The organism is Tardiphaga sp. 839_C3_N1_4, from assembly GCF_051811045.1.
In the GTDB taxonomy this organism is placed as follows: Bacteria; Pseudomonadota; Alphaproteobacteria; order Rhizobiales; family Xanthobacteraceae; genus Tardiphaga.
Genome location: NZ_JBPWQD010000001.1, coordinates 1,457,118 through 1,514,374 on the forward strand (window position 1 = coordinate 1,457,118; position 57,257 = coordinate 1,514,374).

Consider the following 57,257-nt stretch of genomic DNA (forward strand, 5'->3'; position numbering starts at 1 on the left):
GGCGACGGGCTGAGCGCCGCTCAGGCGTGCGTGCAGATAGGCAGCGGCAAAACTGTCGCCGGCGGCAGTGGTATCGACGACCGTGCCACTGACCGGCTCGGCCTCGACACACTGCGGCTGGCCGCTATGCCGTATGATGCTCGCGGGCGTATCGAGCTTGAGCACCACTTCATCTGCTTCAACGCGCGACAGCAGCTTCTCCTCAGCCTCGCCAGGATAGAGTGGCAACAAGTCCTCGACCGAGGCCAGCACGATATCGGAGACCGCAAAAGCATCCTGGAACGCGTTGCGCGCCAGATCGAGATCGGGCCAGCCGCGGGCACGGAAATTGGTATCGAAGGCGACGCGGACGCCTGCACCGCGCGCTCGTTGAAGCGCTGCAATCAGGCGGTGGCGGCCGGCCACGTCGAACAGCGACAATGTGATGGCCGAGAGATAGATCAGATCATAGTCCGCGAGCGATACCAGCAGCGCATCGGTTTCCGGCAGGCTCATCAGGCCCCGCACCGCCGAGGCGTCGCGCCAATGATAGAAGCGGCGCTCGCCCGCCTCATTGGTCTCGATCATGTAGAGGCCGGGCAGCTTGCTTTTGAGGCGCAGCACCCGCTCTGTGCCGATGCCCTCGGCCTGCCAGCCGGCGATCATCTCGTCGCTGAGCGGATCGTCGCCGAGTGCCGTCACATAATCGACGCTCGCACCAAGCCGCGCCAGATAGACGGCGGTGTTGAGCGTGTCGCCGCCGAACGACCGCGTCAGGTGCCCATCCGGCATCTGACGCAGCTCGATCATGCATTCGCCGATGCTGGCGATCCGCATCGTATCCTCTGACCGATCTAGACGATGCCCTTTTTCCTGAGCGCGCCGATCTTTTCGCTGTCGTAACCGATGGTGGCCAGGATTTCGTCCGTATTCGAGCCGAGAAGCGGCGGCGCGCGATATTCGGTGACCGGCGTGCCCGAGAACATCAGCGGATTTCGCACAAGCGAAAGCGCCGACTCGAAAGGATGCTCCGTGTGCACACGCATGCCGCGGGATTGGACATGAGGGTCCGCAAAAACCTGATCGAAATCATTGATCGGGCCGGAAGGTACGCCGACGGCCTCCAGGCGTTCGAGCCAGTAGGCAACGGGCTGCTTCAGGAAGAGACCGGCAAAGATGGCCATGATCTCCTTGCCATGCTGGACGCGATCGTTGTTCTTCAGGAAGCGCGGATCCTTGGCCAGGTCAGGCTCTCCGAGCACTTCGCAGGTCCGCTGAAACTGGCCGTCATTGCCATTGACGATCATCACCTCGCCGTCGGTGCAACGGAAGACGCCGGCAGGCATCCCGCCATTACCCCAGGTGCCGCGGCGCGGCGGGACCTTGCCACTCATGAGATAGGGTTGGAGCCAATGCGACAAAGAGGCGATCACCGTATCGAAGAGGCAAGCATCGACATGCTGTCCTTCGCCGCCGCCGGCGTCGCGGTGATAGAGCGCCGCCATCACGCCGATAGAGGTGTTCAATCCGGTCATATAGTCCACGATCGAGGGACCGACCTTCATGGGGCCTTCGCCAGGCTCGCCGTCGAGATGGCCGGTGACGCTCATGAGACCACCCATCGCCTGCAGGATCGCATCGTAGCCGGCGCGCGTGGCATATGGACCTGTTTGTCCGAACCCTGTGACGGAGCCGTAGACGATGCGCGGGTTGATGGCCTTGATCGCGTCGTAATCCAGACCATAACGCTTGAGGTCGCCAACCTTGTAGTTCTCCAAAAACACATCGGCCGTCTTTGCGAGGTCGCGAATGATCTGCTGGCCTTCGACCGTAGCCACATTGACCGTGACCGACTTCTTGTTCCGATTGGCGCAGAGATAGAACGAATTGTCGTGCCTGCCACCGTCCGGGTCGTTCAGATAAGGAGGGCCGAACGCGCGGGAATCGTCGCCTGTTCCAGGGCGTTCGATCTTGATGACCTCAGCGCCGAAATCGCCGAGCATCTGACCGGCGATCGGGCCGGCAAGCACCCGCGTCATATCGATAACCTTGATGCCCGAAAGCGGCAGAGCCGGCATGCATTCCTCCTGCTATATTGTTCGTCGCGTCGGCCACGGTGAACGTGTGAGGCGAGCGCTTACAGGAAAATCAGCCCGCGTGCACTGCTTTGTGAGCATGAGGGCTATCCCGTTCCAGCGGGCGGAACGGCGGGCTTGGCGTGCGTGGCGAGCGCTCCCCGCCCGTCGAAGCAAAGCGTCGCGAGGCGGGAGAGCGTTCAAGACTTCAATCGACGAACTTGCCGCCGAGTTCATCCTCGATGTGAATCCGGATGATGTCGTCGAAGGTTTTCTCGGCCGTGGTGAAGCCGAGCTTCAGCGCGCGCGCGGTGTCGAAATCGCGCGGCCAGCCGGAGACAATGCCGGTGATGACCGGATCGGTTTCGCGCTTGATACGGGCGACGACGTTCTTGCCGGCAACACGATCCAGTGCGGCGATCTGCTCGCCGACGGTGACCGACATGCCAGGCATGCTGAGATTACGCCGCGGGCCCATCGCCTGAAGATCCATGGTGCCGGCGTGGACGAGGAAGCCAACGGCAGAACGCGGCGATGCGTGCCAGTGGCGGACGTCTTCGGACACCGGCAGGATGGCTTCCTTGCCGGCCAGCGGCTCGCGGATGATGTTGGAGAAGAAGCCGGATGCAGCCTTGTTCGGCGCGCCCGGACGGACACAGATGGTCGGCAGGCGGATGCCGATGCCGTCCAGGAAGCCCTTGCGGGTATAGTCGGCGATCAGCATTTCGCAGATCGATTTCTGGGTCCCATAGGAGGTCAGCGGCGTGTGAATGAACTCGTCGCCGATCTTGTCGGGGAACGGCGCGCCGAACACGGCGATGGACGAGGTGAAGACCAGCCGCGGCTTGTAACCGCCGCCGATGGCGCGGATAGCGTCGATCAGGTAGCGGGTGCCGTCGAGATTGATGCGATAACCCTTGTCGAAATCGGCCTCCGCCTCCCCCGACACGATGGCGGCGAGATGGAAAATCACCTCCGGTTTGTGGGCGACCAGCGGCGCAGCCGTCTTTGGATCCGCGAAGTCCGACGTCACCAGTTCGATCGGAATCGACGCGCCCGCGGGCTTTGTCGGCGCCACCACATCCTGCAGGGTCATGCGGGTGATGTCACGATTGCCGAGACGACCGTCGCGAACCAGTTTCTCTGTGAGCTTGCGGCCGACCATGCCGGCGGCGCCGAGGATGAGAATGTGCAAGGGAAAACTCCTTCTTGTTGTTCTTGGGTTCAACTCTGGCCCTCATGGTGAGGAGGCGCCTCTTTGGCGCCGTCTCGAACCATGAATGAGACTACGGCCATCCTTCGAGACGCGGTCGAAGACGACCGCTCCTCAGGATGAGGGCGGTACATTGGGTAAGCCGCCTACTCCTTCACCGCGCCCGTCATCGCCGATACGTAGTGCTCAACGAAGAACGCATATAGGATCACCAGCGGCAATGATCCGACCAGCGCGCCGGCCATCAGCGAGCCCCATTTATAGATGTCGCCGTCAACGAATTCGTTGACGATGGCGACCGGCACAGTCTTGTTCTGGGTCGATTGCAGGAAGGTCAGCGCATAGATGAACTCGTTCCAGCACAAAGTGAACGAGAAGATGAAGGCCGAGATCAGGCCGGGCACCGCGAGCGGGATGATGATCTTGACCAGGATCTGCCAGCGCGAGGCGCCGTCGATCAGGGCGCACTCTTCGAGCTCGAACGGGATGGTCTTGAAATACCCCATCAGGAGCCAGGTCGAGAACGGGATCAGCAGCGTCGGATAGACCAGGATCAGTGAGATCGGCGAGTCGAACAGGCCATAGGCCTGGATGACGGTCGCCAGCGGAATGAACAGGATCGACGGTGGCACGAGATAGGCCATGAAGATCAGCGCGCCGACCGTCTGCGCGCCGCGGAAGCGCAGCCGCACGATCGCATAGGCCGCGAGAACACTAGCGACGATCGACAGGAACGTCGCCGCCGCCGCGACATACATCGTGTTCCAGAGCCACTGCGGATAGTTGGTTTCGAACAGCAGCTTTTGAATGTGCTTGAAGGTCGGCTTGATCACCCAGAACGGATTGAACCGCTCCATGTCGATCAATTGCTCGTCGGGTTTGATCGAGGTCAGCGCCATCCAGTAGAACGGGAACAGCAGGATCACCACGATGATGAACAGCGGGATGTAGAGCGTGACGATGCGCCTCGGCAGCGACTCCAGATAGGCCATGCCCTCGCTGTGATCGTCTTTCTCGACGGTCGGCGCGACGGCTGTGCGGTGATCTACGGCGTGATCAGTCATTGTCAGTGCCTTGCTGCCACTTGCGGCGTTGCATGCCGAACCAGGAAATGGCGATGGCTGCCAGAAGGAACGGGATCATGGCGGTAGCGATGGCAGCGCCCTCGCCGAGCCGACCCGAAAGAATGCCGCGCTGATAGCTCAGCGTCGCCATCAGATGCGTTGCATTCACCGGACCGCCGCGCGTCAGCGCCCAGATCAGCTGGAAGTCGGTAAACGTAAACAGCACCGAAAAGGTCATGACGACCGCGATGATCGGCGTCAGCAGCGGATAGGTGATGAAGCGGAAGCGCTGCCAGCTCGTGGCACCGTCCAGCGTCGCCGCTTCATAGAGCGACGGCGACACGGTCTGCAGACCGGCCAGCAACGTAATCGCCACGAACGGCACGCCGCGCCAGATATTGGCGAAGATCACGCTGGCGCGCGCCCAATTGCTGTCGCCCAAGAAATTAATGTTGTGGTCGATCAGGCCCATTTTGATCAGCGACCACGAGATGATCGAGAACTGCGAGTCGTAAATCCACCAGAAGGCGATGGCCGAGAGCACCGTCGGCACGATGAACGGGATCAGCACCGCGGCGCGGATCAGCGCCTTGAACGGCATATGCCGGTTCAAGAGCAGCGCGAGATAGAGGCCGACGGCAAATTTGATGGCGGATGCCACGATCGTATAGAGCAGCGTGTTGAAGACCGAGAGCCAGAAGATGCTGTCGTCCTTCAGCCACTCGTAATTCTCAAGCCCGACGAACACGCCGCCGCGACCGATACGGTCATCGGTGAAGCTCATCCAGACGCCGAGGAACAGCGGGTAAGCCAGAAACAGGATCAGGAACGCCGCTGCCGGCAACATGAACCACATGGCGAGCCAGTTGCGGTTGATCCGTAGTCGGTCCCAGGCCGAGGATCTGGGGATCACTTTCCCTGCCCCCGGCATCGATGTCTGGATCGTGGTCATTGCAAGATAGCTCCAGTCGGATGTCGGCTTCGGTCTGATGTCGTACAGTCAGTCATGCGTCATGATCCGGTTACGGCAGGATCGCTTCGCCCTCGATCTCGACACGTGCGTGCGGATCGATCAGGGCGGAAACCTGAACCAGTGTCATTGCTGGAAAATGCTTGCCGAGCGTCGCGCCCCAGGCCTCGCCAATCGCGGCGCCGGACGTCTTGAATGCATTGATGTCCGTGATATAGGCGCGCAGCATCACGATTTGTTTGGGTTCGCCGCCCGCCGCCTTCAGCACGGTGACGAGATTCTCCATTGCGTAGCGCCACTGCGTCCCGAAGTCGGATCCCTCGGCGACCTCGCCCTGCCCGTTCTGCTTGCCGAGCTGACCGGAGATGCGGACGCTCCGCGTGCCGCCGGCCACCACCGCATGCGCGAAACCGCGCGGCCGCGCCCAGCCTTCCGGGAGAACAGTCTTGTAGTCGATCTCTGGCATTCCCATTCCCATCGTTCAGGCAGCCTTTTGTGAAACGAGATTCACGGCTGCTGCGTAGAGTTGCCGGCGCGGGTCGCTCCGCGCCGGCAAGGTCGTCCTCAGCCGCGGAAAATGCGCTTCGCCGCGCGCTCGGCAGACGACATCGCGGTCTTCACGTCCTCGCGGCCCGTGCAGTAATTGGCGTACATGTCGACGACCACGAAGTCGGCGATTGCCGCCGCTGCGTTTTCGCTCATCTGCGCTTCGCCCGCCGGGGTCGATGCCGTCGAAGCCACGTCACGGTATGGCGTGTTCTTCGGATCGGCGGTCCAGATCGGGTTCTTCTCGAAAGCAAGCTGGAATGGCGACAGGTAACCCTGTGCTGATTCGACCCACGGATTGAACTGCTCCGGCTCCATCATGAAGGCGGTGAACGCCTTGCAGGCCTGCGGGAACTTGGTGAAGGAGAAGATCAGGATCGGGAAGCCCAGATGAAGCTCACGCCGCTTGCCGTCCAGACCGACGGGCAAATGCGCATGGTTCATGTCTTCGGCAATCGCCGGGGCTTCCTTCTTCGCGGTCACATAGACCGAGATGCCGTTGGTGGTCAGATGCAGCTGGCCGGCGAGGAACGCCTTGTTGTTCGACGAGTCGTTCCACGACGCGGTGCCGGGAATGAAGTTGTCGTAGAGGCCCTTCACATATTCCAGCGACTTCGCAGTCTCCGGAGAATTGATCGTGACCTTGTTGTCCTTGTCGATCAGCTTGCCGCCATGGGCCCACAGCGCCCAGTGCACCCAGCCATTGGCATCGCCCGAAGCGTGGCCGAGCGCCATGCCGGCCGGCGTGCCATTCTTGTTCATGCCCTTCACGAGGTCTGCGAAGCCGGCGAGATCATTCGGGAACGTCTTGTGCCCGGCCTTTTCCGCAGCAGCGACACGGTAGTTCACGAGGCCGCCGGTCGCAGCGACGGGAACACCGATCCACTTGCCGTTATGCATGCCGTACTGTTTGCCGGACTCGGCCCAACCGGCATTCTTCTTGCCGAGATAGTCGGCGACGTCGGAGACGTCCATGCACTTGCTCGGGAACAGGAACGGCAGCGAGTACAGGCCCCAGACCATGTCGAGGCCCTGTCCGGTATTCGCCGCGACCGAAGCCTTCGGCTGAATGTCGTCATAGGATTCGTTGGAGACGGAGATGGTGACGCCGGTCGCCTTCTGGAAGGCATCGACGATCTTCATGAAGGCCACGTCTTCGGCTTCGACGAAGCGTTTCCAGCGCAGCAGGTTGATCTTGGCGCCGGCTTCCGGCTTCCACTGTGAGGCCTGCGCCCAAGCTTTTGCGTAGCCCAGCAATTGATCCGCGGACATGGTCGCCGCAGCAGCAAGCGTCATCGCGCCGCCCTTGAGCAGAGATCGGCGATCCGGTGTAAATCCAGTCATCTTTCGTCTTCTCCCTGTAATATTGGTTCGTTGATCGACCAATGTTTTGAAATTGATTTGGTGGAAAAGCGCGTCAGTTGACGCGCTTGCCGGTCTCCTTGTCGAACAGATGCGCCGAATTCGCACGCGGCCTGAGATGGATCTTGTCGCCTGGCGCGACCGGACGCCGATCACGGAAGATCGCGATGATGTCCTGGGTGCCGATGCGTGCGACGACCTGGGTCTCCGACCCCATCGGCTCGACCACCACGACCTCGGCCTCGATGCCGTCATCGGCGAATTCGAGATGCTCGGGGCGAATGCCGTAAGTGACAGCCTTGTCGTTCCCTGCCGCAGGCGCTGCCGTAATCGGCAGCTTCGCGCCATTGGCAGTTTCCACCCAGGGCTGTCCGCCATTCACCTTCAGCGTGCCTTCGAGGAAATTCATCGCGGGCGAACCAATAAAGCCGGCCACAAACTTGTTCTCGGGACGATCGTAGAGTTCCAATGGTGCGCCCATCTGCTCAACGATGCCGTCCTGCATCACCACGATCTTGTCGGCCATGGTCATGGCCTCGATCTGGTCATGCGTCACATAGACCGTCGTGGTCTTGAGGCGCTGATGCAGTTCCTTGATCTCGGCGCGCATGGCGACGCGCAGCTTGGCGTCGAGATTCGACAGCGGCTCATCGAACAGGAAGACCTGCGGATCACGCACAATGGCGCGGCCCATGGCGACGCGCTGACGCTGACCACCCGACAACTGCCGGGGAAAACGCTCGAGCAACCGTCTCAAATCCAAGATATCGGCGGCGCGATTGACCTTCTGATCGATCTCGCTTTTGTCGGCGCCGCGCAGCTTGAGCGAAAAGCCCATATTCTGGGCAACCGTCATATGCGGATACAGCGCGTAATTCTGGAACACCATGGCGATGTCGCGCTCTTTCGGCTGGACATCATTGACCACGCGGTCGCCGATCGAAATCGTGCCGGAGGTGATCTTCTCCAGGCCCGCCAACATGCGCAGCAATGTGGATTTTCCGCAGCCGGACGGCCCAACCAGAACCACGAATTGGCCGTCCTCGATGGGGACCGATACGCCGTGGAGAACCTCAAAACCGCCAAAAGACTTACGAACGTCGTGAATCTGCACGGACGCCATACATTTCCCTCCCAAATGTCCCATTTTAGAGACTGCGTCCTCCGGGCCAGTTATTTGGTTGCCGGAGCCGCCTGTTCTTACTTGTCTGACATCCTACCAGATTTTCTGGCGGCGTGTCGTTGGATCATAGTCGTAGAAAAACTTCGCAGATGCAAACGTTGCGAAGCAGCCAGTGGCGTGCAAACATTCGTGACCAATCAAAAGAGACGACGCACCAGGATATAAAGTGTGCGCTGCGGGAGAAATGATGACCAAGTCGACTTCGTCCACGCCGACTGCGGGGACCTCGCCTGCAAAGGCAACCAAGCGCAAACTTCGTTCGAGCGAATGGTTCAACGATCCCCACAATCCCGGAATGACTGCACTCTATCTTGAGCGCTATCTGAACTACGGCCTGACGCGTCACGAATTGCAGTCCGGCAAGCCGATCATCGGCATTGCGCAGACCGGCAACGACCTGTCGCCCTGCAATCGCCATCATCTCGAACTCGCCAAGCGCGTGCGCGAAGGCATTACCGCCGCCGGCGGTCTGGTGATGGAATTCCCGGTACATCCGATTCAGGAGACCGGGAAACGGCCGACTGCGGCGCTTGATCGCAACCTCGCTTATCTCGGCCTCGTGGAAATCCTGTTCGGCTATCCCCTCGATGGCGTCGTCCTCACGACCGGCTGCGACAAGACGACTCCCGCCTGCCTGATGGCTGCGGCTACCGTGAATTTGCCCGCCATCGTCTTGTCGGGTGGACCGATGCTGAATGGTTGGCACGAAGGCCAGCGTACAGGCTCCGGCACCGTGGTGTGGAAATCACGTGAGCGACTTGCCGCTGGCGAGATCGACTACGAAGAATTCATGACGCTGGTGGCATCGTCCGCGCCGTCGGTCGGCCATTGCAACACAATGGGCACGGCCTCGACGATGAATTCGCTGGCCGAAGCATTGGGCATGTCCCTGCCCGGCTGCGCTGCCATCCCTGCTCCCTATCGCGAGCGCGGCCAGATTGCCTATGAGACGGGCATGCGGATCGTCGACATGGTGTGGGAAGACCTCAAGCCTTCCGACATTCTGACCCGCAAGGCGTTCGAGAACTGCATCGTGGTCAACTCTGCCATTGGCGGCTCGACCAACGCGCCCATCCATATCAATGCGCTGGCGCGTCATATCGGCGTCGAACTCGACATCGATGACTGGCAGAAATTCGGCCACGACGTACCGCTGCTGGTCAACATGCAGCCGGCCGGCTTCTATCTCGGCGAGGAATATCACCGCGCCGGTGGTGTGCCCTCGGTGGTGCGCGAGTTGATGAAGCACAAGCGCATCCACGAGGACGCGATCACCGTGAACGGCAAGACCATGGGCGAGAACTGCGCCGCCTCGCCTAAGCCGGACAACGATGTGATCTGGTCCTATGACAAGCCGCTGGTCGCCGATGCCGGCTTCCTGGTGTTGCGCGGCAATCTGTTTGATTCCGCGATCATGAAGACCTCGGTCATCTCCAAGGAATTCCGTGATCGCTATCTGATCAACCCGAAGGATCTCAATGCGTTCGAAGGCCGTGCCATCGTGTTCGAGGGGCCGGAAGATTATCACGATCGCATCGACGATGCCTCGCTCAATATCGATGAACACTGCATCCTGTTCGTGCGCGGCACCGGACCGATCGGCTATCCCGGCGGCGCCGAGGTGGTGAACATGCAGCCACCGGCAGCACTCATCAAGCGCGGCATCCACTCACTTCCATGCATCGGCGATGGCCGGCAGTCGGGCACATCCGGCTCGCCGTCGATCCTCAACGCGACGCCTGAAGCGGCGGCGAATGGCGGCCTCGCGATCCTGCAGACGGGCGACAAGGTGCGCATCGATCTCAACAAGGGCTCGGCGAATATCCTGATCTCCGACGAGGAGCTGAAGCGACGTCGCGCCGAACTGATGGCCAATGGCGGATTCAAATATCCGGTCAACCAGACGCCGTGGCAGGAGCTCTATCGCAACACCGTCGGCCAGCAGGCCACCGGTGCCTGTCTCGAACTGGCAACGCGCTATCACGATATCGCCGGCAAGGTCGGAACGGCGCGGCATAATCACTAATCCCTCGGTCGTCATTGCGAGCGCAGCGAAGCAATCCAGTCTTTCTTCTTGGCTTCTGGATTGCTTCGTCGCTTCGCACAGGGAAAAGCCTTCGGCTTTTCCCGACCTCGCAATGACGGCGGAGAGTGAATGAAAAATTTCAGGGAGATCTCACATGTCTGACCGCTTGAAAGGCAAACGCGCCTTCGTCACCGCGGGCGCCGTCGGCATCGGCCGCGCCTGCGCACTGGCCTTTGCGCGCGAAGGCGCAACGGTGTTCGCCACCGATATCGACGACAAGGGCGTGGCGCTGCTGACCAAGGATGGTATCGCGGAGACCGCGCGGCTCGACGTGCGCGACACCGCTGCGGTCGAAGCGATGGCCAAGAAAGTCGGCGATGTCGATATCCTGCTCAACGCCGCCGGCTTCGTGCATCACGGCGCAGCACTGGAATGCTCCGATTCCGACTGGGATTTCTCGTTCGACCTCAACGTCAAATCGATGCACCGGACCATCCGTGCGTTCCTGCCCGGTATGCTCGCGCGCGGCAACGGTGCGATCGTCAACATTTCCTCCGCCGCCGGTGTCTTCAAGGCCGCGCCGAACCGCTACGTCTATGGCGCAACTAAAGCCGCCGTCGCCGCCCTCACCCGTGCTGTGGCTGTCGACTACATCACCAAAGGCATTCGCTGCAATGCGATCTGCCCCGGTACGATCGAAACCCCGTCGATGCTCGACCGTGCCGCGGCCGCAGGCCCGAATGGCCGCGAGCTGTTCGTGAGCCGGCAGCCGATGGGCCGTCTCGGGACCGCCGAGGAAATCGCATCCCTCGCCGTCTATCTCGCCAGCGACGAAAGCGCCTTCACCACCGGCGTCGCGCACATCATCGACGGCGGCTGGACGCTGTAACCGAGGACATCGCATCATGAACAAGATCGATCTGAACGGCCGCTACGCCGTGGTCACGGGCGGCGCCCAGGGCTTTGGTCGCGCGATCACCGAACGTTTCGTCGCTTCCGGCGCCAAGGTGGCGATCTGGGATCAGGATATTGACCTGGCCGTAAAAACGGCGAGCGAAATCGGCGACGAAGTGATTGCCCTCAAAGTCGACGTCACCGACGTGGCTTCAATTGACGAAGCTCGCGATGCGACGCTTCAAGAGTTCGGCAAGATCGATATCCTGGTCAACAATGCCGGCATTACCGGATTCAACAAGCCGGTGTGGGAGATCGATTACGACGACTGGCGCAAGGTGATGCGCATCAATCTCGACGGCCCGTTCCTGTGCTGCAAGGCCGTCGTCCCTGTGATGCTGAAGCAGAATTACGGCCGCATCGTCAACATCGCCTCGATCGCCGGCAAGGAAGGCAATCCGAACGCCTCGCACTATTCGGCATCGAAGGCCGGCCTGATCGCGCTAACCAAGTCGCTCGGCAAGGAACTCGCCGGCCACGAGATCAACGTCAACGCCATCACGCCTGCTGCCGCGAAGACGGCGATCTTCGACCAGATGACGGAACAGCATATCAACTTCATGCTGTCGAAGATTCCGAAAGGACGTTTCGTACTGGTGCAGGAACTGGCCGCGATGGCTGCGTGGCTGGCCTCGGAAGACTGCGCCTTCTCGACCGGCGCGGTGTTCGATATTTCGGGCGGACGGGCGACCTACTAAGTCACCCTTCTCGTCAGCCCTTGCCCTTGACGCGGAAGATCACGGGCACGGTGAAGCTCAGGCCGTCGTCGGCGATCAACGGCGGCGGCGCCGGCAGCGGGTCTGAGCGGCGGACCATGGCAACCGCGGCCTCGTCGAATGCGGCGTCACCGGAGCCCTTCACGACTCGCACAGCCAGGACCTTGCCGACGCGGTCGATCTCGAAATTCACCGTCACTTCGGCCGTCTTCTGCTGGCGCTCCTGCGGATAGCGCTTGTTCTTTTCGAGATAGGCGCTGAGCTGCTTGGACCAGATTGTCGATAGGCGTTTCTTATCGGTGCCGATGCCGCCCTGCTGCGCCTGTGCTTTCTCGCCAGCCTTGGAGTCATCGAGCTTCTGCTGCGCGGCGGCCTCCGACGCGACGGATTCCTGCGACGCCTGCTGCTGTTTTTGTGCCTTTTCGGGTGTCTCTTCTTCCGGCTTGGTCGCCTTGCTCTCGGTCACGACCTGATCGGGTTCTTCGCTCTCGTGCGGCGTCTCCTTGGGGAGATCGCTCTGCTTCTCGACAGCCTTCTGCTCCTGAACGGCCGGAGATGCGGTCGAAGCCTCCGAATCCGGGCCCTGCGGAAGATCGGTCGGCTCGACGTCGGGCGACACCATTTCCATCCCGACTTCGATGGCATTGGCGCCGAGGCCGTCGTCGTCCTCTTCCTGCTGCATCTCGAACACAGCCGCAGCGATGCCGCCGACATGCAGAAGCACCGCGACAAGCGCCGCGATCAGCCACAGTCGCCAGGACGACTTTCCATCAAGCTCGGACATAGCGTTTCCGTAACGTCAGGGCTTCGGTGCATCAGGTGCAGCGGTCGGCACCGGCGATGCCGCAGCGCCATCCGGAACACCTTCCAGTGCAACAAGCTTGGTCTTTTGATAGCCACCGGCACGCAGCCGTTCCATCACATCGAAGAATTCGCCATAGGGCACCGCGCGATCGACGCGCAGAAAGATCGGCCGATCCTTGTTGCCATCGCCCATCGCATCGAGCTGACGCACCAGATCGACGCGCTTGACCATGTTCTCGCCAATCGCGACCGCGAGATCCGGCTTGATGCTCACATAAGTCGGCTTGTCCGGCTTCTTCTGCGGCGTCACCGTGGAGGACGGCAGATTGATCGGCAGATCCACCGTCGAGAGCGGCGCGGCCACCATGAAAATGATCAGCAGAACCAGAATGACGTCGATGAAGGGCGTGACGTTGATTTCGTGATTTTCACCGAAATCATCATCGTCGTCTGCACCTTCGGAAAGCGACATACCCATGATTATTCAGCCGCTGCGCGTGCGTGTGAACTCGAATGCGTGCGATCAAGATCGCGTGACAGCAGACGACCGGCGGCGCCCTGCGCACGGCCGACGATTTCCATGTAGGCCTTCGTCACGCGTGAGAAGTGATTGTAGATGATGACCGCCGGGATCGCCGCAACGAGGCCGATGGCGGTCGCCAACAGCGCTTCGGCGATGCCGGGCGCGACGACGGCGAGATTCGTGGTCTGCGACTTCGAGATGCCGATGAAGCTGTTCATGATGCCCCACACGGTGCCGAACAGCCCGACGAACGGCGACGTTGCGCCAATGGTCGCCAGGATGCCCATACCGGTACGCACCTTGCGACCTTCAGCGCGAACGATTTCGCCGAAACTCGACGCGGCGCGCTCCTTGATGCCTTCGTCGCTCGAAATGCCGGCGGACATCCGTCCTTCCCGCATCGCCGCCGCCAACAGGCGCGACAGGATCGTACCACGCTCGCCCAGCGCCATCTGCGCTTCGGACAGCGAACGCGATTCACCGATCTTGCGGAGCGCGCCCTTCAGGCGACGCATGGCCCAGCTCAGTTCCATCATCTTGAAGATACCGACCGTCCAGGTGACGACCGAGGCGAAAGCCAGACCCACCATCACCGCTTTGACGATGATGTCGGCGCCCATGAACATCTTCCAGGGCGACAGATCGTGCTCACCCGTCGCGACCATCGGCCGGGGCGCGGCCTCCGCCACCGGGCTAGCAAGAGCTGTGGAAGCGGCCGGGCTCGCCGCCGGACTGCTTGGCTGTGCAGCTACCGGCGTCGGCGCTGCCACGGGGGCTGCTTGAGTAACCACTGGCGCCGCGGGCTTTGCAGCCTGCTGCGCAATGATTGGCGAAGCAAACGCGACCACTGCCAGCACAGCCAGCGACTTAAGAACGGTTCTAAACAAGCTTATACCTCGGCCCAGTAGCGGATGAGATTATGATAGATGCCCGTCAATTTGACCGTTTCTGGGTCGTCTCTTCCGAGACGTTCAACTAGGCTCTGAATCGCGCTGTCGAGATCGAAGATCATGCTGCGCGCATGAGCATCACGTATCATGCTCTGTAGCCAGAAAAAAGACGCTACGCGCATACCTGCCCTTAGAGGCGTTACAAGGTGCAGACTGGAAGCAGGATAAAGTACGAGGTGGCCGGCCGGCAGCTTCACCTCGTGCGAGCCGTAATTGTCTTCAATGACAAGCTCCCCGCCCTCATATTCCTCGGGCTCGGAGAGAAACAATGTCACGGACAGATCAGTGCGGATACGCATGCCGGTCAGATGATCGCCACGCACTGCATTGTCGACGTGCACGCCGAAGTGATGTCCGTCCGACGAGACGTAGCGATTGAACAGCGGCGGGAAGATATGCAGCGGAATTGCTGCAGATAAGAACCGCGGGTTCGTCGTCAGTGCCGAGATGATGCGATTGCCGAGTGCACGAGCCACATCGCTGTCCGGTGGCAATTGCTCGTTCCTCTTGACCAGTGCCGACTGCGCGCCCGCAGTCGAGCGGCCGTCTTCCCAACCGGCCGCGTCCATGACGCGGCGGAACTCCGCCACATCACTTTTGCTCAGGACATCAGGGATGCAGATCAGCATAACGACAGACGATCACAGTGACCCCATCAGAGTAAACCAGACGGACCGCCCCGGCGCGATGAACGTGAACGGCGTATTGCTGCGATAGAATGCGTCGTAATAGACCGTATCGAAGATATTGTTGACCGATACTTTCGCCTTCAGGTGCTTGTCGAACCTGTACTCTGTAAAGGCGTCAAACCGCCAGTGCGACGGCAACACGTTTCCGTTAACCGCACCGAAAGTGCCACCGTAGATCTGCGAAGCATAGGTTGCTTGCCCGCCAATCTCCCATGGCTCGGTGATCTGATACTTGGTCAGCAAGTTGAAGGATTCGTGCGCGATATTGGCGAGTTGCGCGCCGACCTGCGTCGGATCGATTGACTTCAGTACCCTAGATTCCATGAACACGGCACCGGCGAACATGCTCCAGCGCGGGGTGATCTTGCCGCCCATACCAAGATCGACACCGCGCACGCGATATTGCGCACCAGCAATGATGTCATTTCCGCTTGTTTCGCGAGCATTGCTCTTGACGGTCTCGAACAGCGCCGCGGTGACCAACAGGTGGCGATCGAACAGCTCCCACTTGGTGCCCACTTCCGACGATCGGTTTTCTTCGGGAGCCAAGGCCTGGAAAGTTGTATTGTTGACTACAAGTCCGCCATACGCCGTGCCAGTCGCATCGAGTTCCGCACCGACCGGATTGGACGATGTGGCGAAGGCGCCATACAGGCTGCCATACGGCACCGGCTTCAGGACAGCGCCAAGGTTGTAATTGACCATGCCGGTCTTCACGCCCGTACTTGAAGTCCGGTTAGAGCCGTTGATCTCATAGTCGTCGTAGCGGATGCCCCCGTTGAGGATCACAACGTCCTGGAAGTTCGCCGTATGAATGGCGTAAGCCGCCTTGGTGTCGACGTTAATGTTGGTCGGATTGTTGGCGCGCTGGGGCGCATTGTTGAATGGGAACAGGTTGGGCGGATTGGCGATCGGCACGATGAGCTGGGTACCGGTCAAAATGCCGTTCAGCTCCGACGTAAGCCCCGTATAGTTATCGCGCATAACGCTTTCCTGCGAAATCTCGACGCCGGTCACCAGCGTGTTCTTGATTCCGTAGGCGTCAAACTTGAACGTCGCGTCCGTGACGTTGGCGACCACATCCGTAACCTGGTAGCGGCTCTGCGCGGAGAGCGTCGCAGTAGTTGCCGTGGCGTTGCTCGGCAGTGTTCCAACGTAGTCGAGGATCGAGCGCTCCAGTCGGGTCTTGTTGGTGAGCGTGATATCGGGCGTGATCTTCAATTCGCCGATCACTGTACCGAAATCCTGCCGGGCCTTCTGAAAGTCACGGTTGACGAAGCCGTAATAGGTTTCCCGCGGCACGTTAATGTCGGTAACGGGCGCACGCGCCGTGCGGTTATAGGGTACGCCGAAATCCGGCAGGCCGCTGAGATCTGTGTGGACGTAGTTTGCTGTGACCTTGAAGGCGTCCGTCGGCGTCCATTTCAGAGCGCCGAATGCGCCCCAGCGATCGTCCGTCACGTAGTTCCGGCCAGCCACTTCGGCATCCTGATAAAGTCCGCCGCTACGCAGACTCAAGGTCGGGCTGACGACCTGATTGACGTCAAAGGTAATCCGCTTGGTCTGATCGGTGCCATAGGTCGTTTCGACCTTCTGGAAATTACGGTCACCGGCCTGTTTGGTCACGATATTGATGGCGCCACCTGCCGTGCCACGACCAGCAAAGGACGACGCCGGGCCACGTAGAATCTCGACCTGCTCAGTGAAGAAATTTTCACGAATGCTGATGGCCGGATCGCGCACACCGTCAATAAAGATGTCGTTTCGTGCATCGAATCCGCGGATAAAAAAGCGATCGCCGAAAGCGTTGCCGCCCTCCCCCGTACCGAGCGTGACACCAGCCGTGGTACGCGCGACTTCCTTCAGGCTCGTTGCATTCTTGTCTTCGAGGATTTCCTTGGTCAGCACCGTGACCGTGCGCGGCGTGTCGATCAGCTTTTCGGAGAATTTGGTTCCCGCAAGCCGGTCGCCTTTATAAGGCGCTGCAGCGTCGGCATAGGGATTGGCGTCTGCCGCGAGACCGCCTGCATTCGGATAGGGCACCGGCGCCACTTGCACTGGCTGGCTGCGGCGTGCGGCACGTCGCAGTGCAGTTCCCGCGCGTATCTGATCGGGTGTCGGGCGCACCGCGGGACGGGGCCGCGCGACCGGTGCATCGACCGTCACCGGTGGGAGTACCGATTGCTGGGCTTCCGCGCCGCCGAACGAGGCGACGGCAATCATCCCGGCAACAGCAGAGGTCTTGCGGGCAGAGTGATTGCTATCGGATCGCTCGTTGGTGGTCGCCGTGACGCTCGAACGCAACGACGATGGAATCTTCGCAAAACCCATAAAACCTGCCCCTGCCGTCTCATACGCAGCTAATTCTGCGCCAATTCGACGCAGCGGTAGCTTGGCACTCGCTGGAGCGTCAACACATTCGGGCGGAATCAAGACGATTACACGCTTGAATACATCCAGATAAAAACGATTCTAAACTGGTGTTAAAACCATTCTAATCTTTGACCGCGACCGAGGAGGCGGCGCCACAGATCCGCGGGAAATGCGGCCAATATTGAAATCTTTCAATCCGAGCTCGGCGGCTTCATCAGCGAGAACATCTCGTCGACGGTCTGAAGCGCCGACTGCCTCACCCGATCCGTATTCTCCATCCCGGCGATGTTGATGCCACGCACGACGGCTTTGATCTCGTCCCGATAGTCGGTCAGGAAGCGCAGCGGATCTGGCGAGTCATTGGCCACCCGCGCGATCAATCCGGTAATCAAAATCTGACAGGCGATCATCCGCCCATTCAACTCATCCATGTGCCGCTCCGGATCGATTACATTTACAAGCCGCGATGCCGGCTTCGACGAGGCTATGGCGGATACGACGCGCAGTTACAACACCAGGCGCTTCTCACTGCGCCGATGGATTGTCCAAGACGCCGCATAAAACGAGGCGCAGTGTCCTGTTGGAACGATGCGAGAAATCACGCGTAAATCATGGTGAACATGAAGATTTGGCAATGAAGCACGCGTTCAAGCGGTCGTGTGTTTACAGCATTTGAGTCGAGACCTAGCTGATCAAGAGCCACCCAAGCGGGCGTGCATTGGACGCGCATGTCCGTGTCAGTGGGTGCCAAGAGATTGATGAGATCACCATGACAACGCTTATCCGTTTTCGATGGACCGGGCTGATCGTTCTGGCGCTGCTTGCCGCCGGCGGAACCATCGCATGGCGCCATTACACGACTACCGAAGCACAGCAGGCGAATGCCGACAAACCGCGCGGCCCTGCTCCCGTCCCGGTGAAAATTGCGTCTGTCGAAAAAGCTGATTTCCCCGTTTATCTCGGCGGTTTGGGCACCGTGCAGGGTTTCAATACCGTCGTCGTGCGGACCCGTGTCGATGGTCAGATCGACACCATTGCTTTTACCGAAGGACAGATCGTCAAGGAGGGTGACCTGCTCGCGCAGATCGATCCGCGGCCGTTCCAGGCGGCGTTCGATCAGGCCAAGGCCAAGAAGGCGCAGGACGAAGCCAATCTCGCCAATGCCAATCTGGATTTGCAGCGCTTCACCAAACTCGGCGAATTCGCGACACGGCAACAGACAGACACACAACGCTCCACCGTGCAGCAACTGAATGCACAGATCGCAGCCGATGATGCCGCGATCTCGAATGCGCAGACCCAGCTCGCTTACACCACGATCAAGGCGCCGATCTCCGGCCGCGTCGGCTTTCGTCAGGTCGACAAGGGCAACATCGTCAATGCCGCGACCCAGACCGGTATCGTCACCATCGCGCAGATCGAACCGATTGCGGTGATCTTCACTGCGCCTGAACAGAATCTCGTCGACATCAACCAGTCACTCGCTGCACGTCCGCTCAAGGTGATCGCACTGACGACTGACGGAAAGCGAGTGCTATCGGAAGGCACGCTCTCGGTCGTCAATAATCAGGTGGACACGACCAGCGGCACGATCCGGCTGAAGGCGGTATTCGACAACAAGGACCACGTGCTGTGGCCCGGCCTGTCAGTCTCGACGCGGCTGCTGGTGACCACGCTGAAGGATTCGACCGTCATTCCCGACGACGCCGTTCAGCATGGCGCCGACGGGCTCTACGCCTTTGCGGTTGGCGCCGACAACAAGGCCAAGCTGAAGAAAATCAAGGTCGGCCCTTCCATGGACGGCCGCACCGTGGTCGAGGACGGGTTGAGCGCCGGCGAGCGTGTGATCGTCGCCGGGCAATATAAAGTGCAGCCGGGCGTGCTGGTGGCGACATCGGTCGCAACATCCGCAGCCAGCCCGGCGAAAGGCGAATAGCCATGAACGGAGGAATTTCAGCACCGTTCATTCGCTTTCCCATTGCGACCTCATTGCTGATGGCCGGCATCCTGTTCGTCGGCCTGGTCTCCTATCCCCTGCTGCCCGTCGCGCCTTTGCCGCAGGTCGACTTTCCGACCATCCAGGTAGCCGCCAGCCTGCCCGGCGCCAGTCCCGAGACCATGGCATCCTCGGTGGCGCAGCCGCTGGAGCGACAGCTCGCGCAGATCCCCGGCGTGGCGCAGATGACCTCCACGAGTTCGCTCGGCACATCCGCGGTCACGATCCAGTTCGATCTCAACCGCTCGATCGACGGCGCCGCCAATGACGTGCAAGCCGCGATCAATGCCGCTGGCGGACAATTGCCGAAGACGCTTCCGAGCCCGCCCACCTATCGCAAGGTCAACCCGGCCGACTCGCCGATCATGCTGCTGTCGGCGACATCGGACACGCTGCCCATTACGACGGTCAGCGATAGTGTCGATGCGCAACTGGCGCAGCAGATCAGCCAGATCTCCGGTGTCGCCCAGGTTACGATCGGCGGCCAGCAAAAGCCGGCGATCCGCATCCAGATCGATCCCGCCAAGCTGGTTGCCAAGGGGCTGCAACTCGAGGACATCCGCAGCCAGATCGCGATCACCACTGTCGACAGTCCGAAAGGCAATATCGATGGTGCGACCCGCAGCTACACAATCTACGCCAACGACCAGTTGCCGGAATCGAAAGACTGGAACGACGTCATCATTGCCTTTCGCAATGGCGGCCCGTTGCGGATCAGGGATATCGGCACGGCGGTGACAGGCCCGGAAGACGCCAAGCAGGCGGCCTGGGCCAATGGCAAGCGCGGCGTGTTTCTGGTGATCTTCAAGCAGCCCGGCGCCAACGTCATCGACACCGTCGACAAGATCAAGGCCGAGCTGCCGCGTCTGGTGGCCGCAATCCCGCCGACTGTGAAGATCGAAGTGCTGAGCGATCGCACGCAGACCATCCGCGCCGCCGTGCAGGATGTCCAGTTCACACTGCTGCTGACCATCGCCCTCGTCGTGATGGTGATCTTTGTCTTCCTGCGCAGCGTCTGGGCCACCGTCATTCCCAGCGTGACCGTACCGCTCGCACTGCTCGGCGCCTGCGCGCTGATGTGGGTGTTCGGCTATACGCTCGATAATCTGTCGCTGATGGCGCTGACCATCTCGGTCGGCTTCGTGGTCGACGACGCCATCGTGATGCTGGAAAATATCACTAGGTATATCGAGGAAGGCGAAACACCGATGGCTGCCGCGCTGAAAGGCGCCGGTGAAATCGGCTTCACCATTGTCTCGATATCAGTCTCGCTGGTCGCGGTGCTGATCCCGCTGCTGCTGATGGGCGGCATTATCGGCCGCCTGTTCCGCGAATTCGCTGTGACACTGACCATGACGATTTTCGTCTCGCTGGTGGTGTCGCTGACGCTGACGCCAATGATGGCCTCGCGCTTCCTGCGCGAGGAGAAACACGCCAAGCATGGCCGGCTCTATCAGCTCAGCGAGAATGCCTTCGACGCTCTGCTGCGCGCCTATGAGCGTGGCCTCGACCTCGTGCTGCGCTGGCGCCTGACGACGCTGATGGTGTTCTTCGCTACGCTCGTCCTGTCGGTCTATCTGTTCATGATTATCCCGAAGGGCTTCTTCCCGCAGCAGGACACCGGCCTGATCACGGCATCCTCCGAAGCGTCGCAGGATATTTCCTTCGCCGACATGAAGGTCCATCAGGAAGAACTCGGCAAGATCGTGCAGGCCGATCCCGACGTCGCCAGCGTCGCCATGTCGATCGGCGGCAGCGGCGGCGCGCTCAATACCGGGCGCATGTTCATCACGCTGAAGCCGCGCGACGAACGCTCGGCCAGCGCGCAACAGATCATCACGCGGCTGCGGCCGCAGCTGGAGAAGGTCCAGGGTGCACGGCTATTCATGCAGGCGGCACAGGATATCCGGCTCGGCGGCCGGGCCACCCGCACCCAGTTCGAATACACCCTGCAGGATGCAAACCTGTCCGAACTGAACGAATGGGCGCCGAAGATTCTGGCCAAGATGCAGACGCTGCCAGGTCTACGCGACGTCGCCACCGACCAGCAGACCAAGGGCACGACACTGACGCTGACCATCGATCGCGACAACGCCTCGCGCTACGGCATCCAGCCGCAATTGATCGATGACACGCTGTATGATGCGTTCGGCCAGCGTCAGGTCGCCCAGTATTTCACGCAGTTGAACAGCTACCACGTCATTCTCGAGATATTGCCCGAGATGCAGGGCAAGCTCGATTCACTCGACAAGATCTATATCAAGTCGCCGACGACAAGCGACATGGTGCCACTGTCGGCCTTTGCCAAATGGACGACGGTGCCGGTGCGGCCGCTGTCGATCAGCCATCAGGGACAATTTCCGGCGATCACGATCAGCTTCAATCTGGCGCAGGGTGTTGCGCTCGGACAGGCGACAGATGCTGTGCAAAATGCCATGCAGGATATCGGCGCGCCGTCGACCCTGCGCGGCACCTTCCAGGGCACGGCGCAGGCATTCCAGCAATCGCTCTCGACGGTGCCGCTGCTGATCCTCGCTGCACTGGTGGTGGTCTATCTGATCCTCGGCATTCTCTATGAGAGCTACATCCACCCTCTGACGATCCTGTCCACTCTGCCCTCTGCCGGCGTCGGTGCGCTGGCGATCCTGATGGCGTTCGGTTTCGATTTCAGTCTGATCGCGCTGATCGGCATCGTGCTGCTGATCGGCATCGTGAAGAAGAACGGCATCATGCTGGTAGACTTCGCAATTGCTGCCGAGCGCGACGAGCATCTCGAGCCGGAGGAAGCCATCCGCAAGGCAGCTCTCCTACGTTTCCGCCCGATCATGATGACGACCATGGCAGCGCTACTCGGTGGTGTGCCGTTGATGCTCGGCACCGGCACCGGTTCGGAAATCCGCCAGCCGCTCGGCTATGCGATGGTCGGCGGCCTGATCGTCAGCCAGGCACTGACGCTGTTCACCACGCCGGTGGTCTATGTCTATCTCGACAAGCTTTCCAACATCATGTCGGGCTGGGGACGATCGAAGCGCGACAACGATAACCGGTCGGACAAGCAGATGGTAGCGAAACAGGCCGCCGAATAGCGCAACGCGCGCTATGCGGCCTCTTCGATCCTGGTGCCGATATAGACGGTGTTGGACACTTCCTCGTCGGCGTTCAGATTGTCGAAGGCCACGACATGCGCGGTGACGGCGCCAAAGACACTCTCCATTACGGCCGTGAATGCAGCTTCTGGTGGGTCGTTCGACCACAGCGCAAACACGCCGCCGGGCTTGAGATGCTCCGACAGACGCTGCAGTCCGGCCGCCGTATAGAGCACAGCATGGCTCGGATGCAGCAGGTTGTCTGGCGCGTGGTCGATATCGACCAATATCGCATCGAAGCGACGACCGGGTTCGTCGGGATCGAGATGACCACCCATCGAGGTCGCCATCTCAAAGAAATCGCCATGGACGAGACGGCAGCGCCCGTCCGCCGACAATTCACGGCCGATCGGGATCAGGCCGGCCTGGTGCCATTCGATCACTTCAGGCAACGCATCGACGACAATGAGCGAGCCCACCTTCTCATGCGCGAGAACCGCCTGCGCGGTGTAGCCCAGACCGAGACCGCCAACGACGACATCCAGCCCGCTTCCGGTTAGTGACGCCAGACCGATATCCGCCAGTGCGATCTCGGCAGCCGTGAATGCGCTCGACATCAGAAATTCGTCGCCGAGCTTGATCTCAAAGATATCGATGTCCGTGCCCGGCTTCCGCCGACGTCGCAGGGTCAGGACACCCATCGGCGTCGGGCGATAATCCAGTTCTTCGAACATCATGCTCATATCCGACCATGTACATGACGCGTGCAACCCGGCAACAACGAAATGCCCCAAGTGTGCAAATCTGGACAGACACCTCCGGCGAAATGGCTAAACACTTGGCGTCGTCGGCGATTCGTTGCGTCACGGTTGCGTGTTGCGTGGAGGGTGACTGCAGGCTCACTCCAGCGCGCGGGGGCGCCGCCATGAAACGCATTCTGGTCGTCGACGACGACCCGCTCGTGTCCATGTCATTAGGCTGACACTGGAACGCGAGGGCTTCGAAACCGTCTTGGCCGATGGTGGCGAGATCGGTCTATTGGCGCTGGAAGATACAAGCTTCGATGTGATGGTCGTCGATATCTTCATGCCGCAAATGCGCGGGTTCGAATCCGTGCGCGCGTTTCATCAGCTTAGGCAGGCGTGCCGCTGATCGCGATCTCCGGTTACACTTTCGCGCAATTCACCGCACCGCCCCCCGATTTCCTGCGCATGGTGATTGAGCTTGGCGCCACAAGCTGCCTGCGCAAACCCTTTTCCGCCGCGGCCCTGATCGCAGCCGTCCGCGAGCCTTGCCGACACACAAGCGCCGCAGCCGCTGATGACCGATGACTGATCAGGCGTCGGCCATATCGCCGTGATCGCTCTTCGCCGGCGATTTCTTCTTGCTACCTTTGGTGTTCAGGAAGCGAATATCGATCTGCGCGCCGTTCACTTTGACCAGCTCGCAGCGGCGATAGGCAAGTCCGGTCGATGACAGCAGCAGGAAGAACTCTTTCAGATTGAGGCCCTCGATGGACGTCTCGAGTATCAACTCAGCATCATGACTCGACACGGCCTTCAGCACGCAACTGCGCCGCCATGTGCCGTCGATAGCCATGATCCAGACATTGTAGCCACGCCCGAAAATGACGCGCCCGTTCGTTACAGCTTCTTCTGCCATGACCGCTCCTACGCCCGCATACTGGCGGGAGACGTCTTCAGTCCGGCACCCATATCGGGCACGATCGATGGCGACGCTTGCGCACTCACCGGCAGATAGACACCGCGACGATTGGAGCAAACCCGATAGCGGTCGGTCAGACCGACCACGGTCTCGGCTGCGCCCAGGAACAGATAGCCGTCAGGTTCGCTGGCTTTTGCAAGCCTGCCGAAGATCTCGGTCTTGGTGGCCTGATCGAAATAGATCAGCACATTGCGGCAGAAGATGACGTCGAATTTGCCAAGATGCGCGTAGTCCTGCAGCAGGTTAAACTGCTTGAACTGAACCATCGCGCGGATGTCGGCATTGAGCTGCCATGTCGTGCCAGTCTGCTTGAAGTGTTTCACCAGCAACTGGATCGGCAGGCCGCGCTGCACCTCGAACTGGGTATAGATGCCGGTGCGCGATTTCTCGAGCACTTCGGGCGAGAGATCCGTGGCCACGATCTCGACGCGCCACCCCGTCAGCACGGCGCCGAGTTCCTTCATGATCATGGCGAGCGAATATGGTTCCTGCCCGGTCGAGCCAGCCGCGCACCAGATCCGCAGGCTGCGCTTGCCTGCGCGCGCCTTGATCAGGTCGGGAATGACCGTGTTCTGAAAATGTTCGAACGGGGTCTTGTCGCGAAAGAAGAAGGTCTCGTTGGTGGTCATGGCTTCGACCACATCCGAGATCATCGACTCGGAACCGGCTTTCATCTTCTGGACGAGTTCGCTGATCCCGGCGACACCGGCCTTACGCGCCAGCGGCATCAATCTGCTTTCGAGCAGGTACTTCTTGTCGGCCGATAGCATCAGTCCGGAACGATCTTTCAGGATCTTCTGCAAATACTCATAATCGATAGGGGTCATGGTCTCTTTCTAAGACGCAACGCCGGTCCAAATAACTTGCAGCGACGACTGTATGCCGCTCCGTGCAAAAAGCGCGTACTACAACGATTGCAGTAAATGACTAAGAGATCGCCAAGACGCCGCGGGACGTTACGCGAGATTTGCTGCCTCGGGCACAAAGTCGACAAGCGCGGCAACATAACCGCCGCCCCGCGGTAGCCAGTAACCTGCACAAACAGAGTACACCCAGCGAATGGACGACAGGCGGCGCAACTAACATGAAAAAAGCCGGCGCTCTCGCGCCGGCTTCAATGTCTCGATATCTCGAAGCGTCAGGCCGCGCGTACGGCGTTGAGGAACTTGCTGACCTCGACCTTCAGACGCGTGCTATCCGAAGACAGCGATTGCGCGGCGGAAAGTACCTGCGTGGAGGCCGAGCCGGTCTCGCTGGCGCCACGCTGCACGTCGGTGATGTTCGACGAGACTTGCATCGTGCCCTGCGCTGCCTGCTGAACGTTGCGGGAGATTTCCTGGGTCGCAGCGCCCTGCTCTTCCACCGCCGACGCAATCGTCGAAGCGATCTCGGACATCCGGCCGATGGTGTCCCCGATCTCCTTGATCGCACCGACCGATTCCTGCGTCGCCGCCTGAATTCCGGAGATCTGCGTCGAGATCTCACCGGTGGCCTTCGCCGTCTGCTCGGCCAGCGCCTTCACTTCCGATGCCACCACCGCGAAGCCACGACCAGCCTCGCCGGCGCGCGCTGCTTCGATAGTTGCGTTGAGCGCCAGAAGATTGGTCTGGCCGGCGATGTTGTTGATCAGCTCGACAACGTCACCGATGCGAGCGGCCGCACTGGCAAGCGCGCTGACGCGATCGTTGGTCAGGCGTGCCTGATCGACGGCCTGGTTGGCGATGCTGGCCGATTCCTGCACTTGACGGCTGATTTCGTTCACCGACGAGGCCATCTCCTCGGTCGCCGAAGCAACCGACTGCACATTGGTCGAGGCTTCCTCCGAAGCGGCTGCTACGGTCGTTGTCAGCTCCTGCGCACGTTCGGCAGTCGCGGTCAGCGTGCTGGCAGAGGCTTCCAGTTCGGTCGAAGCCGACGATACCGTCTCGACGATCTCGCCGATCATCGTTTCGAATTCGCGGGTGATGCTATCGACGCGGCGACCGCGCTCGATCTTGGCTTCCGCATCGGCTGCTGCTGCTTCGTCCGCCGCACGCTTGTCGATCAGTGCCTGCTTGAAGATCTGCAGCGCGTCTCCCATCGTGCCGATCTCAGTCTTCATGCCCTGATGCGGCACGATGGCGGTCAGATCGCCCTGGCCCAATGCCTGCATCGGCTTGACGATCGATGCGATGCCGCTGGAGACGTCCCGCACAAGATAGATGCCAATGCCAATACCAAGCATGGCCGAGACGACGAGGATTGCGACAACCATCATGAAAGCAGCGTCGTAATTGGCGAGAGCGTCTGCACCGGCAGTGTCGGAGCCCCTGAGATTGAGCTCGATGTCCTTGTTCAGAAGTTCGTCAGCTTTCAGGCCAATCGGATTCACAGTCTTGGTGTTCAACGTATTGGCTTCCTGTGGCATCTTGCCAGCGCTCTTGCGCGACAGATCCATCACATCGAGCGTGCCCTTCTTGTAGCTATCCCAGAGCTTGCTCCATTCCTCGTAGAGCGCGCGTTCTTCCGGCGAGGTGATCAGCTTCTCATACTTCGCACGGATGCCGTTGTTGCTCGTGACCACCGTCTCCAAGGTCTTCTCATTGGCCAGCTTTTCTTCGAGCGTCTCGGACAGCATGTGCTGACGGATCACATTGCGATAGGTGATCGTGCCCGAGCGCAAATCACCGAGCAGACGAACGCTCGGCAGCCAGCTGGTCTGGATATCCACCGCATTGGCGTTGATCGCCTGCATCTTGCGAACCGCGATCAGGCCGAGACCCGTCATCGCCAGCAGCAAAAATGAAAGAACAATGGTGATCTTGGCGCGAATAGACAGGCTGGCGAGCATGACGAAGGGTCCCTCGGTTTTCGACCGTTGGTCCGCAATGTGCGGGGTGTCGTGGAAATGAAGCAGTCAGCAGAAGTGCAATGGCAGAGCGACGAACACGGGGTTCGATGACTTTCTTGTTATCAAGTCCCGCTCCTGCAATTTGTAGGTATTATGTAAACCGTTGGTAAAGGTGCGACATTCTGACTGGACAAAAATGAACCGAAGCTCTCTTTTTCGATGGCCTGCAATATCAGCCAGTTAAGAGCGATCATCTGAGGTTGATAGCCACGATTTCACTACTTATGGACGCGCGCCTGCGTAGTGCGGGGACGACGTACAACCTCCGGGCAAAGCAGCGAATCAAAATCGCAACTTTTGGTTCCAGCCGCGGACATACCTACCTGAAGTTTATCCGCTCGACGCGGAGACGACGCAGAGCGCGAGCACGCTGAGCGTGCTGGCTGGAGAATCAGGAACATCTGGTCCGGATATTTTCCAGTCAGATCATAGCCGCCCAATTACATCTCAATCCGAAGACAGTAGCTGCGCCCCGTGCCGGTTGATTTGGTAGGTCTGGGACGACATGCAGCTGGGACACCGGAACGTCCTACGATCCCCGGGCAGACTGGCTCTAGGCTGCGCCACAATCTTGATAAGAGTGCGTGCCCCCCCGCAACGGCGGCACAGCAACAGATTGACTGCTGGTAGTTTCGTTGCTCTCACATCGATACCTCCGCAGAGTGAAGTCATCGACTCAAGTCCGGTTGTCTTGCTCCGTTCCACAACTTTTACTATGCGGTACTTCGTTGCAGCGCTTCTGATGATCCCCGACAGCTAGAGTTCCTTCGCCTCAGCTTGGAGCAGGCCGGTCATGGTGAAGGTGCGGTCCTCAGGCACCTTTCTGAACATGTCCCGGACGACATCCTGCCCCAGTCGTCATCACAGCGCTGGGCATTCATATCGAGTCGATGTTCAGCGCAGCGCCTGGCTTGCCACTTTCCTGCAATACGGAACCAAGCCGCCTCAATCATCGCATGCTCGTGAGGACGAGCAGCAATCCCGCCGCGACATAATGGCACACCTTTGTCCCATCTGTCGGCAACGTCCTTCAAACGCAGGATGTCGAAATTTCCATGGCCGGCGATAACAAGTCTTGGGCTCGGCAGGTGACCAATGGCTCGGACTTATCTCCAACCGGAAGTAGCGGAACGACCGGCCGATCCGTTCGTCAACCAGAGGCTGCGGCCGTCGAGGGCGCAGGGACGCGAGCCGACGATCTATCAAATCGTGCGGGATGCCCAGTCCACAAGTTTCAACACTCCCAACATGCCTGAAACCTCGGAGGAAGCCGACGATTTATCAAGGCTGCAGCGGTGCATTCAGGAGATAGAGAGCGCCACCGGGCTGGAGCTCTCGATCGCACACTTCGCGCTCGATATGACAGCCGCGGAGATGGTCAAGGCGATTGTGTCCGGGAAGGCAACCGCCAAAGCCGTGGGCGTGCAAGCCGATCTGCGTCCCATCCTGTTCCTGTTGCCGGGGTCCCTCGGTTACGGTCCGAGCATGGCCGCTTTTGCAGCGGGGCTCGGCAAGATCGCCCGGGTCGTCCCGATCAAATACCCCGACCTGGGGAGCATCCTCGCCGGAAATAACACGGTCGCCTCCATGGCAGATGCCGCGGTGGAGCAAATCCGCCGGAGCCAACCCGTCGGACATGTTCGCCTTCTCGGCCATTCCCTTGGTGGTGTGGTGGCATTCGAAGTTGCGGCGCGGCTGCTGGAAGCACGGCGGTCCATCAAGTTCCTGGGGATTCTCGATACAGCGATTATCAACGAGGGCCGCGATTACCGGGAGACGCTCGCCCGAACGTTGCGGCGGCTCCGCGCCAATCGGGTGAACATTTCGCGGATAGCCTGCCGAGCACTCGCAAAGGTTACGGCAGCAATCGGTGGCGAGGCCCCCCTTACCTGGATGCTTCATCGCTATGCGCGAGGGAAGTTCAACGCCACCTGCTTCCGAATTAGGCTTGAGCTGCAAGAGGTGTTGCGGTCGCGAGCTTTCTACCAATGGCTGGCGTCGCCCAGGTCGTCTTTGCCGATCGGCGCTACACTGTTTCGCTGCAACCGAGATGGAGCGCCGCAATCGCTCGGCTGGGATTGCTCACTCGCAAGCCTGGACGTGATCCCTGTCGCAGGTACGCATATCGAGCTCGTCGTCGAGCCCTACCTCGCCACCAACCTCCCCTTGGTCGAAAGTGCGGTCGTGCAAACCTACACGCCGGCCGAATTTTGCAAGCGGAAAGCGCTGTCATGACCCTTGCTGCGCCCATTCCGACTGCGCGGGAGTTTGGCAATAACGTATTGGCGCTCGATCCCGCTGCCGAAGTCGAGAGGATTGTCCAGACGCTACGCCAGCAGGTCCTGGGCGTGTTAGGGCGCCGCGGCGCCGTCGTTGGTCTTTCCGGCGGCATCGACAGCTCCGTCGTCGCGGCGTTGTGCGTGCGTGCATTCGGCAACGACAAGGTCTTGGGCATCTTCATGCCCGAGCACCATTCTTCGGACGACTCGCTGAGGCTCGGCCGCAGCTGGGCGGCGCAGCTGGGCATCGACACTGCGTTGGAAGACATATCGCCCGCTCTCGAGGGACTCGGCGCCTATCGCCGGCAGATCGAGGCAATCCGGACGGTCGTTCCCGAATATGACGACGGCTGGAAATGCAAGCTGGTGCTACCGTCGGTTTTCGCGAGCAACGGATTGAATATCACCCGTCTCACGGTCCAGAGCCGCGACGGCAACACCCGCACCGTTCGTCTTTCGTCAAACGCCTATCTCCAGATCGTCGCCGCGACCAATTTCAAGCAGCGCGTCCGCAAGATGACGGAGTACTACCACGCCGACCGCCTCCGATACGCCGTCGCCGGCACACCGAACCGTCTCGAGCACGACCTGGGCTTTTTCGTCAAGCAGGGCGACGGAATTGCTGACGTCATGCCGATCGCCCATCTCTACAAGACGCAGGTCTATCAGCTCGCGGAATATCTCGAGGTCGAGGAGGAGATCCAGCGCAGGCCACCGACCACGGATACGTTCTCGATGCCGCAGAGCCAGGAGGAGTTCTATTTTGCGCTGCCTTATCACCAGATGGATCTGTGCCTTTATGCAGTGAATCACAGGATTCCGTCAGACGAGGTCGCAGAGGCTATTGGACTGACAGCAGCCCAGGTCGATTTGGTATTCAGGGATATTGACGCCAAGCGTCGTGTCACGCGCTATCTCCACGCACGCCCCCTTCTCGTCACTCAAGTATTCGAGGACTGACCTGCATGTGCGGTGTCGCGGGCATAGTGTCAGTAAGCGCCGCCGCAGGGCCCCCCTCCCGCGAAGCCTTGATGCGCATGCTCGGCGCGCTGGCCCATCGCGGCCCGGACGAGCGCGGCCTATACCGGGACGAACGCGCGGGATTGGCACATGCCCGCTTGTCCATCATCGACATTTCGAGTGGTCAGCAGCCTCTCGCGGACGCGAGCGGCACGACGTGGATCGTGTTCAACGGCGAAATCTTCAACTATGTTGAGTTGCGTGAGAAGCTGATCAGGCTTGGTTACAGGTTCCGGACCCGCAGCGACACGGAGGTCATCGTCAACGCCTATCGGGCCTGGGGCGAGGACGCCTTCGAGCGGATGACCGGACAGTGGGCGCTCGCGATCTGGGACTCGGTAGCCCGTCGTCTGGTGTTGGCGCGCGATCGCACCGGCATTTGCCCTTTGCATTTCTGCGAGCGCGAAGGTCGACTGTATTTCGCCAGCGAAGTGAAGGCCATCTTCGCGGCGGATGCAGCGATTCCCCGCACCTTCGATCCAGTCGGCATCGATCAGACATTCACGCTCTGGACCGTTGTGCCGCCGCAGAGCGTGTTCCAAGGGATCAAGGAACTCATCCCGGGACATTTCCGTATTTATGAAAACGGCAACGTTCGCGAGAAAGCGTTCTGGAAGCCGCGATATCCCCAATTGTCCAGTTCGCGCGACGGCCAGTTTGCCGGTTCACTCGACGATGCCGTGAAGCAGGTGCGCAGCGCGTTGGAATCCGCGACGTCGCTTCGAATGGTGCGCTCCGACGTAAGCGTCGGCAGCTATTTGTCCGGCGGGCTCGACAGTTCGCTTATTGCGGCGATGGGATGCCACTTCGCCGGCGAACGCTTCCAGACTTTCTCACTGCGTTTTGCTGACGCCGAATATGATGAGACCGAGTTCCAGCGATTGGTCGCCCGTGTCACCGGGAGTGAGCACCATGAAGTGGTGGTTTCGCGCAGCGACATCGCCGAGATCTTTCCGCAGGTCATCTACCACACCGAGCGTCCGATCTTGAGAACGGCGCCGGCGCCGTTGTTCCTGCTGTCGCGCCTGGTGCGCGCCTGCGGCGTCAAGGTTGTGCTGTCCGGCGAAGGCGCCGACGAAATGTTTGCCGGCTACGATCTCTTTCGCGAAGGCAAGGTCCGCCGTTTCTGGGGCCGGCAACCCGCTTCGACACGCCGCGCGCGACTGCTTGAGCGTCTCTATCCTTATCTCACACGCTCGCCGGTACGGCAGCAGGCAATGGCCCGGCAGTTTTTTGGGCGCAATCTGTCGGAGCACGCCGCGCCGGGCTTCGCGCATGACACCCGCTGGCGAACGACCAGCGGCATCAAACGACTGTTCTCCAGCGACATGTGCGCGGAGTCGGCCAGGCACGATGCCGTTTCCGAGTTGATCGCCAGTCTGCCTCCGGAATTCACGCAATGGAGTTCCCTTGCGCAGGATGAATATCTCGAAATCCAGACATTGCTGTCGGGATACCTCCTATCCTCTCAGGGCGACCGAATGCTCATGGCTCATTCAGTTGAAGGACGCTTTCCTTTCCTTGACGAGGACGTTGTCGCGCTGGCGAATTCACTGCCGCCAGCCTACAAGCTCCGCATCCTTGACGAGAAGCACGTTCTGAAGCGCGTCGCAGAGCCGATCGTCCCGTCGGAGATCATCGCCCGCAAGAAGCAGCCGTTCCGCGCGCCCGACGCTCTATGTTTCGTTGGCCGCGATACGCCCGCCTATATCGACGACGCGCTTTCGGAAACGGCTATTCGCGAAGCAAACGTCTTCGATCCTGACGCGGTCGCGCGCCTGCGGAGCAAGTGCCGGACACAGGCCGCAACCGGCAATGGCGATCTATCGAACTCCGACAACATGGCGATGGTCGGCGTGCTATCGACCCAGCTCCTGCACCAACAATTTGTCGCAAGCCGCCCTGGCGGGCGCCACGCTCTGGATCTGACCGTCGATATCGATCGCGAGCACCGGGTTGAGGGGGCCCTTTCCTGATGCATGGTCCCGTACCGCTCCTGCATGATTACCTCATCCATTCCGCCCGTCATCTCGGTGAAAAGGTGGCGCTGGTGTGTGGCAAGCATCGCGTCAGCTATGGTGAGCTGGAGGCGCGCTCCAACGCAATCGCGAATTATCTGGTCGCAAGCGGAGTCGGACGTGGCGATCGGGTGATTATCTTTGCCGACAACACTGTCGAGACCGTTGTCAGTTTCTGGGCTGTGCTGAAGGCGAATGCCGTGGTGTGCATCGTCAATCCGCTCACCAAGCGCGACAAGCTTGGCTACCTGCTTCATGATTGCCAGCCGACGGCACTTATCACCGACAAGCATCTATTTCCGACATTCAAGGAGCCCGCGCAGGCATGCCCGTCGTTGCGCCGGGTGATCGTTTCCGGACCCATCGACGATGCCGAGCTGACGGAGCTGCCCCATGCGGTACGCTGGAGCGAGGCAGGCGCCGCCAGCCACGACGCACCGCCGGCGCGCCGCTGCATCGATATCGATCTCGCGGCCATCGTGTACACCTCCGGATCGACCGGCGACCCCAAGGGCGTGATGCTGACGCACCGGAACATGCTGACCGCATGCACGTCGATCGCCTCGTATCTCGCGCTACGCGAAGACGAAGTCATTTTGAACGTCCTGCCGCTCGCCTTCGATTACGGCCTGTATCAAATGATCATGGCGTTTCGCACCGGCGCGCGGCTGATCCTCGAACGGTCGTTCGCTTTTCCGGCACAGATTCTCGGGCTTATCGCCGAGGAGCGGGTGACTGGCCTGCCCGGCGTGCCGACGATCTTCTCGACGCTGTCGGGGCTCAAGTCGATCAAGGAACACGATCTCTCGAGTATCCGCTATGTCACGAATACCGGAGCTGCGCTGCCGATGAAGCACATTCGTCTGCTGCAGGATCTATTCCCGGATGCGCGCATTTATTCCATGTACGGCCTCACTGAATGCAAGCGCTGCACCTTTCTGCCGCCGGAGGATATCGATCGAAAGCCGTTGAGCGTTGGGATCGCCATCCCGAATACAGAGATGTGGATTGTCGACGAGCGCGACAGACGCGTAGGCCCCGACGTAGTCGGCCAGCTTGTCATTCGCGGCGCGACGGTGATGCGAGGCTATTGGGGCAAGCCGGAGGCCACGGCCAGGAAACTCAAGCCCGGTCCGCTGCCAGGCGAGCAGGTTCTGTACACCGGTGACTACTGCCGGATGGACGCGGAAGGCTACCTCTACTTCGTTGGCCGCAGCGACGAGATCATAAAGTCCCGAGGCGAGAAGATCGCTCCCAAGGAAGTGGAGAACGTACTGATGGATATTCCGGGCGTAAGGGAAGCTGCGGTCATTGGCGTTCCCGACGAGCTCCTCGGGCAGGCGGTCAAAGCGTTTGTCGTCATCGATCAGGGAATAACTCTGAGCGAGAAGCAGCTTCAGAAAGAGTGCCAGCGACGCCTCGAAAGCTTCATGGTGCCGAAGTGTATTGTGATCGTGCCCAGCCTGCCGCGAACAAATACAGAAAAACTCAACAAGAGAGCACTGCAGGAGTCGATATCCGAATGATCCGATCGTGACTTTTCTTTACGCATTGGAGTTGAAACATGCTGCTAGTCAGGGAACCGCTCGAGACCTATCGAAGGCAAGTTCGCGATTTCTTGCTGTCGAACTTCTACGTTGCCCAAGCGAACTCGCTTGAGGTCGACACATCGCTGCTCGACCAGGGCATCATCGACTCGACGGGAGTGCTCGAGGTCATCGGATTCATCGAGGAGACCTTCGGCATCACGGTCGAAGACAGCGAGCTCTTGCCTGAGAACCTGGATTCCATCGAGGGAATTGCACGCTTCGTCATGAGCAAGAAGAGCTGATCTTTTTCTGCAGCGTCCAGACCGTGCCGCGAACGCCACCGCAGCGGTTCAGGTTCATATGCCTTTGCGGTATCCCATAACGACGCGGCCTTCGCCCGCTTCGTTCGTCACCACGCTGATGCTCTCGTAGCTCTTGTTGCGCTCAAGAAGGGTTGTCACCTGCCGCTCTTGACCGGAGCCGACCTCGAACAAGAGGATGCCACCCGGCCGCAAATATCGGACTGCGTCCTTCGTCACCCGCATATGGATACTAAGTCCGTAAGGACCGGCTGCGAATGCCTCACGCGGTTCGAGTTCGAGCAAGGGGGCACGGTCGCCCCTGAGCCGCGTTTCCGAAATATAGGGTGGGTTGCAGACGATCAAGTCGATGGTCCCATCCAGCGGCAGACCTGAAAAAGCGTTGAACAGATCGCCCTGAAACACCGACATGCGTTGTGTAAGTCCGTGATAGGCGACATTGCGACGTGCGACGGTGACGCATCCATCGGTTAGGTCGCTCGCCCAGACGCATGCGTCGGGGATCTTGAGGGCGATGGCGCATGCCAGATTGCCTGCGCCGCAGCACATGTCGATCACCCGCGGCTCCGCCACGTTTAACCGACGCAGAGCATCGACAGCGCTAGCGCAAAGCAACTCGGTTTCCGGCCGGGGGACGAGCGCACCGGGGGCGACCAGCAGCTCGATTCCCATAAATAGAGTGCGTCCCTCGTCGTAAGCTTTGGCGACGTTGATCACTTCGCTCATTGCGGTCACCCTGCCTGGACGTTGCGCGACAACTGTTGCATGCGGCCTAATCATGCATCGGACAGAACCATGCCCTGTCCATGTGGCAATGGCGGTAGTCACAATGAGGTAGACGGGCCGATAGCGACAATACAGTTGTTTTCGGCAGCGCTCCTTACGCATTTGTCGATGCGGCAACCTACCGGCTGCATGGTCATCCGACGGCGATCCGGCCCCCTGTCCGGCGAGCTAACGATTCGTGGCGATGGCTTCGTTGACCGTTTGCTGCTATGGCGCTCTCGGTATCAACGAGGCTGAGGCCTTAAGTTGTTTTTTGTATTGTCCAAGACACTTGGCAACGCGCTCGCGCCGGTCAATTTTCTGATCGGCCTCGGTGTGCTCGGCGCGGTCCTTTCGGCAACACGACTTTCTTCGCTTGGCCGCGGGCTTATGATCACAGCCGCCGTGCTGCTTGTGGTGGCCGCGTTTTCGCCGGCCGGAAGATTGCTGATCTATCCGCTTGAATCGCGCTTCCCGCCCTGGGATCCGGGACAGCGTGCGCCTGACGGCATCATCGTGCTCGGCGGCTCGATCGATGCCGATGTTTCACTTGCGCGCGACACGCCGGTCGTCCGTCGCTCGCCCGACCGCATGATCGCAGCCGCAGCGCTGGCACGACAGTATCCGAATGCACGTGTGGTGTTCACCGGCGGCAGTCCGAGGCTGGTGTCGGATGCCAGGGAGGCCGATTACGCCGCCGCGCTCTTCGAAAGCCTTGGAGTCGACAGATCGCGGTTGATCATGGAGCGGCAATCGCGCAACACGCATGAGAACGCCGAGTTCACCAAGGCGCTCGTGGCGCCGAAGCCGGGCGAGCGCTGGGTTCTGGTGACATCGGCGTTCCATATGCCGCGATCGATTGGCTTGTTTCGCAAAGCGGGATTTCGGGTCGAGGCTTATCCGGTCGACTGGTTGGTCGGCGGTCGGCGCGACGCACTTTCCTTCAACACCCTCGCCCTTGACGGGCTGTCGCGGACCGACATCGCGGTGCGCGAATGGTTCGGGCTCATTGCTTATCGAGCCACGGGGCGGATCGACGACTTGCTGCCCGGCGCCGATAAACATTGATTCTCTGGGCCCGAGACTGGCAAGCGGCAAGCGCCGCAGGCCGTCGGAAGCCAAAAGCCATATATGGCCACGCCGCCGCAGGTACCGACCGGACGCCATTCGAGCCTTGCGTGGGCCATTGTTGTGGGCCACCGAATTTTCTCGAAAAGGCTGCGGGTTAGAAGTCTTTGATCTGCGAAGGGAAATTCGAGTGTGGCTGGGGAACTAGGATTCGAACCTAGACAAACAGAGTCAGAGTCTGTTGTGCTACCGTTACACCATTCCCCAAACGATTCAGAGACTTACGGAAAAATCCAGTCTGGAATCGGTCGGAACAGAGATGCTCATCTCGTTCGGGCGCGTTCTAGCCCGTCCGCCGGACAAAGCGCAAGGGCTCTGGACGGAAATGACAGCTCATTGACACCACTGGCAATGGACAGGCCACACAAGGCGCGGCCTGCCCGGTCGCCTCGCCCTATTCGCCCGGTCCACCAACCGGGATAGCCATCGGCTCCGGCGCCAGGCGCCTGCTGAGCGCCAGATAGACGCCGCCGCCCACGACGATGCCCGCCAGCCAGCTCAGATCCGCCCCGCCGAGAAGGTTGATCGAGATCGGCCCCTGCAGCGCAGGCACCAGGCCATCCTGGAACAGCCAGGTGGCGATCAGGCCGGCGAAGAACGCGATCATGCCGCTCCAGTTGATATCGCCATAGATGCTGGTCTCCGGCGACTTGTAGAGTTCGGCGATATCGATCTGGCTTTTCCGCCTGACGAAGAAGTCGGCCAGCACCACCCCGGCATAGGGGCTCATCCACATCAGCAGGCTGATCAGCCAGTTATCGAACGCCTTGGCGAAAGACGGCGCGAAGATGAAATACACCGTCACCGCATAGCCCGCGACGCCGACGATCAGCGCCAGCATCGTCCGCGAAAAACGGACCCCCATACTGAGCGCCGCCAGCGCCGACGAATAGACATTGAGGATGTTGGTGGCGATCGGGCCGTGCAGCACCAGTAGCAGCACGAGAATGCTGGCGATGCCACCGAACACCGCCGAGACCATCTTGGCCGGATCGGTGTCGAGCGTCACCGACGCGATGGTGGCGCCGAGAATGGCCAGCCACACTGACGGCACGAACATGCCGAGGTAGCTGTACCAGAACACGGCTTTCGATGATGTCGAGCGCGGCACGAAGCGCGAATAGTCCGACGCCCAGGTCACCCATGAAATGCCCCAGCCCACGCCGACGGCGGTCATCAGCAGCGACAGCATCGCCAGATGCGGCCCCGGCGGCAGCGACGTGGTGTGGTTCCAGTTGACGACGCCGGGCTGGCTCCAGGCCAGCACGCTCATCAGCACCATGATCACCACCGTGACCGGCACGGTGTATTTCTCGAAGGTGCGGATCGCATAGAAACCATAGGTGCCGATCACCACCTGCGTCACCATCACGATGGTGATCACCACGAGGTTGGCGAACCAGCTATCGGCGATCCCGAACTGGCCGAGGATGGCCATGGAGATCTTGACCGGGAAATACGTATTCACGCCGATCCAGCCGAGCGTCATCAGGAACATCAGCAAACTCGGCAGATAGGCACCCCTGCGCCCGAAGGCCGAGCGCGCGAGGACCATCTGGTTGACGCCGGTCTTGTGGCCCATGACCGTGAAGGCGGCGAAGATCGCGGAGCCCGCCGCATTGCCGATGACGATGACCGCGATCGTCTCCCACAAACCGAGCTTGAGAATGATACCAAGCGCGCCGAGCGCCCAGTTCACCGGTGCGATATTGGCGCCGGCCCAGATCCACATCTGCTGCGGCCCGGTGGAATCCCGGTCGGCATCGGGGATCGGTTCGATACTGTGGATGTCTGCCCGCAACTCAGAGTTAGTCATGCTCGCCCCCACGTCAGAAACAACCTGAGGTGAACAAAGCAAGACGCGTACCAATCCCGGCAGTGCAGCTTGCTACTTGTGGGGTACAGGCGGCGTGCCGTGGGTGTGGAACGACTCGATGGTCTTGAGGCCCCAGGCCTGACCCTTCTTGCGCTCCTCCTCGGTCCAGACGATCGGCTTCCAGTCCGGTGCCAGGATCAGCCGTGCGCCGGCATTGGCGACTTCGACGCGGTTGCCGCCGGGCTCATAGACATAGAGGAAGAAGGTCTGCTGGATCGCATGTTTGTGCGGGCCGGTCTCGATGAAGACGCCGTTTTCCAGAAAGATATCAGCTGCGCGCAAAATATCCTCGCGGCTGTCCAGCGCGTAGGTGACGTGGTGGAAACGCCCTTTGGTGCCGGAGTGATCGCGCGAATAGGCGAAGTCGTAGCTCTTGTTCGACATGGTCATCCACATCGCGGCTTCCGTGCCATCGTTGAGCACGATCTGCTCGGTCAGCCTGAGCCCCATATACTGCTCGAAAAACTCGCGGTTGGCCTTGATGTCCACCGCAAGGCAGTTGAGGTGATCGAGCCGTCGCACATTGATGCCCCGCGCCGGATAGCGCTGCGCCTGATTTTTAAGCGCCGGCTTGAGCTCCGGCGGCGCCTCGTACCATTCGGTCTCGTAATAGAGTTCGACGATATGTCCGTCGGGATCGCGGCAGCGAAATGCCGGCCCATGGCCGAGATCGCCGTCGGTCCAGCCGATATCGTAACCAGAGCCCTTCAGTGCCGCCACGCGGCGCTCAAGCGCCTGCGGGCTGCGTGCGCGCAGCGCCATATGCTCCATGCCCGACGTGTTCGACGCCGTCAGCTTCAGCGAATAGCGCTCATAGTCGTCCCAGCCGCGCAGATACACGGACTCGCCCTGCCGTCCACTGACGGTCATGCCCATCACGTCGACGAAGAATTTGAGACTCTCGTCCGGCTTCGGCGTCAACAATTCGAGATGGCCGAGATGGGCGAGATCGAAGATGGGTTCGGGGGTCATGGCCATATCCTCTTAGAAGCCTCACGGCCTATCCCCGTCATTGCGAGGAGCCCTTGCGACGAAGCAATCCAGTTTTGCTTCACTTGCGGCTCACTGGATTGCCGCGTCGCTTCGCTCCTCGCAATGACGGCTGAGAGGCCAATTCATCTCAGCTTTCTGGTCACGTCGTCGAACAGTTCATCGACACTGAACTTGCGCGGGATCAGTCTCTGCTGTGCGGAATAGTCGGTGATCAGTTCCAGCGATCGCGTCATGTCATCCTTGCTGAAGGCCGGCGCCTTGCCCGTTGCAGCCGCCCTGCTCGCCTCCAGCATACGCTGCACCTCGCGCACGACGTCGGGCCGCGTATCGGACAATTGCTTGCTGACGACCACCATATGGTTGATCGGCACCACGCCATGCCTGGCCAGCCAGGCTTTCTCTTCAGCGGTTACGTCGGGAAATAGTTGCGCCACCCGTGGATCGTCACTCTTCTCGCCGAGCACGGCGTCCAGTTCGCCATCGAACAGCATCTGCATGATCGCCTTGCCGGCAGGCGCCTTGGTGGTGCTGTCGACATATTCGGCGACATGGGGTTCCTCGAAGGTGACCCATTCGATGGCATCGAGATTGACGCCGTAGTCATTGGCGAGCATGCCGCGCAGCCACGCGCCCGTCGTCGTCGTAAAGGAGCGGATGCCGACGCGCTTGCCCTCGAGGCCTTTCGGCCCGATGATCCCAGCCCCGGGGCTGGCGACCGCAAAGCCGAATTGATGCCGCGCCATCATCACGCTTGGCATCAACACCATCGGCTTGTCGTAACTCCTGGCCATCAGATAGGTGACGATGGCCATTTCGGCGACGTCGAAAGCGCCGTCGCGCACCATCGGCTTGAAGCCCCTGTTGGTCGGCGTGTACACGGCAAAGTCCAGCTCGACGAGATCAGACGTGATCGCGCCGGATTTCAACGCTGCCGTATGCGGATGATCGCCGAGCAGAATACGGAGCCGCATGCCAGCCTCCTCGCCGCTCACGCCTGATCGGGATCGTCGACGTAAACCAGACCCGCTTTAGCGAGCGGCTCCCGCATATTGTACATGTCGAGACCGAGAATGCCGGATGCCAGCTTCTGGCGCTTGGCGTCTTCTTCGGCAAAACGCTTCTCGCCCTTCACCGCAACCTCGGTGGCATCCTTACGGGGAATCACCACGACACCGTCTTCATCGGCAACGATGACGTCACCCGGCATCACCTGCGCGCCGGCGCAGACCACAGGCACGTTCACCGCGCCGAGCGTCGCCTTGACCGTGCCCTTGGCGGAGATCGCGCGCGACCAAACAGGAAAGCCCATCTCGCGCAGCGTCTTGATATCGCGGCAGCCGGCATCGATGATCAAACCGACACCGCCGCGCGCTTTCAGCGACGTCGCCAAGAGATCGCCAAACATGCCGTCGGTGTTGTCCGTCGTGCAGGCCACCACCAGCATGTCGCCGGATTTGCACTGCTCGATGGCCACATGCAGCATCCAGTTGTCACCGGGCTGTGCCAGCACCGTGACCGCCGTGCCTGCGGCCTCCGCGCCGGACCACACCGGGCGCATATAGGTCTTCATCAGGCCAAAGCGGCCATAGGCCTCGTGCACCGTGGAGACGCCGAGCGCGCCGAGCCGCTGTACGACGTCGGCATCCGCGCGTTGAATATTCCTGACGACGACGGGTTTCATGCCAGTGTCTCCACGGTCATCGGGAACAGGCGCTGATAGGCCTCGCCATAGGTCATGGCCGCTCCGGTGTTGCGGCCGCCCTGCATGCCGCGCTGCAAAGCGACGCGCTCGTAATAGGCCCAGAGGTGCTTTTGCGCCGCGAGGATTTCAAACGTCTTGCGCTTGATGTCCCAGACCTCATCGATGTTGAGGATCACCTGCGGCTTGAAATTGCACATCTCCGGCTGATGCGGCTCGAACAGGAACACCGGCGGCGCGGAGTAGCTGTATTCCGCTTCAGGCTTGTGCCCCATCGCCTGCGCGATGATGCGGGCCTCCTGTGCGGCGGCGGTCGCCGCTGGATGATCGACATTGTACGGATCTTCCAGAGAATGCGTCAGCACGAAGCTCGGATTGAGCTCGCGATAGATATCGATCAGCCGCTCCTTGTGCGCCTCCGTCAGATGCAATGGATAATCGCCGGCATCGAAGAATTCGATCTCGGCACCCAGTGATGCTGCCGCGCGCTCGGCCTCGTCCTTGCGCCCCGCCTTGACCTTATCGAGCGTCATACCCGCCTGCTTCCAGGCAAATTGCGACTCGCCGCGTTCGCCATATGCGAGACAGACGATCTTGACGCGGTAGCCCTTCTTCGCATGAAGCGCGATGGCGCCGCCGGCGCGCCAGACGAAATCGCCGGGATGGGCTGAGACCACGAGGCCGGTCTTGGCTTTGGACATCGGATGTTCCTTCGGATTTTCGCGTCGCTTAAGTGTCGAATTCAAACAATCGTGCGGGATTGTCGACGAGGATCTTCTGCTGGATCACCGGATCCGGCGCGAAGAGCGGGATCAGATCGACGAGATCACCGTCGTTCGGCATCGCCTTGACGTTGGGGTGCGGCCAGTCGGTCCCCCAGATCACGCGATCCGGCGCAGTCTCGCAGATTTTCTTCGCGAATGGCACCGCGTCGGTGAATGGCGGCCCCATCGAGGTGACGCGCTCGCAGCCGGAGACTTTCACCCAACATTTCTCGTCGCGCTGCATCAAGTCGATCAGCGTCTGGAACGGCTTCTGTTCGAGGCCATCCGCAGCCTTCACGCGCCCCATGTGATCGATGGTGTAGATCACCGGCAGTTTTGCCAGCAGATCAGCATAGTCGGGGAGATCGATCGCATCGAAATGCAAATCAACGTGCCAGCCCATCGGCGCGATCATGTCGATGATGCGATGGAACACCTTCATGTCAGGCGTGCCGCCGAGATGCCGTACGAAGTTGAAGCGGCAGCCACGGAAGCCACCTTCGCGGAGTTCGCGCAGCCCCTGCTCCGTGATCGTGCCGTCGATATTGGCCACCGCGCGGTAACGTCCGCCGCTCACCGCAATGGCGTCGAGCGCCACGCGGTTGTCGGTGCCGTGCACGCTGGCATTGACGATCACCGCGCGGCCGATGCCGAGCTTCTTGTGCAGCGCCTGGAAGTCTTCTAGCGGCGCGTCCGGCGGAATGTAGGAGCCGACATATGGGTACTTGGCGCCAGGCCCGAAGATATGCGTATGCGCGTCGCAGGCCAGCGGCGGCAGCTTGAACTTCGGCACCTTAGTATGCGGATCGGGACCGGGAACGGTTGGTTTCGTCATTGTTTCGGAATTCCTGCCTTGTCGATCACGGCGGTCCATTTCGCGATGTCGTCGACCAACCGGGCCTTCAATTCCTCCGGCGAGCTGGCTTTCGCCTCGATGCCGAGATCGAGCAGCTTCTGCTTCACATCGGACATCGCCAATACTTCGCGCAGGCCCGCATTCAACCGCGCGATCGCTTCGGGCGGCGTACCTGATGGGGCAAACAGCGCATTCCATGACACCACATCATAGCCCTTCACGCCGCCTTCGATCATCGTCGGCACGTCTTTCAGGATCACCGAACGGGATTCGCCCGTGGTCCCGACGGGACGCATCTTGCCATCCTGCAGCGCGGATTTCATCCCGACATAATTGTCGATCATCACATCGATGTCTTCGCGCAACAGCCCGACAATGACTTCCGGCGTTCCGCGATAGGGCACGATCTGGAAGTTGATCCCGGCCGTGGATTTGAGCAATTCGGCCGACAGGTTCTGGGTGCTGCCGACACTGATGGTGCCGACATTCAGTTTGCCCGGATTGTCGCGCGCGAACTTGATGACGTCGGCCAGCGTCTTGTGTTGCGACTTCGTATTGGTGCCGACGATGAAATCGAAGAAGCCGATGCTGGAGATCGGCGCAAAGTTCTTCACGGGATCGAATGGCAGGCTCTTGAACAGCGGCACGCTGACGGCGGTGCCGTTGCTGAGCAGTGCCAGCGTATAGCCATCCGGCTGCGACGACAGCACTGCCCGCGCCGCAACGACGCCGCCCGCGCCCGGCATGTTTTCGATCACAAGACGCTGGCCGAGATTGTCGCCAAGTTTCTCGGCCACGATGCGGATGGTGATATCGGCAACACCGCCGGCCGCGAACGGCACGATCACGCGAATGGGCTTGGTCGGATAGCCGGACTGGGCCTGCGCCACAGGTACCGCGTTCGTGAGGAATATCGCACCGAGCGCCAAATGCGCGGCGCTCAGCAGATGCTTGAGTCTCGTTGGGAAGCGGAGCGTCATGATGGATTGAAGACGCCTGATGCGTCCACCCTTGCCGTTTTTATGTCGGTACCCATGGCCGTCACGTCATCGCGACAAGGCCATGGACCGTTCTGCTCCCGCAGTAGCCAATTCCGATATATGAAACAAATGAGAAATCTGGGATAATCGTGCAGTTTCCTGAATATATCCTACCGAGCGGATTATCCCGCAGCCTGGAAGTATTTGCGGGTCAGGTCGATCAGCGCCTGCGCCGGCTTGCTCACCGGTTGTCCGCGCTTAACGATGATGCCCACCGTGCGGCTGACGCTGGGATTACGCAGCGGCACAGCGACCAGTCCGGCAGTTCCCTGCGTCGCCACTGCGATACTGGGGACCACGGCGATGCCGAGCTTCTCGAACACCATGCCCACCGCCGTCTGCAGATGCTGCACCTCGTAGCGCCAGTTCAGCTTGTCGCGGCGATGGCCGAGCGCGTCGTCGATCAGGGCCCTATTGCCAGCCTGCGGGCTGATACGGATCAGCGGCATATCCTCGAGATGCGACCAGGCCACGAACTTGCGCTGCGCAAAGGCATGGTCCTTGGTGCACAGCAAAACAAAGCGTTCCTTGATCAGCGGGGTCACAGCCAGATCCCATATATTGGTCGCCGTGATCGTGATGCCGAACTCTGCCTGCCCGGACTGCACCAAAGTGGCAATCTCGCTGGCTGAATTGTCGTGGATCTTGATCGAAATCCCCGGATGCACCGCATTGAACTGCTTCAGCACCCGCGGCAGGTGATAGGCGGCGATGGTCGGCAGGCAGCCGAGCGCGATGTGTTCCTGCCGCTTGCGGCCCCGTGCCCGCAGCAGATCGATGGAATCGGACAACTCCCCGATCATCCGCCGCGCGGTCGGCAGCAGTTCCAGCCCGGCCGGGGTCAGTGCCACCTGCCGCGTGGTCCGGGCCAGCAGCTGAAAGCCGAGATCCTCTTCCAGTTTCTTGATCCGGTGGCTCAGCGCCGTCTGCGACAGATTGAGGTGCGCGGCCGCGCGCGAAAAGCTGCCCCGCTCCGCGATGCTCAGAAACGCCTGCAGGCCGGGAAAATCGATGCGCATGAGAGGTCCGTACACGGGCCGAAGGCGACCGCGCTGAGATAACGCGGCGACGACGACCCATGCAAGGTCAGGACGCCAGCCTGTGCCGACCTCGCGGGCTGGTTAAAACCGCGTAAAGCCGGATCGCCAGCCGTGAGCGACAAGGTATCCAGTGCCGGAGTTTCCGCGTTCCAGTGCGGAGCTAATTCCGCAATGCAAGTTTGACGAGCAGAGCCCGCCGATAGCCCGCGGACGCGCCTTAACAATTTGTCCAGTCCCTGACCCGCATAGTCGGCCCAACCGGGGCGTGAGACGCGAATTCATCAATGACCAGTTTAAACGCAGCGGCGTCGTTCGGGCGCATTATCTCAGTTCGCGGCTCGCTGGCCCGGGTCGGCCTGCTCGCCGTGAACCCGATGACGCCTTCGGAGATGCGCGGCACGGTCGGCCGCTTCGTCAGCATCCGTTGCGCCTCCTCGACCATCATCGCCATGATCACGGAAGTGTCCGCCGAGAACATGCATGCATCGGACATGTATATCGCGAGCGCCTCGGTCGATCTGCTCGGCGAGATCATGGGGCATGGAGACAAGGCCAAATTCCAGCGCGGCGTCACCAACTATCCCACCATCGACGACATCGTCGATCTGATCAGCAATCACGATCTGCGCACGGTCTATGCGCCGTCCGGCTCCGAGCAGATCAACGTGGGCACGCTGCAGCAGGACAAGTCGGTCGCCGCTTATGTCGACGTCGAGGAAATGCTGAGCAAGCACTTCGCGGTGCTCGGCTCCACCGGTGTCGGTAAATCCACCGGCGTGTCACTGCTGCTCAACGAGATCCTGAAGTCACGCCCACATCTGCGCATCTTCTTGCTCGACGTGCATAACGAATATGGCCGCTGCTTCGGCGACAAGTCGCTGGTGCTGAACCCGCGCAATCTGAAACTGCCGTTCTGGCTGTTCAATTTCGAGGAAATCGTCGACGTGCTGTTCGCCGGCCGCCCCGGCGTGCCCGAAGAGCTCGAAATCCTCTCGGAAGTCATCCCGATCGCCAAGGGCGTCTACACGCAATACCAGAACGCCGACCGCATTGGCCTCAAGCGCATCGATCCCAAGACCATCGGCTACACCGTCGATACGCCGGTGCCTTATCGCCTGGTCGATTTGATCTCGCTGATCGACGAGCGCATGGGCAAGCTCGAGAACCGCTCGTCGCGCATCCAGTATCACAAGCTGATCTCGCGCATCGAAGCGGTGAAGAACGATCCGCGCTACGCCTTCATGTTCGACAACGCCAATGTCGGCGGCGACACCATGGCGGAAGTGATCAGCCATCTGTTCCGCCTGCCCGCCAACGGCAAGCCGATGACCATCATGCAGCTCGCCGGCTTCCCCGCGGAAGTCGTCGATAGCGTGGTGTCGGTGCTGTGCCGGATGGCATTCGATTTCGGCCTGTGGAGCGACGGCGCCTCGCCACTGCTGTTCGTCTGCGAGGAAGCGCATCGCTACGCCTCCGCCGACCGCAATATCGGCTTTGGCCCGACCCGCAAGGCAGTGTCCCGCATCGCCAAGGAAGGCCGCAAATACGGCGTCTATCTCGGCCTCGTGACGCAGCGTCCGGCAGAACTCGACGCCACGATCATTTCCCAGTGCAACACACTGTTCGCCATGCGCCTTGCCAACGAGCGTGACCAGGCCCTCCTGCGCTCCGCGGTGTCGGATGCCGCTGCCAACCTGCTATCCTTTGTGCCTTCACTCGGCACGCGCGAAGTGCTCGCCTTCGGTGAAGGCGTCGCATTGCCGACCCGCCTTCGCTTCAAGGAAGTGCCACCGCATCAGCTGCCGCGCTCCGAAGCCACCATCGCGACAGTGCCCTCGGTCGCCGCCGGTCACGACATGCAGTTCGTCAGCGCGGTGCTGGAACGCTGGCGCGGCGCCACATCGCATCGCGAGGTGCCGAACGATCCCGGCTTCATCGAGCGGCCGCTGGCGACGCCGAGCCGCAGCGTCGAAGCCCCGATGCTGCAACCCTCGCTCGGCCTCGATCCGGATCGCTTCTCGCTGCTCAAGAAACCGCTGCGCTGATCGCACTGCTGGCGCGCCGCTAGCGCTTTGCCGTGGCGGCTTGATCGCCTATGGTCTCGTGAAACAGAAACGTTCACGGGAATGCCAGATGACCCAGCCGATTGCGAAACGCTTTCCGACACCCGCCCTCGACAAACTGCCCGAGGACATCCGCACGCGCATTATGGGCGTGCAGGAAAAGTCCGGCTTCGTGCCGAACGTGTTCCTGTCGCTGGCCTATCGCCCTGACGAATTCCGCGCGTTCTTCGCCTATCACGACGCGTTGATGGAAAAGGACAGCGGGCTGACCAAGGCCGAGCGTGAGATGATCGTGGTCGCTACGTCAGCCGCCAACCAGTGCCATTATTGCGTCATCGCGCATGGTGCGATCCTGCGCATTCGCGCCAAGAACCCGACCATCGCCGACCAGATCGCCGTCAACTACCGCAAGGCCGACATCACGCCGAAGCAACGTGCGATGCTTGATTTCGCCATGAAAGTGAGCCGGTCTGCCGAGACCATTGGCGAGCAGGATTTTGCCGAAGTCTCCTGCCACGGCTTCAGCGACGACGACATCTGGGACATCACCGCGATCTCGGCCTTCTTTGCGCTGTCGAACCGGATGGCCAATGTCACCAACATGAAACCGAATGACGAGTTCTATATGATGGGCCGGCTGCCGAAGTAATGGCACGGGTTTAGAAGGATTTCGTAGTGCTCGACTGGTCGGACATCATCTTGCGTCTGGGCGTCGCCGCCCTCGTCGGCGGCGCCATCGGCCTCAACCGCGATCTGCACGGCAAGCCTGTCGGCGTACGCACGCTGGGGCTCGTCAGTCTGGCCACGGCCATGATCGTGGTGCTGGCCGATCCGCTCGGCAAAGGCGGCTTCACGGATGCCGGGAGCCGGGTGATTCAGGGCATCCTCACAGGCGTCGGCTTTCTCGGTGCCGGCGTGATCTTTCATGCCGAGCGGCATTTCCGCGTCCGCGGTCTGACCAGCGCCGCCTGCGTCTGGCTGACCGCCTGTGTCGGCATCATGTGCGGCGCCGGCCACTGGCGCATCGTCACCGTCTCGGTGGTGATCGCCTTCCTTGTGCTGCTGCTCGGCGGAAGGATCGAACGCGCCCTGCATCGCGTGCTCGGCGGCAAAGGCGATCCCGCGGCGATTCCGATGGATGCGCCTCAGTCGTCCGACGCCGGTCCGCACCAGCCGGGCAAATAGATCGCATCCTTGCTTTTGGCGATCGCCAGCGCCTTCTCCAATGCCTTGGCGAAATCCGCATCGACCTCCTTGGTGGAGAGCCGGCTGCGAAACAGGTCCGCCCAGAGGAATTCGCTGAACGGCGTGGTGTCCTTGGCATAGCCGCCGGCGCGGCGAATTTCGCCGGCCAGGCTGCGGAACGGATCGTCCTTCAGGCCCGTCACCGATTTCGGAATATCCTTGAAGTGCCGTCGCTCGCCCTTGGCGTCATAGGGATAGGCCCAGCGGCGGTGATCGAGCACGCCCCAGAAGGCTTTCATATCGACCATCGTGAGATCCGCGATCACGGTGACGAGCACATCCTTCACGCCTTCGTCATGCAGCGCACGTGCGAGATGATGGTGATCGACCACGTAGTGGCGCTGATCCGGCCCCAGCACTACGGGGATCATGTGCTGGCCGAGCAGCTCGGCCTGTTTGCGCTTCGATTTATGCGCACGCCATCGTTTGCGCTTCTCCTTCACCTCGCGCATGCCCACCGTCATCTGCGTTGGCCGCAGCGACAGGATCGGGACCGGATGCAGCAACGGTTCGCGTGTATTCGGCATGTGGCCTCCCATATCTGACGCCTGTTCAGAACAAACTATGGCATGGCGGTCGCGCCGATGCCGATCAGTTCCACGTCATCTCTGCCGATCGCCGCATCCGTGCCATGCGGACTTTATCTGCGCGAAGCGGCCTCCTCGTGTTAGACTGCGACATCGCATGCGCAGACCCACGACCATGAAGACCCAGCAGCCAATTATCAGAGAAGATGACGAGCACCGCGTGCTTCGTTTCGTGCCCCGCACCTCGGCTACGCTGCCACACCATCCCACCGCTCCCGCCGACCAACCCCGCCGCCGCCAAACCACCGGCGCCAGCGACCTGTCCCGCTATCAACAGGCACAGGACGACCCCGACGACTTCCGTCACCGGATGCTGGCCAATAGCGCGGCCTTTGGCTTTACGGTGATCCTCGTGGGTGTCGGGATCTGGCTCGCGGTCAGCATCGCGGATCTCCGCAAAACCCAGGATTGCGTGTTGATGGGCCGCCGGGACTGCGCCCATATTGTTGCGCCGCACGGCTGAGGTGCGCCAAACCCTCTTTCCACAGCCCACAGGGGCTGGTGAGCAGGCGCTCAACTGCATTGAACTGCCGCCCCCGCTCCGATATACGGGCAATCGACTCTATACGGCGGACCGGGACTGCCCCGGGGCGAAGCCCTGTCTTTGCGCGCGCCGATCGAACATTATCTTCAATATATCAAAGGCTTAGTAATGTCCTCCACATTCGATCAGGTCGCCACAATCATCGCCGAGACTTGCGACATTCCCCGCGACACGATCACGCCGGAAAGCCACGCCATCGACGATCTGGGGATCGACAGCCTCGACTTCCTGGATATCGCTTTCGCGATCGACAAGGCGTTCGGGATCAAGCTGCCGCTGGAAAAATGGACCCAGGAGGTCAATGACGGCAAGGCGACCACCGAGCAGTATTTCGTCCTGAAGAACCTCAGCGCGCGCATCGACGAATTGGTCGCGGCCAAGGGCGCGTAACGCCCCGCCATGAACCTCGAATATTTTCACCTGATCGACCGCATCACCGACCTCAATGTCGGCGAACGGACGATCACGGTCGAAGCGAACGTCCCCGAGACCAGCACCATCTTCGAGGGCCACTTCCCGGGCTATCCGCTGATGCCCGGCGTGCTGCTGATCGAGTCGATGGCGCAGACTTCGGGCTGGCTGCTGATCGCGCTGATGAAGTTCGAGCGTATGCCCTTCCTCGCTGCGGTGAAGGAAGCCAAGATGCGTACCTTCATCACGCCCGGCACGAAGCTGGACATCAACGCCAGCGTGCTGCACGAAGGCGACGGCTTCTACATGACCACTGTCAAGATCAAGGTCGACGGCAAGCTGACCTGCAACGCGCAGCTCACCTTCAAGACCGTCCCGTTCCCTCATCCGGATTTGCGCGGGCACATGGACATCGTGGCCGAGCGCATCGGATTTCCCCTACAGGCGATCACCAATGGCTGAAACCCGACCGATGACATCCGAGCCGGTGGAAGCGTGGATCACCGGCATTGGCCTCGCCACGTCATTGGGCGAAGGCCCTGACGCGCATTGGGATGCGTTGAACAACAAGCGCATCAACGTCGATGAAACCGGCTTCGCTCCGAACATCGTCCACCCCCTCGCGCCGGTCTCTTACGACGCGCAGATCCCCAAGAAGGGCGATCAGCGGCAGATGGAAGCCTGGCAGCGGATCGGTACCTATGCCGCCGGCCTTGCGCTCGATTCCGCGGGCGTGAAGGGCAACAAGGACATCCTGTCGAGGATGGACATGATCGTCGCCGCCGGTGGCGGTGAGCGCGATCTGGCCGTCGATTCAGGAATCCTGAATTCGGAAGGCTATGGCGCAGCATCGCCGGGCCTGCTGAACGAAAAGCTCCTGAACGATCTTCGTCCGACCCTGTTTCTGGCGCAGCTCTCGAACCTGCTGGCCGGCAACATCGCCATCGTGCATGGCGTCACCGGCTCGTCGCGTACCTTCATGGGCGAGGAAGCCGCCGGCGTCGATGCTGCGCGCATTGCGCTGGCACGCATCGCCTCGGGCCAGAGTGACATCGCACTGATCGGCGCCGCGCATAATGGCGAGCGCAAGGATCTACTGCTGCTATACGAATTCGACGACTTCAACTTGAAGAACAAGTTCGAGACCGTGTGGGCGCGCGAGGCGAATTCGGGCTTCGCGCTTGGCTCGGCCGGCGCGTTCCTCGTCATCGAATCCAGGGCGCATGCTGAAGCGCGCGGCGCCAAGCCGCTGGCACGGTTGAAGAGCGTCGTTGCCGACCAAGCCCGTCGCAAGATGCCCGGCGAAGTCACGACGTCGCTGCAAAAACTGTGGTCGCAGCTCGGCGCCAGGAGTGACGCAGCGATCATCACCGGTGCAACCGGCGCGGAGCCTGTCACCTCCGAAGAGCGCACCTTCCTGAAGGATCATGCCGGTGTCGCCATCCGCGGCACCGGCACTCTCTTCGGTCATACGCTCGAAACCCAATTCCCGCTCGGCCTCGGCCTTGCGGCCCTCGCGATCTCGCGCGGTGCGATGTTTCCGCCGAACGATTCAACCGGCCTCGAGATTGAAAAGTCCGGCAAGCCCACCCAGATTGTGGTGATCGGCGCCGGCCATTGGCGCGGCGAAGGCATGGCGCTGGTTGAAGCCATCTAGAGCCGATTGGGCTCTAGATTTTTCTTATGTTTGAGCAAGATCTTATCCGAAAACCGGCATCCACTTTTCGGGATCATGCTCAAGTTAAGCGGTCGACGCGGCCGACGGAGAGAGCATGACTGCAACGCGCGATAATTTCGGCCGACCGATTGTTGTTGTCACAGGCATGGGTGTCGTGACATCGCTCGGCGCCGGCAAAGAGGACAACTGGGCCAAGCTCACTGCTGGCGAATCCGGCATTCGCACCATCACCCGCTTTCCCATCGACGGTATGAAGACGACGATGGCGGGCACGATCGATTTCGTGCCGGTCGAGCCGTTCTCCTCCACCGACCTCTCCGAGAAGCTCGGCGAACTGGTCACCGAGGAAGCCATCGCGCAGGCCAATATCGGCAGCAAAGGCGACTTCCCCGGCCCGCTGTTCCTCGCAGTTGCGCCTGTTGAAGTCGAATGGCCGCAGCGCCAGGTGCTGGCCAAGGCCGCCGGCGCCAATAGCGACATCAATTACGACACGCTGCTGCGCGTCGCCGGCGGCGGCAAGTTTGTTCAGTATCACCGCCGCTTTCTGTTCGGTTCGGTCGCCGACCATCTCGCGGACACGTTCGGAACCAAGGGCTCACCGATCTCGCTGTCGACCGCTTGTGCCTCCGGCGCTACTGCGATCCAGCTCGGCGTCGAAGCGATCCGCCGCGGCGAAGCCGATGCGGCGCTGTGCGTGGCCACCGACGGTTCGGTGAACCCGGAAGCGCTGATCCGCTTCTCGCTGCTATCGGCACTCTCGACCCATAACGACCCGCCGCAGAAAGCTGTCCGTCCCTTCGCCAAGAACCGCGATGGTTTCGTGATGGCCGAAGGCGCCGGCGCGCTGGTCCTGGAAAGCCTGGAAGCCGCCACTGCGCGCGGCGCCAAGATCCTCGGCATTGTCGCCGGTTGCGGCGAGCTCGCGGACTCCTTCCACCGCACCCGTTCCAGCCCGGACGGCAAGCCGATCATCGGCTGCGTGAACAATGCGCTGGTGGATGCCGGTCTGACGTCGGACCAGATCGACTACATCAACGCCCACGGCACCGGCACGCCGGAAAACGACAAGATGGAGTATCTCGGCATTTCCAGCGTGTTCGGTGAGCGCGCCAAGGAAATTCCGGTTTCGTCGAACAAGTCCATGGTCGGCCACACTCTCTCCGCCGCCGGCGCAGTCGAGGCGGTGTTCTCGCTGCTCACCCTGGAACACCAGCGGATCCCGCCGACGATCAATTACGATGTTCCCGATCCGGCCATTCCGTTCGACGTGGTTCCCAATACCGCCCGCGATGCACGCGTGACGGCCGTGATGTCGAATTCCTTCGGCTTTGGCGGCCAGAATGCCTCGCTGATCCTCACCGGCGAGCCCGTTTAAGGCTCCCCGGCCCTGTTGGCCGCCCCTCGCCGGTTGACGTCATGACGTGAACCGGCGATACGCAGGCCATCCGAAATCAACCTTTCTTGCCGGAGACGCGGTTCATGCGTGCGCTCAATCTTGTTGCCGATCGTGAGCTCGTCGTCGTCGACGTGCCGCCGCCCCCGCCGCCTGGTGCCGGCGAAGTGCAGATCCGCGTCAAGGCTGTCGGCCTGAACCATATCGACGTCTGGGGCTTTCGCGGCATGGCCTTCGCCAAGCGCAAGCTGCCGCTGTCGATCGGCGCCGAAGCTTCCGGCGAGGTCGCTGCCGTCGGTGAGGGCGTCACCCATGTGAAGCCCGGCCAGAAGGTCGTGATGTATGGCGCTCTGACCTGTGGCCACTGCAAGGCCTGCCAGGAAGGCCGTGACAATTTCTGCGAGAACGTCGGCGGCCTCTATGGCTTTCACATCGACGGCTTCTCGCGTGAGCTGATGAACATGCCGGCGCGCCTCGTGATCCCCGTCCCTGACGGCATCAGCTTCCGCGACGCCGCCTGCGCGCCAATCGCCTTCTCCACCGTGCAGCACATGCTGTTCGACAATGCGAAGCTACAACCCGGCGAAACCATTCTGGTGCATGCCGGCGGCTCCGGCATCGGCACGGTCGCCATCATGATGGCGAAGAAGATCGGCTGCACCGTCATCACCACTGTCGGCGACGATTCCAAAATTGAAGGCGTCAAGGCACTCGGCGCAGATCACGTGATCAACTATCGCAAGGATCGCTTCGAGGGCGAAACGCGCAAGATCACCAAGAAGAAGGGCGTCGATGTCGTGTTCGAACACGTCGGCGCTGACACCTTCAACGGCTCGCTGCTGGTGATGAAGCGCGGCGGCCGTCTCGTCACCTGCGGCTCGACCTCGGGACCGACGACGACGATCAACCTGATGCAACTGTTCCAGCAGCAATACCGCATCTTCGGATCGTTCGGTGCCACCATGAAGAACATCGCCGAGAGCCTCGACAAGATGGCCGACGGCATGCTGCCGGTGATCGATACCGAAGTGCCGATCAGCGACGTCGAGACCGCGCTGAAACGGATGGAAACCCGCCAGGTGTTCGGCAAGATCATCGTTCACTTCTGATGCTCCGCCTGCTGCTTCGCACCAAGGCCCGCATTCGCGATGCCCTGAAGCCAGCAGGCGACGCCGCTGTCGGCGCGCTGACGATCGGCATCCTGCGGACCACGCGCTATTTCGATCCGGTCAAAACCGCCAACCGGTTCGGCAAGATCACGCAGCGCATCGGACCTCTGTTTCGCGAAGACAAGATCGGCCGCGCCAATCTCACCGCCGCCTTCCCCGAGAAATCACCGGAAGAGATCGAGAAGATCCTGGCCGGTGTATGGGACAATATGGGCCGCGTCGGTGCGGAGTTCGCGCATCTCGACAAGATCTGGGACTACGACCCTGCAAATCCGTCCAAGCCGAGCAATGTCGAATTCTCCGCGCGCACCGGCGAAATTTTCGATCAGTTGCGTGACGACGGCAAACCGGCGCTGATTTTCGCGAGCCATCTTGGCAATTGGGAAATTCCTGCGCTTGCCGCCGTGGCTCATGGCCTCGACGCAGCCGTGCTGTATCGCCGGCCGAACAGTGCCGCCGCGGACCGCGCCATCCATCAGACGCGCGCGATCAATATGGGCAACCTCATTCCGGCCAGCCACGACGCCCCGCTCAAGCTCGCCCACGCACTGAACGAGGGCAAGCACGTCGCCATGCTGGTGGATCAATGGTTCACAAATGGCGTTCCAGTGAATTTCTTCGGTCGCAAGACCAACGCCAATCCGATGCTGGCGCGGCTGCTGCGCCAGGTCGATTGCCCGATCCACGGCGTGCGCATCATCCGCCTGCCCCATCATCGTTTCCGCATCGAAGTCTCTGAAGAGGTGAAGCCGGTGCGCGACGCCAATGGCAAGGTCGACGTTCAAGGCACCATGCAGGCGGTGACGTCCGTGCTGGAAGGCTGGATCCGGGAATATCCCGAGCAGTGGCTGTGGCTGCACCGGCGCTGGCGATAACGCTTAGCGCCCCGTCTTCACTTTCGTCCACAGCCGGTTGATCACGCGCTGCGTCGCCGGATCGCGCGCCGTAATGACGAACAGCTTCTGCAGCATCGCCTCATCCGGATAGATCGTCTTGTCATTGAGGATTTTCGGATCGATCAGCTTCTGGCTGGCGAGATTGCCATTGGCATAACCGAGGAAATCCGAATTCTTCGCGGCGACGTCCGGGCGGTAGAGATAGTTGATGAGCGCATAGGCCTCATTGACGTTCTTCGCATCGGCGGGGATCGCCAGATTATCGAAGAACATCTGCGCGCCCTCCTTCGGCACCGCATAACCGATCTCGACGCCGTTCTTCGCTTCATCCGCCCGCGCACGCGCCTGGATGATGTCGCCGGACCAGCCGACCACCAGACAGATCTCGCCGGTCGCAAGCGCGCTCAGATATTCCGAGGAGTGAAACTTGCGAACATTGCCTCTGATCTTGCCTACGAGATCGGCGGCCTTTTCGAGGTCCGGCTGCTTGGTGGAATTCGGATCAAGGCCCAGCGCATTCAGCGCCGCAGGGAGAACGTCATCGGCGGAATCCAGCATATGGACGCCGCAATCTTTGAACTTTGCAAGGTTCTCCGGCTTGAAGACGATGTCCCAGCTGTCGATCTTCGCGTCAGGCCCGAGGATTTTAGCGACCTGTTTGACGTTGTAGCCGACACCAGTGGTGCCCCACATGTAGTTCGCGGCAAATGTGTTACCGGGATCGTAGATCGCGAGGCGCTTTGTCACCTCTGGCCAGGCATTGGCGAGGTTCGGCAGCTTCGCCTTGTCGAGCTCCTGGAACACCTTTGCGGTGATCTGGCGCTGCAGGAAATAGGCCGTTGGCACCACGACGTCGTAACCGGATTTTCCGGCCAAGAGCCGCGTCTCCAGCGTCTCGTTGGCGTCGAACGTGTCGTAGACGACCTTGATGCCGGTCTCCTTGGTGAACGCCTCCAGCACGCCGGGCGCCATATAGTTCGACCAGTTGTAGAAGTTGACGACGCGCTCCGGCTTCTGCTCTTGCGCCTGCACCGGCAAGGACCACAGCAGCGCCGCTCCGACGACCCACGCGATCCCCTGCTTGCCCATACGCATCAACTCCCCTAGCGGCGATGAACGGCGTTGTGCAGACGCTCCAGCGCCGTATCGAGCGTCGCGTCGTTCTTGGCGAAACAGAAACGCACCACCGACGTCACCTTGTCCTGCTCATAGAAGGCCGACACAGGAATCGCGGCGACCTTGTAGTCGTAGACAAGCCGTCGGCAGAATTCCTCGTCGGTCTCGTTCAGCCCCAGCGGCGACAGATCGACGGTGAGGAAGTACGTGCCCTGCGACTTGATGACGGGAAAGCCGATGCTCTCCAGACCCGCGGCCAGACGATCGCGGCTGCGCGCGAGGTCGGCCCGCATCGTCTTGAAGTACTCGTCGGACTTGCCGAGACCGTAGGCGACAGCGACCTGCAGGTTCGGCGCTGTCGTGAAGGTCAGGAACTGATGTACTTTGGCGCAGACGCGGAGCAGATGCGGCGCAGCGCAGACGAAGCCGATCTTCCAGCCGGTCAGCGAAAAGATCTTGCCGGCGGAGCCGACCTTGATGGTGCGATCGCGCATGCCGGGAATGGTGATCAGCGGGATATGGTCGTGACCGTCGAAGGTCACATGTTCCCAGACTTCGTCGCAGATCGCGATCGTATCGAATTCCTGACAGAATTTCGCCAGCAGTTCGAGATCCTCGCGCGGCGATACCACCGCAGCCGGATTGAGCGGGCTGTTGAACAGCACGGCCTTGGTCTTGTGATTGAAGACCGCGCGGAGATCTTCTTCCGTAAGACGCCAATGCGGCGGCTTCAGGCTGACCAGACGCGGAATACCGCCGGCCTGCCGAATGATCGGCAGATAGGAATCATAAACCGGCTGGAAGCACACGACTTCGTCGCCGGGCTCGACCACCGCAAGGATCGACGAGGTCAGCGCCTCGGTGCCGCCGGAGGTCACCATCACCTCCGTCATCGGATCGAGCGAGAGCTTGTGCCAGTGCTGGTAATGCGCGGCGATCGCCTGACGCAGCTCCGGGATGCCCATCATCGACGGATACTGGTTGTAACCGTTCAGAACCGCATCGGCGGCCGCCTGACGGATATCGTCTGGACCAGGATGATCGGGAAAACCCTGCCCGAGATTGATGGCGTTATGGTCGCGCGCGAGCTGCGACATCGCCTCGAATACCGTGACGGGCAGCTCAGAGAAGATCTTGTTCATCGAGGGATCAGCCAGCCTTGGTCGGCAGGCCTGCAGCCTTCCATCCCAGAATCCCGCCGGCGAGGTGCTTGTCGTAGGCAAGGCCATCGGCCTGCGCGGCCAGCGACGCCGTCACCGAGCGCTTGCCGGAGCGGCACGCAAACACGATCTGCTTACCGGCCGGATCGGGCAGATCGGCGCTGTCGAAGGTCGACAGCGGAACCACGACGGCGTCCGGATAGGCCTCGACCGCGACCTCGTTGGGTTCGCGTACATCGACCAGCAAATACTTGCCGTCGGCGATCCCCTTGGACACTTCCTCGGGCGTCAAATCGTGAACGGTATGAGCTTCGCCTGCCACCACAACCTCCTGCCGCCCCGGTGTCCGGAGCGAATGCGAAGGGGCGGAAACGCCCCTGTTTTCGGGCGCCAACGTCGCCTCTCGCGCGGCGAAAATCAAGCGCCGGAAGAGCTTATTGTCGGGCCTGATCTTGCCCCGAAACCGCAAGCCCACTTTCGGGATCAGGCCTTAAATAGTCACCTGCGTCCCGACCTCGACCACCCTCCCCGTGGGGATCTGGAA

53 protein-coding genes, 1 tRNA gene and 1 pseudogene (2 of these 55 cut by a window edge) are annotated in these 57,257 nt (G+C 60.9%); 22 read left to right on the forward strand and 33 right to left on the reverse strand.

Annotation, left to right across the window (positions count from 1 at the left end; translation table 11 throughout):
- The 8 genes from AB8A38_RS07340 to AB8A38_RS07375 form a co-directional block, all read right to left on the reverse strand.
- Positions 1-816, reverse strand: partial view of a sugar kinase gene (locus AB8A38_RS07340; RefSeq protein WP_439085539.1) — the 5' portion only. The gene continues 108 nt to the left of window position 1, outside the view; only the first 816 of its 924 coding nucleotides appear in the window; it begins with the start codon at positions 814-816; its stop codon lies beyond the left edge, outside the window.
- Between the two features lie 17 nt (positions 817-833).
- On the reverse strand, positions 834-2,057 hold the full coding sequence (locus AB8A38_RS07345) for a CaiB/BaiF CoA transferase family protein (protein ID WP_439085540.1): 1,224 nt from the start codon (positions 2,055-2,057) through the stop codon (positions 834-836).
- Between the two features lie 205 nt (positions 2,058-2,262).
- The gene (gene denD / locus AB8A38_RS07350) at positions 2,263-3,249 is read right to left on the reverse strand and encodes a D-erythronate dehydrogenase (RefSeq protein WP_439085541.1); all 987 of its coding nucleotides are present in this window, start codon (positions 3,247-3,249) and stop codon (positions 2,263-2,265) included.
- Between the two features lie 164 nt (positions 3,250-3,413).
- Complete coding sequence (locus tag AB8A38_RS07355) at positions 3,414-4,331, reverse strand: carbohydrate ABC transporter permease (RefSeq protein ID WP_315841701.1); 918 nt, start codon at positions 4,329-4,331, stop codon at positions 3,414-3,416.
- Positions 4,324-5,283, reverse strand: a complete 960-nt coding sequence (locus AB8A38_RS07360; RefSeq protein ID WP_439085542.1) for a carbohydrate ABC transporter permease — start codon at positions 5,281-5,283, stop codon at positions 4,324-4,326. Before AB8A38_RS07360 ends, AB8A38_RS07355 begins: the two co-directional genes overlap by 8 nt.
- Positions 5,284-5,353: 70 nt before the next feature.
- Positions 5,354-5,767, reverse strand: coding sequence for a RidA family protein (locus AB8A38_RS07365; RefSeq protein ID WP_439085543.1), 414 nt, complete (start codon positions 5,765-5,767; stop codon positions 5,354-5,356).
- Between the two features lie 98 nt (positions 5,768-5,865).
- Complete coding sequence (locus AB8A38_RS07370) at positions 5,866-7,191, reverse strand: ABC transporter substrate-binding protein (protein ID WP_439085544.1); 1,326 nt, start codon at positions 7,189-7,191, stop codon at positions 5,866-5,868.
- Positions 7,192-7,264: 73 nt separating this feature from the next.
- The gene (locus AB8A38_RS07375) at positions 7,265-8,332 is read right to left on the reverse strand and encodes an ABC transporter ATP-binding protein (protein WP_089267200.1); all 1,068 of its coding nucleotides are present in this window, start codon (positions 8,330-8,332) and stop codon (positions 7,265-7,267) included.
- Positions 8,333-8,579: 247 nt separating this feature from the next.
- Between AB8A38_RS07375 and AB8A38_RS07380 the strand changes: the two genes are divergently transcribed.
- From AB8A38_RS07380 to AB8A38_RS07390, 3 genes are all read left to right on the forward strand, one after another.
- Complete coding sequence (locus tag AB8A38_RS07380) at positions 8,580-10,418, forward strand: IlvD/Edd family dehydratase (protein WP_439085545.1); 1,839 nt, start codon at positions 8,580-8,582, stop codon at positions 10,416-10,418.
- A 154-nt stretch (positions 10,419-10,572) separates the two neighbouring features.
- The gene (locus tag AB8A38_RS07385; RefSeq protein ID WP_439085546.1) at positions 10,573-11,307 is read left to right on the forward strand and encodes an SDR family oxidoreductase; all 735 of its coding nucleotides are present in this window, start codon (positions 10,573-10,575) and stop codon (positions 11,305-11,307) included.
- 16 nt (positions 11,308-11,323) lie between these two features.
- The gene (locus tag AB8A38_RS07390) at positions 11,324-12,070 is read left to right on the forward strand and encodes an SDR family NAD(P)-dependent oxidoreductase (protein WP_439085547.1); all 747 of its coding nucleotides are present in this window, start codon (positions 11,324-11,326) and stop codon (positions 12,068-12,070) included.
- Positions 12,071-12,083: 13 nt separating this feature from the next.
- On the opposite strand, the gene AB8A38_RS07395 is transcribed toward AB8A38_RS07390, so the two are convergent.
- The 6 genes from AB8A38_RS07395 to AB8A38_RS07420 all read right to left on the reverse strand — a co-directional run bounded on the left by AB8A38_RS07395 (position 12,084) and on the right by AB8A38_RS07420 (position 17,858).
- On the reverse strand, positions 12,084-12,872 hold the full coding sequence (locus tag AB8A38_RS07395) for an energy transducer TonB family protein (protein ID WP_231080908.1): 789 nt from the start codon (positions 12,870-12,872) through the stop codon (positions 12,084-12,086).
- A gap of 15 nt (positions 12,873-12,887) precedes the next feature.
- Positions 12,888-13,370, reverse strand: coding sequence for a TonB system transport protein ExbD (gene exbD / locus AB8A38_RS07400; RefSeq protein WP_439085548.1), 483 nt, complete (start codon positions 13,368-13,370; stop codon positions 12,888-12,890).
- A 2-nt stretch (positions 13,371-13,372) separates the two neighbouring features.
- Positions 13,373-14,302, reverse strand: a complete 930-nt coding sequence (gene exbB, locus AB8A38_RS07405) for a tonB-system energizer ExbB (RefSeq protein WP_439085549.1) — start codon at positions 14,300-14,302, stop codon at positions 13,373-13,375.
- A 2-nt stretch (positions 14,303-14,304) separates the two neighbouring features.
- Entirely contained in the window at positions 14,305-14,994 is a 690-nt protein-coding gene (locus AB8A38_RS07410) for a Fe2+-dependent dioxygenase (protein ID WP_315841692.1), read from the reverse strand.
- 12 nt (positions 14,995-15,006) lie between these two features.
- The gene (locus AB8A38_RS07415; protein WP_439085550.1) at positions 15,007-17,385 is read right to left on the reverse strand and encodes a TonB-dependent receptor; all 2,379 of its coding nucleotides are present in this window, start codon (positions 17,383-17,385) and stop codon (positions 15,007-15,009) included.
- A 233-nt stretch (positions 17,386-17,618) separates the two neighbouring features.
- A complete protein-coding gene (locus AB8A38_RS07420) occupies positions 17,619-17,858 on the reverse strand; it encodes a hypothetical protein (RefSeq protein ID WP_092151341.1) in 240 nt (79 codons plus the stop codon).
- Positions 17,859-18,196: 338 nt separating this feature from the next.
- Between AB8A38_RS07420 and AB8A38_RS07425 the strand changes: the two genes are divergently transcribed.
- Positions 18,197-19,363 carry an efflux RND transporter periplasmic adaptor subunit gene (locus tag AB8A38_RS07425; protein ID WP_439085551.1) on the forward strand — a complete coding sequence of 389 codons (1,167 nt, stop codon included), beginning with the start codon at positions 18,197-18,199 and terminating at the stop codon, positions 19,361-19,363.
- A 2-nt stretch (positions 19,364-19,365) separates the two neighbouring features.
- A complete protein-coding gene (locus AB8A38_RS07430) occupies positions 19,366-22,509 on the forward strand; it encodes a multidrug efflux RND transporter permease subunit (protein WP_439085552.1) in 3,144 nt (1,047 codons plus the stop codon).
- An 11-nt stretch (positions 22,510-22,520) separates the two neighbouring features.
- Here the strand turns inward: AB8A38_RS07430 and AB8A38_RS07435 are convergent, their stop codons facing one another.
- Positions 22,521-23,246, reverse strand: a complete 726-nt coding sequence (locus AB8A38_RS07435) for a spermidine synthase (RefSeq protein WP_439085553.1) — start codon at positions 23,244-23,246, stop codon at positions 22,521-22,523.
- A gap of 188 nt (positions 23,247-23,434) precedes the next feature.
- Here AB8A38_RS07435 and AB8A38_RS07440 point away from each other — a divergent pair.
- Positions 23,435-23,840: pseudogene (locus AB8A38_RS07440) on the forward strand (response regulator).
- Positions 23,841-23,844: 4 nt separating this feature from the next.
- On the opposite strand, the gene AB8A38_RS07445 reads toward AB8A38_RS07440, so the two are convergent.
- The 3 genes from AB8A38_RS07445 to AB8A38_RS07455 all read right to left on the reverse strand — a co-directional run bounded on the left by AB8A38_RS07445 (position 23,845) and on the right by AB8A38_RS07455 (position 27,064).
- Positions 23,845-24,171, reverse strand: a complete 327-nt coding sequence (locus AB8A38_RS07445) for a PilZ domain-containing protein (protein WP_315841687.1) — start codon at positions 24,169-24,171, stop codon at positions 23,845-23,847.
- 8 nt (positions 24,172-24,179) lie between these two features.
- Complete coding sequence (locus AB8A38_RS07450) at positions 24,180-25,061, reverse strand: CheR family methyltransferase (RefSeq protein WP_439085554.1); 882 nt, start codon at positions 25,059-25,061, stop codon at positions 24,180-24,182.
- Between the two features lie 311 nt (positions 25,062-25,372).
- A complete protein-coding gene (locus AB8A38_RS07455; RefSeq protein WP_315841685.1) occupies positions 25,373-27,064 on the reverse strand; it encodes a methyl-accepting chemotaxis protein in 1,692 nt (563 codons plus the stop codon).
- 1,155 nt (positions 27,065-28,219) lie between these two features.
- Here AB8A38_RS07455 and AB8A38_RS07460 point away from each other — a divergent pair.
- Genes AB8A38_RS07460 through AB8A38_RS07480 form a run of 5 tightly spaced genes read left to right on the forward strand, consistent with a single transcriptional unit; the run spans position 28,220 to position 34,272 of the window.
- Positions 28,220-29,359 carry a thioesterase domain-containing protein gene (locus AB8A38_RS07460; protein ID WP_439085555.1) on the forward strand — a complete coding sequence of 380 codons (1,140 nt, stop codon included), beginning with the start codon at positions 28,220-28,222 and terminating at the stop codon, positions 29,357-29,359.
- On the forward strand, positions 29,356-30,363 hold the full coding sequence (gene nadE, locus AB8A38_RS07465; RefSeq protein WP_439085556.1) for an NAD(+) synthase: 1,008 nt from the start codon (positions 29,356-29,358) through the stop codon (positions 30,361-30,363). Before AB8A38_RS07460 ends, nadE begins: the two co-directional genes overlap by 4 nt.
- A 5-nt stretch (positions 30,364-30,368) precedes the next feature.
- Positions 30,369-32,399: an asparagine synthase (glutamine-hydrolyzing) gene (gene asnB / locus AB8A38_RS07470; RefSeq protein ID WP_439085557.1), complete on the forward strand. Its 2,031-nt coding sequence runs from the start codon at positions 30,369-30,371 to the stop codon at positions 32,397-32,399.
- Entirely contained in the window at positions 32,399-33,967 is a 1,569-nt protein-coding gene (locus AB8A38_RS07475; protein ID WP_439085558.1) for a class I adenylate-forming enzyme family protein, read from the forward strand. The genes asnB and AB8A38_RS07475 overlap by 1 nt, the downstream gene beginning before the upstream one ends.
- 38 nt (positions 33,968-34,005) lie before the next feature.
- The gene (locus tag AB8A38_RS07480) at positions 34,006-34,272 is read left to right on the forward strand and encodes an acyl carrier protein (protein WP_439085559.1); all 267 of its coding nucleotides are present in this window, start codon (positions 34,006-34,008) and stop codon (positions 34,270-34,272) included.
- Positions 34,273-34,326: 54 nt separating this feature from the next.
- On the opposite strand, the gene AB8A38_RS07485 is transcribed toward AB8A38_RS07480, so the two are convergent.
- On the reverse strand, positions 34,327-35,016 hold the full coding sequence (locus AB8A38_RS07485) for a N5-glutamine methyltransferase family protein (RefSeq protein WP_439085560.1): 690 nt from the start codon (positions 35,014-35,016) through the stop codon (positions 34,327-34,329).
- Between the two features lie 306 nt (positions 35,017-35,322).
- On the opposite strand from AB8A38_RS07485, the gene AB8A38_RS07490 reads away from it, so the two are divergent.
- Positions 35,323-36,123, forward strand: a complete 801-nt coding sequence (locus AB8A38_RS07490) for a YdcF family protein (RefSeq protein ID WP_439085561.1) — start codon at positions 35,323-35,325, stop codon at positions 36,121-36,123.
- 193 nt (positions 36,124-36,316) lie between these two features.
- On the opposite strand, the gene AB8A38_RS07495 is transcribed toward AB8A38_RS07490, so the two are convergent.
- The 9 genes from AB8A38_RS07495 to AB8A38_RS07535 form a co-directional block, all read right to left on the reverse strand.
- Positions 36,317-36,390: transfer RNA gene (locus AB8A38_RS07495), tRNA-Gln, on the reverse strand.
- 187 nt (positions 36,391-36,577) lie between these two features.
- Positions 36,578-37,999 (reverse strand): purine-cytosine permease family protein, encoded by a 1,422-nt coding sequence (locus tag AB8A38_RS07500; RefSeq protein ID WP_439085562.1) that lies wholly within the window; start codon positions 37,997-37,999, stop codon positions 36,578-36,580.
- Positions 38,000-38,071: 72 nt separating this feature from the next.
- Positions 38,072-39,031 (reverse strand): catechol 2,3-dioxygenase, encoded by a 960-nt coding sequence (locus AB8A38_RS07505; RefSeq protein WP_231080925.1) that lies wholly within the window; start codon positions 39,029-39,031, stop codon positions 38,072-38,074.
- A 143-nt stretch (positions 39,032-39,174) separates the two neighbouring features.
- On the reverse strand, positions 39,175-40,023 hold the full coding sequence (locus tag AB8A38_RS07510) for an ABC transporter substrate-binding protein (RefSeq protein ID WP_439085563.1): 849 nt from the start codon (positions 40,021-40,023) through the stop codon (positions 39,175-39,177).
- A 17-nt stretch (positions 40,024-40,040) separates the two neighbouring features.
- The gene (locus AB8A38_RS07515) at positions 40,041-40,733 is read right to left on the reverse strand and encodes a 4-carboxy-4-hydroxy-2-oxoadipate aldolase/oxaloacetate decarboxylase (protein ID WP_439085564.1); all 693 of its coding nucleotides are present in this window, start codon (positions 40,731-40,733) and stop codon (positions 40,041-40,043) included.
- Positions 40,730-41,452 (reverse strand): PIG-L deacetylase family protein, encoded by a 723-nt coding sequence (locus AB8A38_RS07520; protein WP_089267177.1) that lies wholly within the window; start codon positions 41,450-41,452, stop codon positions 40,730-40,732. Before AB8A38_RS07520 ends, AB8A38_RS07515 begins: the two co-directional genes overlap by 4 nt.
- Positions 41,453-41,480: 28 nt before the next feature.
- The gene (locus AB8A38_RS07525; RefSeq protein WP_439085565.1) at positions 41,481-42,350 is read right to left on the reverse strand and encodes an amidohydrolase family protein; all 870 of its coding nucleotides are present in this window, start codon (positions 42,348-42,350) and stop codon (positions 41,481-41,483) included.
- Positions 42,347-43,351 carry a Bug family tripartite tricarboxylate transporter substrate binding protein gene (locus tag AB8A38_RS07530; RefSeq protein ID WP_439085566.1) on the reverse strand — a complete coding sequence of 335 codons (1,005 nt, stop codon included), beginning with the start codon at positions 43,349-43,351 and terminating at the stop codon, positions 42,347-42,349. The genes AB8A38_RS07525 and AB8A38_RS07530 overlap by 4 nt, the downstream gene beginning before the upstream one ends.
- A gap of 182 nt (positions 43,352-43,533) precedes the next feature.
- Positions 43,534-44,430, reverse strand: a complete 897-nt coding sequence (locus tag AB8A38_RS07535) for a LysR family transcriptional regulator (RefSeq protein ID WP_068730595.1) — start codon at positions 44,428-44,430, stop codon at positions 43,534-43,536.
- Positions 44,431-44,735: 305 nt separating this feature from the next.
- On the opposite strand from AB8A38_RS07535, the gene AB8A38_RS07540 reads away from it, so the two are divergent.
- The 3 genes from AB8A38_RS07540 to AB8A38_RS07550 all read left to right on the forward strand — a co-directional run bounded on the left by AB8A38_RS07540 (position 44,736) and on the right by AB8A38_RS07550 (position 47,699).
- The gene (locus AB8A38_RS07540) at positions 44,736-46,496 is read left to right on the forward strand and encodes an ATP-binding protein (protein WP_089267173.1); all 1,761 of its coding nucleotides are present in this window, start codon (positions 44,736-44,738) and stop codon (positions 46,494-46,496) included.
- An 88-nt stretch (positions 46,497-46,584) separates the two neighbouring features.
- Positions 46,585-47,163, forward strand: a complete 579-nt coding sequence (locus tag AB8A38_RS07545) for a peroxidase-related enzyme (protein ID WP_315841671.1) — start codon at positions 46,585-46,587, stop codon at positions 47,161-47,163.
- Positions 47,164-47,189: 26 nt separating this feature from the next.
- Positions 47,190-47,699 carry an MgtC/SapB family protein gene (locus AB8A38_RS07550; RefSeq protein ID WP_315841670.1) on the forward strand — a complete coding sequence of 170 codons (510 nt, stop codon included), beginning with the start codon at positions 47,190-47,192 and terminating at the stop codon, positions 47,697-47,699.
- Here the strand turns inward: AB8A38_RS07550 and AB8A38_RS07555 are convergent.
- Positions 47,660-48,286 carry a ParB-like protein gene (locus tag AB8A38_RS07555; RefSeq protein WP_315841669.1) on the reverse strand — a complete coding sequence of 209 codons (627 nt, stop codon included), beginning with the start codon at positions 48,284-48,286 and terminating at the stop codon, positions 47,660-47,662. The genes AB8A38_RS07550 and AB8A38_RS07555 overlap by 40 nt on opposite strands.
- Positions 48,287-48,461: 175 nt before the next feature.
- Between AB8A38_RS07555 and AB8A38_RS07560 the strand changes: the two genes are divergently transcribed.
- From AB8A38_RS07560 to AB8A38_RS07590, 7 genes are all read left to right on the forward strand, one after another.
- Complete coding sequence (locus tag AB8A38_RS07560) at positions 48,462-48,809, forward strand: hypothetical protein (RefSeq protein ID WP_089267170.1); 348 nt, start codon at positions 48,462-48,464, stop codon at positions 48,807-48,809.
- Positions 48,810-48,998: 189 nt separating this feature from the next.
- The gene (locus AB8A38_RS07565) at positions 48,999-49,280 is read left to right on the forward strand and encodes an acyl carrier protein (protein ID WP_002711294.1); all 282 of its coding nucleotides are present in this window, start codon (positions 48,999-49,001) and stop codon (positions 49,278-49,280) included.
- A gap of 9 nt (positions 49,281-49,289) precedes the next feature.
- A complete protein-coding gene (locus tag AB8A38_RS07570; RefSeq protein ID WP_093758902.1) occupies positions 49,290-49,763 on the forward strand; it encodes a 3-hydroxyacyl-ACP dehydratase FabZ family protein in 474 nt (157 codons plus the stop codon).
- On the forward strand, positions 49,756-50,958 hold the full coding sequence (locus AB8A38_RS07575; RefSeq protein WP_439085567.1) for a beta-ketoacyl-ACP synthase: 1,203 nt from the start codon (positions 49,756-49,758) through the stop codon (positions 50,956-50,958). The genes AB8A38_RS07570 and AB8A38_RS07575 overlap by 8 nt, the downstream gene beginning before the upstream one ends.
- Positions 50,959-51,073: 115 nt before the next feature.
- Positions 51,074-52,354 carry a beta-ketoacyl-ACP synthase gene (locus tag AB8A38_RS07580; protein WP_068730589.1) on the forward strand — a complete coding sequence of 427 codons (1,281 nt, stop codon included), beginning with the start codon at positions 51,074-51,076 and terminating at the stop codon, positions 52,352-52,354.
- A gap of 104 nt (positions 52,355-52,458) precedes the next feature.
- Positions 52,459-53,481 carry a zinc-binding dehydrogenase gene (locus AB8A38_RS07585; protein WP_089267166.1) on the forward strand — a complete coding sequence of 341 codons (1,023 nt, stop codon included), beginning with the start codon at positions 52,459-52,461 and terminating at the stop codon, positions 53,479-53,481.
- On the forward strand, positions 53,481-54,416 hold the full coding sequence (locus tag AB8A38_RS07590; protein ID WP_439085568.1) for a lipid A biosynthesis lauroyl acyltransferase: 936 nt from the start codon (positions 53,481-53,483) through the stop codon (positions 54,414-54,416). The genes AB8A38_RS07585 and AB8A38_RS07590 overlap by 1 nt, the downstream gene beginning before the upstream one ends.
- A 3-nt stretch (positions 54,417-54,419) precedes the next feature.
- Here AB8A38_RS07590 and AB8A38_RS07595 read toward each other — a convergent pair whose 3' ends face one another.
- The 4 genes from AB8A38_RS07595 to AB8A38_RS07610 all read right to left on the reverse strand — a co-directional run.
- Entirely contained in the window at positions 54,420-55,532 is a 1,113-nt protein-coding gene (locus AB8A38_RS07595) for a polyamine ABC transporter substrate-binding protein (protein ID WP_439085569.1), read from the reverse strand.
- An 8-nt stretch (positions 55,533-55,540) separates the two neighbouring features.
- Complete coding sequence (locus tag AB8A38_RS07600) at positions 55,541-56,695, reverse strand: aminotransferase (protein ID WP_439085570.1); 1,155 nt, start codon at positions 56,693-56,695, stop codon at positions 55,541-55,543.
- Between the two features lie 7 nt (positions 56,696-56,702).
- Positions 56,703-57,035: a rhodanese-like domain-containing protein gene (locus AB8A38_RS07605; protein ID WP_439085571.1), complete on the reverse strand. Its 333-nt coding sequence runs from the start codon at positions 57,033-57,035 to the stop codon at positions 56,703-56,705.
- Positions 57,036-57,203: 168 nt separating this feature from the next.
- Positions 57,204-57,257 carry the final stretch of a potassium transporter Kup gene (locus tag AB8A38_RS07610; RefSeq protein WP_439085572.1) on the reverse strand. Its footprint extends 1,869 nt past the window's final position, so the window shows 54 of its 1,923 coding nt (coding positions 1,870-1,923); the start codon falls outside the window, past its right edge; it ends in the stop codon at positions 57,204-57,206.

Coding starts and splice junctions, on each gene's coding strand:
- AB8A38_RS07345 (WP_439085540.1), bottom strand. CDS start 2,057: ATGCCGGCTCTGCCGCTTTCGGGCATCAAGGTTATCGATATGACGCGG.
- exbD (WP_439085548.1), bottom strand. CDS start 13,370: ATGGGTATGTCGCTTTCCGAAGGTGCAGACGACGATGATGATTTCGGT.
- AB8A38_RS07385 (WP_439085546.1), top strand. CDS start 10,573: ATGTCTGACCGCTTGAAAGGCAAACGCGCCTTCGTCACCGCGGGCGCC.
- AB8A38_RS07410 (WP_315841692.1), bottom strand. CDS start 14,994: ATGCTGATCTGCATCCCTGATGTCCTGAGCAAAAGTGATGTGGCGGAG.
- AB8A38_RS07395 (WP_231080908.1), bottom strand. CDS start 12,872: ATGTCCGAGCTTGATGGAAAGTCGTCCTGGCGACTGTGGCTGATCGCG.
- AB8A38_RS07580 (WP_068730589.1), top strand. CDS start 51,074: ATGACTGCAACGCGCGATAATTTCGGCCGACCGATTGTTGTTGTCACA.
- AB8A38_RS07480 (WP_439085559.1), top strand. CDS start 34,006: ATGCTGCTAGTCAGGGAACCGCTCGAGACCTATCGAAGGCAAGTTCGC.
- AB8A38_RS07505 (WP_231080925.1), bottom strand. CDS start 39,031: ATGACCCCCGAACCCATCTTCGATCTCGCCCATCTCGGCCATCTCGAA.
- AB8A38_RS07565 (WP_002711294.1), top strand. CDS start 48,999: ATGTCCTCCACATTCGATCAGGTCGCCACAATCATCGCCGAGACTTGC.
- AB8A38_RS07380 (WP_439085545.1), top strand. CDS start 8,580: ATGACCAAGTCGACTTCGTCCACGCCGACTGCGGGGACCTCGCCTGCA.
- AB8A38_RS07500 (WP_439085562.1), bottom strand. CDS start 37,999: ATGACTAACTCTGAGTTGCGGGCAGACATCCACAGTATCGAACCGATC.
- AB8A38_RS07570 (WP_093758902.1), top strand. CDS start 49,290: ATGAACCTCGAATATTTTCACCTGATCGACCGCATCACCGACCTCAAT.
- AB8A38_RS07425 (WP_439085551.1), top strand. CDS start 18,197: ATGACAACGCTTATCCGTTTTCGATGGACCGGGCTGATCGTTCTGGCG.
- asnB (WP_439085557.1), top strand. CDS start 30,369: ATGTGCGGTGTCGCGGGCATAGTGTCAGTAAGCGCCGCCGCAGGGCCC.
- AB8A38_RS07545 (WP_315841671.1), top strand. CDS start 46,585: ATGACCCAGCCGATTGCGAAACGCTTTCCGACACCCGCCCTCGACAAA.
- AB8A38_RS07575 (WP_439085567.1), top strand. CDS start 49,756: ATGGCTGAAACCCGACCGATGACATCCGAGCCGGTGGAAGCGTGGATC.
- AB8A38_RS07560 (WP_089267170.1), top strand. CDS start 48,462: ATGAAGACCCAGCAGCCAATTATCAGAGAAGATGACGAGCACCGCGTG.
- AB8A38_RS07390 (WP_439085547.1), top strand. CDS start 11,324: ATGAACAAGATCGATCTGAACGGCCGCTACGCCGTGGTCACGGGCGGC.
- AB8A38_RS07355 (WP_315841701.1), bottom strand. CDS start 4,331: ATGACTGATCACGCCGTAGATCACCGCACAGCCGTCGCGCCGACCGTC.
- AB8A38_RS07420 (WP_092151341.1), bottom strand. CDS start 17,858: ATGGATGAGTTGAATGGGCGGATGATCGCCTGTCAGATTTTGATTACC.
- AB8A38_RS07525 (WP_439085565.1), bottom strand. CDS start 42,350: ATGACGAAACCAACCGTTCCCGGTCCCGATCCGCATACTAAGGTGCCG.
- AB8A38_RS07475 (WP_439085558.1), top strand. CDS start 32,399: ATGCATGGTCCCGTACCGCTCCTGCATGATTACCTCATCCATTCCGCC.
- AB8A38_RS07520 (WP_089267177.1), bottom strand. CDS start 41,452: ATGTCCAAAGCCAAGACCGGCCTCGTGGTCTCAGCCCATCCCGGCGAT.
- AB8A38_RS07600 (WP_439085570.1), bottom strand. CDS start 56,695: ATGAACAAGATCTTCTCTGAGCTGCCCGTCACGGTATTCGAGGCGATG.
- AB8A38_RS07590 (WP_439085568.1), top strand. CDS start 53,481: ATGCTCCGCCTGCTGCTTCGCACCAAGGCCCGCATTCGCGATGCCCTG.
- AB8A38_RS07455 (WP_315841685.1), bottom strand. CDS start 27,064: ATGCTCGCCAGCCTGTCTATTCGCGCCAAGATCACCATTGTTCTTTCA.
- AB8A38_RS07595 (WP_439085569.1), bottom strand. CDS start 55,532: ATGCGTATGGGCAAGCAGGGGATCGCGTGGGTCGTCGGAGCGGCGCTG.
- AB8A38_RS07450 (WP_439085554.1), bottom strand. CDS start 25,061: ATGACCCCTATCGATTATGAGTATTTGCAGAAGATCCTGAAAGATCGT.
- AB8A38_RS07375 (WP_089267200.1), bottom strand. CDS start 8,332: ATGGCGTCCGTGCAGATTCACGACGTTCGTAAGTCTTTTGGCGGTTTT.
- AB8A38_RS07585 (WP_089267166.1), top strand. CDS start 52,459: ATGCGTGCGCTCAATCTTGTTGCCGATCGTGAGCTCGTCGTCGTCGAC.
- AB8A38_RS07530 (WP_439085566.1), bottom strand. CDS start 43,351: ATGACGCTCCGCTTCCCAACGAGACTCAAGCATCTGCTGAGCGCCGCG.
- AB8A38_RS07370 (WP_439085544.1), bottom strand. CDS start 7,191: ATGACTGGATTTACACCGGATCGCCGATCTCTGCTCAAGGGCGGCGCG.
- AB8A38_RS07485 (WP_439085560.1), bottom strand. CDS start 35,016: ATGAGCGAAGTGATCAACGTCGCCAAAGCTTACGACGAGGGACGCACT.
- AB8A38_RS07510 (WP_439085563.1), bottom strand. CDS start 40,023: ATGCGGCTCCGTATTCTGCTCGGCGATCATCCGCATACGGCAGCGTTG.
- AB8A38_RS07460 (WP_439085555.1), top strand. CDS start 28,220: ATGGCTCGGACTTATCTCCAACCGGAAGTAGCGGAACGACCGGCCGAT.
- AB8A38_RS07365 (WP_439085543.1), bottom strand. CDS start 5,767: ATGCCAGAGATCGACTACAAGACTGTTCTCCCGGAAGGCTGGGCGCGG.
- nadE (WP_439085556.1), top strand. CDS start 29,356: ATGACCCTTGCTGCGCCCATTCCGACTGCGCGGGAGTTTGGCAATAAC.
- AB8A38_RS07535 (WP_068730595.1), bottom strand. CDS start 44,430: ATGCGCATCGATTTTCCCGGCCTGCAGGCGTTTCTGAGCATCGCGGAG.
- AB8A38_RS07435 (WP_439085553.1), bottom strand. CDS start 23,246: ATGATGTTCGAAGAACTGGATTATCGCCCGACGCCGATGGGTGTCCTG.
- AB8A38_RS07555 (WP_315841669.1), bottom strand. CDS start 48,286: ATGCCGAATACACGCGAACCGTTGCTGCATCCGGTCCCGATCCTGTCG.
- AB8A38_RS07360 (WP_439085542.1), bottom strand. CDS start 5,283: ATGACCACGATCCAGACATCGATGCCGGGGGCAGGGAAAGTGATCCCC.
- AB8A38_RS07540 (WP_089267173.1), top strand. CDS start 44,736: ATGACCAGTTTAAACGCAGCGGCGTCGTTCGGGCGCATTATCTCAGTT.
- AB8A38_RS07445 (WP_315841687.1), bottom strand. CDS start 24,171: ATGGCAGAAGAAGCTGTAACGAACGGGCGCGTCATTTTCGGGCGTGGC.
- AB8A38_RS07415 (WP_439085550.1), bottom strand. CDS start 17,385: ATGGGTTTTGCGAAGATTCCATCGTCGTTGCGTTCGAGCGTCACGGCG.
- AB8A38_RS07515 (WP_439085564.1), bottom strand. CDS start 40,733: ATGAAACCCGTCGTCGTCAGGAATATTCAACGCGCGGATGCCGACGTC.
- AB8A38_RS07430 (WP_439085552.1), top strand. CDS start 19,366: ATGAACGGAGGAATTTCAGCACCGTTCATTCGCTTTCCCATTGCGACC.